Origin of the sequence: Psychrobacillus sp. NPDC093200 (genome assembly GCF_050280345.1) — a bacterium.
Taxonomy (GTDB): domain Bacteria; phylum Bacillota; class Bacilli; order Bacillales_A; family Planococcaceae; genus Psychrobacillus; species Psychrobacillus faecigallinarum.
The window spans coordinates 1-56,171 of sequence record NZ_JBNNVC010000002.1 but is presented as its reverse complement, the minus strand read 5'-3'; the positions used below and the strand labels follow the sequence as shown (position 1 = coordinate 56,171).

Here is a 56,171-nt window from a genome sequence, read left to right as displayed (position 1 = left end):
ATGATAAATTCATCCATTTGCAATGTTTCCTCTTTAGTCATTGCTTTCTCCACTATCGGTAATCCAATTTCTTCACAGCAATCTAATATAACTTTTCTTGTTATACCATTTAAAATCAGGTTGCTAACTGGATGTGTATACAAGACACCATCTTTTATTCCATACATATTAGACGATGATCCTTCTGTCACCGTCTCTCCGCGATGTAAAATTGCTTCAAAACAATCTTTTGTAACAGCCTCTTGTTTAGCAAGTACATTCCCAAGTAGATTCAATGACTTAATATCACATCTCAACCAACGGATATCCTCTACAAAACAAGCCTTTACGCCACTTTCTAGTTGAGCAAGAGGACGAGTCGTTTCTTTTGTATAAGCAGTCAGTACAGAGCTAACTGCTGGGTTAGGAAAGTTATGAATACGAGGACTATTTCCACGTGTTACTTGAAGATAAATTTGACCATTTTGAAGCTCATTCGTTTCAATTAGTTCGTGCATCAATTGATGTAATTTATCTTTTGTATAAGGCATGACTAATTGAATTTTGTCTGCACTTGCGTAAAGACGATCGATATGCTCTGTTGCTGTAAACAAATCACCATTATAAATTTTAATCACTTCATAAATTCCATCTCCGAATTGATAACCACGATCCTCAAAGCCGATTTTTACCTCTTTTTCCTCTACGATTTGATCATTCCATAAAATTTTAGTCATGTTCTATCATCCTCTCCTTATTTTTTCCCAGCAAGCTCTACAATTGCATCTGCATAAATGGCCGTTGCTTTTATTAAATCTTCAATATCTACATATTCATCCACTTGATGTGCTACATCTGGTCTACCAGGGAATAACATTCCAAATGCTACACCTTTTTTCAGTACTCGTGCGTATGTTCCTCCACCAATAGATAATAGTTCTGCTTTTTCTCCCGTTTGACGCTCGTATACCTTTTGAAGAGATTGAATCAGTACATCCTCTTTATCGACAAAATGTGGTGTAGAGTTAGAGCCTAAATCTAATGTAACACCACTATTTTGTAGCTTTTCTCTACAAGCTCCTACTTTTTCCTCAAACGGGTAGCTAACAGAATAGCGTAGGCTTACTTGTGTGCATGAGCCTTGAGCAGGTGCATAATGAATAACCCCAGCATTTAATGTAGTTTCACCAGAAACTTCATCCGTATAGTCTAAGCCCAATGCACGACCTCTGCTTTCGTCACCAAAAGCCATTACAAGAAATTCACAGAATGCTTTGGAATGTGGTGTTAAAGATAATGTTAATAGGAATTTAGCTAGAAATACCCCTGCATTCACTCCTTGATCTGGCTCCATAGCATGAGCAGATTTTCCACGAACCAATACTTTCACGACTGGCCCTTCTGGCAATACCTCTCCAGTAATACCATGTTCACTTGCAAAAGCATTAAATTTTTCTTTAATAGAATGAGCTCCGCCAAAAATAAATGCAAACGCTTCATCCGGCACCATATTTGTGCGCTTTCCGGCTTGGAAAAATTGAATTGTTTCTGTTTCGGAAGAACCCGTTTGAGAGAAGATTAAATTAGCAATCCCCTTTTCTGCATTAATAATTGGAAAGTCTGCATCTGGAGCAAAGCCTAGGTCAGGCATCTCCTCTTTTTCGAAATAGCGATCAACACATCGGAATCCGCTTTCTTCATCAGAACCAATAATTAGTCTCACACGTTTTGAAAGCTCGATACCAGCTTCCTTAACTAGTTTCATTGCCATCCATGCTGCAATAGTTGGACCTTTATCATCTATTGCTCCTCTACCATAGATACGATCATCAGCAACAACACCTTCGAATGGTGGGTAAGTCCAGCCCTGTCCTTCCGGAACTACATCAACATGACAAAGAATTCCTACTAGTTCCTCTCCACTACCCATTTCAATGTGACCAGCCATATTGTCTATATTTTTCGTAACAAAGCCTTCTTTGTTACCCTCATTTAACATATGTTGAAGCGCCTCAAGTGGCTTTATACCAAAAGGAGCTTCTTCTGTAGCTTCCTTTTCGTCTAAAACGCTAGGGATTTGGATTAATGCCTGTAACTCTTTAATGATCTCAGGCTTTTTTTGTTCTGCTAGGTCTAACCAGTTCATTTATTATATCCTCCTATGTATATTGCATATTTCTTATTTTACACTTAATTTGTTCAAACACACAGCAAAAAGAAGGTTTTTTTAAACCTCTATCAAATAATATTATTAGAGCGGTAACTGCATATTTAAGCTATTCATATAAGTAAAAAATAATTTTTGTTTCTTTTCATATCGCAAAGATTTCAACATACTATTCAATTGTTCTATCAGATTATCAATATTATTTTAGAGATGTATTCTGGTACTAAGGTTAATATTTTTATAATTTTAAATTAAGACAAATCCATTAGAAAATCCAGTCATGAATGGGTTCTTTTAACTTCCTTAGAAGAACTTCATATGTTTTTTTTGTAAATAAACAGTTATTTTTATAGAAATTTCTTTGTAATTCTACTATAATTAAATTGTCAGATAATAAAATTCTGACTACCAAAATGTAAAGGGGCTGTCAATTGCAATACATCTGTTGCTTTTCGCCCAAGTCGTCCGCTAGTCTTGCCACGAGATATCAAGATGAAGGAGTGGTTATTTTTGAAACCTACTACTGATCGGATGCTCACTCGAATCAAAGATATGTATATGTTCATCCGAGACAACGGAACTGTTACAACACAAGATCTGGTCGATGAATTTGGAATCACTCCTCGAACAATTCAACGAGATTTGAATGTACTTGCGTTTAATGACCTAGTCATTAGTCCAACAAGAGGCAAATGGACCACGACGAACAAACGAGTTAAAATGACATCTTAGATTCACTATATTAAAAAGAATGACCACGCTTATGCATGGTCATTCTTTTGTTCTAAACTTATTAATTCCTCAGTCGTTAACTCCCGGTAAGACCCTTCTTCTAGAGAATTATCTAGCTTTAAAGCCCCCATCGAAAGTCTCTTTAAATAAATTACTTCCTTATCTACTGACTGAAACATCCTTTTCACTTGATGGAACTTTCCTTCGGTGATAGTCAGCTCAATTTCAGATATTTGATCACTCTTCAAAATATGAAGATGCCCAGGCTTCGTATGATACCCATCATCTAAAATTACTCCTTCTTTAAATGCCTCTACGTCTGATTCTGTTACTCTTCCTGCAACTTTTGCATAATATACTTTCGGAACATCCTTTTTAGGAGATAACAGCCGATGTGTAAGCGCACCGTCATTTGTTAAGAGAAGCAGCCCAACTGTATCCTTATCTAGTCTTCCGACGGGATACGGCTCAAAATGTCTTACATCATCGTCTAGCAGGTCAATTACAGTTTGGTCTCTAGAATCTTCTGTTGCAGAAACAACCCCGGGTGGCTTGTTCATCATTAAATAGATGAACTCTCTATATTCCACCACTTCCCCATAAACGGAAACTTGATCCTCTAATTCATTGACATGCGTGGACCCATTTTTAGCAACGGTATTGTTTATTTCAATTGCCTTTGACTTGATGAGTACCTTTACTTCACTTCTTGTACCGTATCCCATGTGAGACAGAAATTTATCTAATCGCATTTATTTCTCCTTAAAACCTAATTTTTTCGTAAAGCGCGTAATCTTCTCACCAAATAACTTTTGTGCTAAGCCAAGACGAAGAGTTATGTAGCCATAAAAAACTGCTCCGATACTAGCACATACCATGATGACCAATAATGCTTCCATTTTACTATCAATCACAAACAGGTTCTCTAAGCCTAGTTTGATAACGAATACTATTGTTAACATAAGTGCATTAACAATGAGTATAAGTATACTTCTTCTAATCACCATAGTGGATTTATAATGCAATGTTTTTCGAATCGCAAACATATTCAACCCTATTGCCACTAAATAGCCACAAGCTGTTGCCAATATAGCACCATCTGTTTCAAACGCTTTTATAAGCGGTGTGTTCAATAATAGCTTGGTAAGTATACCCAATAATAGATTTAAAATAATTAGTTTTTGACGATCTATCCCCTGCAAAATTGCAGTTGTTACTGGATATAAAGCAAATAATATTGCTACAGGTGCATAATGTGCAAGAACTGTAGAACCTGTTTTGCTTGTCTCATAAAACAAGTGATAAAAATCACCTGACAATACTGCAATTCCCATTGCTGCTGGAACTGTTAGAAATAATAATATTTGAAATGATTGGTCTAATGATTTTCTTACTTGAACAAAATCTTGTTTCGCATAATAACTCGTGATAAAAGGTATTAAAGCCATACTAAATCCGGTAGCTAGCATGACCGGTATCATCACTAATTTATGAGTTGAATAGTTTAACATCCCTAACAAAGTATTAGATATATCTCCGCTTATTCCGATGCTAGACATCGCTCTATTAAAAGTAATCATATCGATAAATTGAAATAGCGGATTAATCACTCCGACTAATGCAAATGGTACCGTATAAATTAATATTTCTTTGTATATATTTTTGAGAGAAACATCTGACCTAGGACTGCCAGAATCATTTAACTTTAAATCAAATTCTGGCTTTAGCTTTTTCCAATACCAATAGAGAACACCCAGACTGGCCAATGCTCCTAAAAAGGCAGCAAATACCGCAAAGGAAATCGCTGTCTTCTCCGTTCCGTTTAATATGTATACAACAAAGAATCCTCCAGCTAACACGAACAAAATACGTACTATTTGCTCCCAAAGCTGAGAAACCGCCGTTGGTGTCATATGCTGATAGCCTTGGAAGAAACCTCTTATTAAACTCATAAGCGGTACAACGATTACTGCGAAGCTGACATATTTAATCACACTAGCTACATCATTAAGAGAAAAAGCTGCTTCATCATCCTTAATGATCATATGTGCAATAGGATCCGCTAAGAAAAAAAGAATAAGGAATCCTAAGAAACCAGTGATACTCATTAATAGCATACTGGATTTCATTAGCTTCCTTCCTGTAGCATAATCTCCAAGAGCATTATATTTGGAAACAAACTTTGAAACTGCAACTGGTACTCCTGAAACAGCTATTGCCAGCATGATTGAATAAGGAGTATAAGCGTATTGATAAAGCGCAATGTATTCCTCGCCAATAATTTGATAAAAAGGAATTACATAAAGAACTCCTAAAATTCTAGATAACAAGAGACCGACCGTTAAGATCATTGTCCCTTTTAATAAATTCGATGCCATCAAACCCGCCCAATCCTTTAAAATGTCTATATTACAGTTTACAACTGTCTCATCAAAACTACAATCATGTATAATAAAGAAAAAATGAAAGTGTGAATTTACTATGTATGACGTAATTATTATCGGTGGGGGTCCCTCAGGACTTATGGCCGCTGCCGCAGCTGGCGCTGAAAACAAAAAGGTTTTATTGATTGAAAAAGGGAATAAGCTAGGGAAAAAGCTTGCTATATCTGGTGGAGGTCGATGCAACGTCACGAATAGACTTCCTCAGGAGGAAATCGTAAAAAACATACCAGGAAATGGTCGATTTCTATTCAGTCCATTCTCCGTCTTTAACAATGAAGATATTATTGCCTTTTTTGAGAACTTAGGTGTTCCGTTAAAAGAGGAAGACCATGGTAGAATGTTCCCTGTTTCCAACAAGGCAATGGATGTTGTGAACGCTCTTCTTGACGAATTAAAAAGATTAAAAGTAGATATAAAGCTAAATGCTCCCGTTTCTAAACTGTTAATGAATGAAGAAAAAGTTATTGGAATTAGATTGGCGACTGGCGAAGAAATAACTGCTGGAGCTATAGTTGTTGCTGTCGGTGGAAAGGCCGTTCCTCAAACAGGCTCAACCGGAGATGGCTACCCTTGGGCTGAAAAAGCTGGGCATACGGTAACCGATTTATATCCAACAGAGGTTCCTTTATTATCTAGTGAGGCATTCATAAAGTCTAAGGAGCTTCAAGGGCTAGCACTTAGAGATGTAGCTGTTTCAGTTCTAAATAAAAAAGGAAAAGCAATCATCACACATCAAATGGACATGCTCTTTACACATTTTGGCTTAAGCGGTCCTGCTATTTTACGTTGTAGCCAGTTCGTTGTAAAAGAAATTAAGAAAAATGGCGGACCAGTTTCTGTAAGAATTGATAGCCTACCTGAAATAAATGAAGAAGAAACTTTCCAAAAGCTCCTCTCTTCTATTAAGGAAGATCCTAAGAAAGCTGTTAAAAATGTATGGAAAGGACTAGTTCCAGAAAGATGGCTTTTGTTTTTGTTGGAACAAGCAAAAATACAAGAAAGTGAAGATGGCCAAAACCTATCCCACGAGAAAATCAGATCCCTCGCCCATCTATTAAAGCAGTTTGTTGTTAAGGTACATGGTACTCAGCCCCTTGAAAAAGCCTTTGTCACTGGTGGCGGCGTTTCTATTAAAGAGATTGAGCCAAAGACAATGGCATCGAAGAAAAAACCTGGCCTATACTTTTGTGGGGAAATATTAGACATACACGGCTATACAGGTGGCTATAACATTACCTCCGCTCTTGTTACGGGAAAACTAGCTGGCATGAGTGCAGCAAAAAGTATTTTAGATTAAATGGATAAAATTTGGAATATTTTATACGAATCCATTGAATTTTGAAACTATTTATAATACAATGGTCTTTAATGAGCGATGACGAAGAGTAGTAGTCATATGTGATGCCTTAGAGAGCTGACGGTTGGTGCAAGTCAGTGCATAGCATATGATGAATGGGCTTCTGAGTTCCAAGGCCGAAATGATAGTAGGCCTTGGCGTTTGTCTACGTTACAGGACTAGCAGCTATGAGCTGCAAACAAGTGGATTACAATAGTAATCAATGAAGGTGGCACCACGGCTCTCCGTCCTTTTTGGATGGAGGGCCTTTTTGTATTCTTTTTTAGATGAGCCGAGTCGAGAAAGAGGAGAGTGTAGAAAATGACAGTTGAGACGAGAAGCTATGAAATGAAAGAAATCCAAGGGGATATGATGACTCCTATCTCCATTTATCACTCCTTAAGTGGAATGAAAAAAATGCTATTTGAATCCTCTGCAAAGCACGAGGAAAGCGGACGCTACTCTTTTATAGTATTAAACCCTGTAGCAGAAATTAAAGGCAATCAGTTTAATTATGTATTTACAGACGAACAAGGAAACAAAGAAGTTGGTCATGAACCCATTATCGATAAACTTAAAACCATTCTTCCTGAACACAATGAACAATATCCCTTTTCTTTTTTTGGTGGAATGCTGGGTTATTTTGGATATGAAACGGCATTTTATAACGAACGAATCGGAGAGTATCTTCCCGATGATTTAAATATGCCTGATATTCATGTGTTATTTTACGATACCTTTCTTATTTATGATCATTTAAAACAAAAGGTGACAATCGCAGCTATTGATTTATTTTTAAGTGGGCGTTCTACCGAGCATATGAAAAAGGATATTGAAATAATTTATGAAGACCTCCAAGCGGGTTCTCCACAGCAAGGAGAGTTGGGAGGTAGCCTATCATTTAAGCCGGTGATAAAAGAAGATGACTTTAAAGAAATGGTGGAGAAAGCAAAGCAACATATCGTAAAAGGAGATATATTCCAAGTGGTGATCTCACAGCGCTTCTCCTCTCCTTTTAAAGGAAATCCATTCTCTCTTTATCGGCAACTGAGAACTTCTAATCCATCACCTTATATGTTTTACATGGATTTCGAAGATTATATCGTTTTAGGTACTTCTCCTGAGAGTCTAGTAAAGGTAAAGAATGGATTTGTCACTACTAATCCAATTGCAGGAACAAAGCCACGAGGGAAAACCTCAGAAGAAGATAAGCAAATTGCTGCCAGTTTATTAATAGATGAAAAAGAAGTAGCAGAGCATCGAATGCTTGTTGACTTAGGAAGAAATGACATAGGCAAAATTTCTGAAATTGGTACCGTTCAGGTAAATAAATATATGCAAATAGAATTGTACAAGTATGTCATGCATATAGTTTCAGAGGTAACAGGACGTTTAACAAAAGATACTCACGCATTAGATGTATTGGCAACATGCTTACCAGCGGGCACTGTTTCCGGAGCACCAAAAATTCGAGCTATGCAAATTATAAACGAATTGGAGCCTATGAAACGCGGGGTTTATGCTGGTGCAGTAGGTTATATTTCAGTATCAGGAGATATGGATCTCGCTCTCGCAATTAGAACAATGGTTGTAATAGATAATGAGGCATTTGTGCAGGCTGGTGCGGGTATTGTTTATGATTCCATTCCTAAAAATGAATATGAGGAAACGTTAAACAAGGCAAAAGCACTTTTGGAGGTGCACAGATGATACTCCTAATAGATAATTATGATTCCTTTACGTATAATCTCTATCAGCAATTAGGTATTCTTGGTAAGGATGTTAAGATTGTTAGAAATGATGCTATTACCATTGAAGCTATAGATAAGCTTTGCCCGGAAGCAATTGTCATCTCCCCTGGACCAGGTAATCCGCTTGAAGCAGGTATTTCTGTTGAAGTTATTCAAGCATTTTATAAGAAATACCCTATCCTTGGAATTTGTCTTGGTCACCAATCGATTGGTGCTGCTTTTGGTGCCAATGTCGTGCAGGCTAAAACAATTATGCACGGCAAGCTATCTACAATACATCATACACAAAATGAATTGTTCCACGGGTTTGAAGGACCTATATCCGTCATGCGTTATCACTCTCTTGTCATTGAAGAGGATAGTTTACAAGATTGTTTCGAGGTTCTAGCAAGAGCTGATGATGATCATGAAATTATGGCAATAAAGCACAGGGACTATCCACTTTATGGACTTCAGTTTCACCCTGAGTCTATTGGAACAGAGCATGGTACTATGCTTATGAAAGTATTTGTAGATACGTTGAATTAACCTTTGAAAGGAGAGTTTGATGGTAGCTGCTCTTGGTATTATTTTAGTTCATATTGTTGGTTTGCTTTTGTTAAAGTTCATGTTTCCAAAAGAAGATATTGCTTCATGAAAAGTGCAAATGGTTTGCAGAAAAGTTTAATTAATAGGTTGCAGATTTTCGCTTTCTGTGGGGTGAGCGATAAGCCATCACCGTCGCTTACGCGTCGTTTGTGATGGCTTATCAGTCTCACTCATCCCACAGGAGTCGCCGCCTGTCGCTGTAATCATGTGGGGTGTAGTAGTGAGAAAGTGGACGACGTTTCAATGGATGAAAGTAATGTTGTGAACATGAAATTTTGAAGATTTGCGAGAACCTTGCGGTGATGAGTAATAACCTTGCACAGATGAAGTGGAACATTGCAGTGATGGAGCAAAACCTTGCACAAAACGCTTGAAATGTTGCGCAGACGACGTTAAGAGTTGCACAAACAGATAAAAGGCTTTGTCGGAAAGTAACAAGCCATCATCCCTTTTTTGCTGCTCTTCCTGTTTTGTCTCAATCATCTCTCAGTTCTCATCATGCTTGTGTTTTTCTAAAAAATAAAGCTGCTTAACTCTCATAAGAGACTAAGCAGCTTTATTATTTATTAAATAACGATGTTTACCATTTTACCAGGGATTGCAATGATTTTTTTGACTTCATTGCCTTCAATCCATTGTTGAACTTGTTCAGAAGCTAATGCCAATGCTTCTAGCTCATCTTTTGTTGCGTCTTTAGAAACGACAAGTTTTGCACGAACTTTCCCTTTGATCTGTACTGGAATTTCAACCTCGTTGTCCACAAGCTTGGATTCATCGAATGTTGGCCAAGATTCATAAGCGACAGAATTATCATGGCCTAAAATGCTCCAAAGCTCCTCTGAGATATGAGGAACAATAGGAGAAATAAGCTTCACGAAGCCCTCTACATATTCCTTAGAAATTTTCTCAGCTTTATATCCTTCATTAATAAATACCATCATTTGAGAGATAGCCGTGTTATAGTGCATTGCCTCGTAATCCTCTGTTACCTTCTTAACCGTTTGGTGGTACGCTTTTTCCATATTGTCAGATGATGTGTCGCTAACTTTCGGGCTTAGAGTGCCCTCCTCTGTTACGAATAATCTCCAAATACGATCCAAGAATCTACGAGAGCCGTCTAGACCATTCGTTGACCATGGTTTAGAAGAATCTAGAGGTCCCATGAACATTTCATATAAACGAAGTGAATCAGCTCCGTGGCTCTTCACGATATCATCAGGATTAACTACATTCCCTTTAGATTTAGACATTTTCTCGTGATTTTCACCTAAGATCATTCCTTGGTTAAATAATTTTTGGAATGGCTCTTTCGTTGTAACAACACCGATATCATATAGGAATTTATGCCAGAAACGTGCATATAGCAAGTGAAGTACAGCATGCTCTGCCCCACCTACGTAAAGATCTACTGGCAACCAGCGTTTTACTAGCTCTGGATCAATTAGTGCTTCATCATTATGTGGATCGATGTAGCGTATATAATACCAGCAGCTTCCTGCCCACTGAGGCATTGTATTTGTTTCACGACGTCCTTTTTTACCAGTCACTGGGTCCACTACATTTACCCATTCCTCAATATTAGCTAATGGAGATTCACCTGTACCACTTGGCTTGATGTCAGTAGTAACAGGTAGCATAAGTGGAAGCTCTGATTCATCTACAGGTGTTGAAGTTCCATCTTCCCAATGGATAATCGGAATTGGTTCTCCCCAATAACGCTGACGGCTGAACAACCAGTCACGTAAACGATAAGTAATTTTCTTCTCGCCTTTTCCATTCGCTTCAAACCATTCAATTGCTTTAGCGATTGCTTCTTCTTTGTTAAGACCATTTAAGAAATCCGAATTAACAAGTATGCCATCCTCTGTGTAAGCAGCTTCTTCAATGCTTCCACCCGAAACAACTTCTACAATCGGAAGATCGAATTGCTTAGCAAACTCATAGTCACGGTCATCATGTGCAGGAACTGCCATGATAGCACCTGTTCCATATGTTGCTAAAACATAGTCTGCGATCCAGATTGGCATTTTTTCACCACTAACTGGATTGATGGCATAGGCTCCTGTAAATACTCCAGTTTTATGCTTGGCAAGATCTGTACGCTCTAAATCACTTTTCAATTTTACTTGATCTTTATAAGCTTGAACTGCTTCCTGCTGCTCTGGAGTTGTAATAGCATCCACTAATTTATGCTCTGGTGCCAATACTGCATATGTTGCGCCAAAAATAGTATCTGGACGAGTCGTAAATGCTTGGAAGGATTCCTTTGTTCCTGCAACTTCAAACGTTAGTTCTGCTCCTTCAGAACGGCCAATCCAGTTACGTTGCATTTCTTTCAAGCTCTCTGGCCAATCTAAATCATCTAAATCCTCCAACAATCGATCTGCATAAGCCGTAATGCGAAGAACCCATTGGCGCATTGGTCTACGCTCTACTGGATGCCCACCACGTTCCGATAAGCCATCAATTACCTCTTCATTCGCTAGAACTGTACCTAATGCTGGACACCAGTTTACTGGCACTTCATCCACGTAAGCTAAGCCCTTTTTATAAAGCTGGATGAAGATCCATTGTGTCCATTTGTAATAGGAAGGATCGGTTGTATTGATTTCTCTATCCCAATCATAAGAAAATCCAAGATCCATCATTTGACGTTTGAACGTCGCAATATTTTTTGCAGTAAATTCTGCAGGATCATTACCTGTATCAATTGCATACTGCTCTGCAGGAAGACCGAATGCATCCCATCCCATTGGGTGAAGTACATTGTAGCCTTGTTTACGTTTAAATGCACTTAGAATATCTGTTGCAATATATCCAAGTGGATGTCCCACGTGTAGACCTACTCCTGATGGATATGGGAACATATCTAATGCATAAAATTTTGGTTTGGAAGGATCATCAATCATTTTATATGTCTTGTTTTCTTTCCAATAACTTTGCCACTTTTGCTCAATTGCTTCATGATTAAAGCTCATCTTTCTTCCTCCTTCAGTTAATGGCGCTTTATAACTATCATTGGTTTAAAATCCCAAAAGATAACAGCGCCAAATAAAAAAACTCGCCCCTTAAAAAAATAAGGGACGAGAGATATACTCACGCGGTACCACCCAAATTAGTGAAAAAATTATCACTCAACTTGTTTCCTTAACGCGGAAAACGGTATAAGCTACTAATCGTTCACTTATACAGACTCAAAGGCGAGTTCAATAATTCGTTACACTAACTTGCACCAGATGTTAGCTCTCTTCAGAAACGAGTGTTATTTACTATTCCTTTTCTTAGTCGAATTTTATTCAATGTAATGCATTTATTCTAATGGATATTGAAGGAAAACACAAGATGTACTCTCATCAAAAATTTTATATTATGAGAAATTAAATCGCTACATTCTCTTTTACATCTTTGATGATTAAACCAGCTTCAGTAGCATCGATAATATCTTGAACAGAATACCCTTCAAATACCTCTTTTAACTCTAGGCCATCTTCAGTTACTTCAATCATTGCCCGTTCTGTTATTATTTTATTCACAACTGCCTTACCAGTTAGAGGCAAGGCACATTCTTTTTTAATCTTTGCGGAGCCGTCCTTCGCACAATGGTCCATAATAACAATTATTTTCTTGGCACCATGTACAAGATCCATCGCTCCTCCCATTCCTTTAATCATCTTACCTGGGATCATCCAGTTAGCTAAATCTCCCTTTTCGGAAACCTCCATTGCCCCTAAAATAGCAACATCTACATGTCCTCCGCGTATCATCGCAAAGGATTCAGCACTTGAGAAGAAGGATGACCCTGGTATTGTAGTAACTGTTTCCTTACCAGCATTGATAAGGTCTGGATCCACTTCTTGCTCCGTTGGATATGGCCCTATGCCTAAAAGTCCATTCTCTGATTGAAGCACCACTGTCTTATCTGGCGATATAAAGTTGGCAACCAAGGTAGGAATTCCAATCCCTAGATTTACATAGTTCCCATTTTCAATTTCTTTTTCTGCTCTTCTCGCAATTTTTTCACGTGTATTCATCCGAATCTCCCCCTTATGAACGTATCGTTAGACGTTCGATTCTTTTTTCCTGCTCTGCTTGGAACAGACCTTGGACATAAATACTTGGTGTATGTATTTGGGCTGGATCTAAATCGCCTGTCTCTACGATTTCCTCTACTTCTGCTATCGTCATCAAACCAGCAGCAGCCATCATTGGATTGAAGTTTTGAGCTGTTTTGTTGTATATTAGGTTACCAAACTTATCTGCCTTAGCCGCCCGAATCAAAGCATAATCTGCTCTAAGGGCTTCTTCAAGAACATATTCCTTACCGTCATAAATACGTACCTCTTTACCCTCTGCAACTACTGTACCTACACCTGCTGGAGTAAAAAATGCAGGAATTCCTGCCCCTCCGGCACGAATTTTTTCCGCTAAAGTACCTTGTGGAGTGAGCTCAACTTCAATCTCTCCTGAAATTACTTGTCTTTCAAACTCTTTATTTTCACCTACATAGGAGCCTATCATTTTTTTAATCTGTTTATTTTTTAGTAAAAGGCCTAGGCCCCAGTCATCTACGCCACAGTTATTGGAAATTACGGTTAAATCCTTTACCCCTTTATCAACTAACGCTAAAATTAGCTGCTCTGGAATACCTACTAATCCAAATCCGCCTACCATTAACGTCATGCCGTCTTCAATACCTGCGACAGCTTCTTTTGCTGAACTATAAATCGGTTTCATATCCCTATCCCCTTTCAAAAAATACAGCCTACCCTATTATATTCTCAAATATCGGACTACTCCGCAAACTTTTTTGATTATTTAGGGTATATATTCATCTCGAGACAGTATATCAAATTTTAAAATGCTTCTTTTCGGCAACAAAAGTCTCCTTACATTTTTTTAGAATAAAAAAAGAACAAATTCCACATGGAGAATTTGTTCTTTAATCGGATTAAATTATATTAAATAAATCTATTATTTTTCGTTGTCAGCTTTTTCTGTTACATCCATATTATAATTATATTGAGAAGGATTAACCTTAGTAAAGCCTGCCGGTGTATAAAATCTCAATAAGTCACCATTTACAACTTTATCAGATAAATGCAACCTGTTTTCTACTCTTTTCTTATACTCATTCGCTTTTTGAATTTGATTATCATCAACTAGTGGCAAACCAGTTGTTGCATCATAGAATTTTTCATCAATTGAATAGATAGTAGGGCTGACATAATCACCATTTCTGAAAGGTACAATATCATTATGTTCTTTTGATAATATGTCTGTACCAAATTGAACATAATCTTGTGAATCAATTCCAAGTAAGTGTAATAAGGTTGGAAGAAGGTCTATTTGCCCTCCATAAGTATGATTGACTCCACCTTGCATCCCAGGAACGTGAATAATTAAAGGTACCCGTTGTAAATTAGTACTTTCGTAAGGAGTAATTTCTTTTCCGATGATTTGTTCCATGGCTTTATTATGATTTTCAGAAATACCATAATGATCACCATAAAAAACAAGCATACTGTTATCATATAAGCCGGAGTTTTGTAATTCACCAATGAACTGTTCAATTGCTTCATCAGCATAACGAGCAGTTTGGAAATAATCATCTACACTTGCATCACCAGTATCTGCTTTATCAATTGTTGTTAAGTTTTGATTCATTTTATATGGATAATGGTTCCCAACCGTAATAAATTTAGCATAGAAGGGTTGAGGTAAAGTTTTTACATATTCTAATGATTGTTCAAAGAATGGCTTGTCCAATAATCCATATTCAGCCATATCTTCTTTAGAAGTAGTGTCATAATAATTGGCATCAAAGAAATGCTCATAGCCGAATGATTTATAAATCTCATTACGATTCCAGAAAGTGCCGTTATTGCCGTGGAATACAGCAGATGTATAACCATCTTTTTTTAAAATCGCGGGAGCTGATTGATAAGTATTCTGACCTTTTGTAATAAATGCAGACCCTTGTGGTAAACCAAACAATGAGTTTTCAAGCATGAATTCAGCATCCGAAGTTTTGCCTTGAGCTGTTTCATGGAAGAAATTATCAAAGTATAGTGTATTCGGATCTTTTATTAATGAATTTAAGAATGGTGTAACTTCTTCACCGTTTAATTTATAATTCATTAAAAAGTTTTGGAATGACTCCAAATGGATATAGATGACGTTCATGTCCTTCGCAGCGCCGAAATATTCTGGATTAGGCTCCGCAGAGATAGATTTTGTATAGTTAATAACTTCTGTCATATCATCGCTATCAGCTAAAGCCCTCTGTGAAGATGCCTTTATAGTTTCAGTAGTGTCATAAATAGTATAGTTATACATTCCTAAATACTTAACAATATAGTTTCTATCAAAACCACGAGTTAATAACTGTGGACGATCATAGTTAGCTAATCCTAAATTTAATGCAAATATTCCTATTACAAAAGCAAGCCCAGCAATTGCTTTCTTATATCCAACTCTACTATTGTTTTTTTGTATTTTTTTAGACACACATAGATAAGCCAACAAAAATACATCAACAAAGAACATGATATCGTAGGGATTTAATAAAGAAATAACACTGCCGCCTAAGTCTCCAAAATTCTGCGTTTGAGTAATCGTTGGTAATGTAATAAAGTCACTAAAAAATCTATAATAAACTACATTTGCATATAAAAGAAAGGACATTAAAGCATAAATAACAGCAAGTAATGTGTATCTTCCTCGACCTTTGAAAGCAAAAGAAAATCCAAGAAATAGCAAGGCAGAGCCAAGCGGATTTATAAATAAAAGGAATTGTTGAAGGAGTCCTTCTACTCCTAAGTTAAACTGAGTTACTTGCGTGATATATGTTTTAATCCATAACATGAAAACGGCTAAAATAAACAGACTACTAAACTTGTTTAAAAAGGCAGTCTTATTTTTATTTAAAATTTCCATTTGATCACCTTCCTATAAGTCTAGTATTTCAAGATTTAAATTTAATAATATATTTAGGGGAAAATAATTTTAATATAATTTCTAAAGCTAATATAACCTACCTCTTTCTTCGACTTTTGTCAAGTAAAAAAACTACTGCATTTATCTACGCAGATCCTTTAGGTAGATACTTAGTTGAAGACCCATATTTAAATTGGCATTAATTAACAAAAACCTCTTACTCCATTTTAAAGTCCATTGGAGTAAGAGGTTTTGATTTTTGGGGTAATATATTTAACAAGCCGAATAATAGAGATTTATCAACTATAGTTGAACAAGAAAAAAGAGCTGCTTATGTCAAAATTTAAACTCTTAAAGAGCCACGGAAGCCCCGTGCAGCATAATAAGAATCTGCTCCATTGTGGTACATAAATACAGTATCGTAGCGACGATCACAAAAGATGGCTCCCCCGAATTTTCTAATATTATCAGGTGTTTGCACCCAGCTAGACGTTTTCAAATCGAATTCTCCAAGCTTCTGAAGCTCCCGGTATTGTTCCTCCGTTAAAAGCTCAATACCCATATCAGCTGCCATATCAAGAACGCTATTCTCTGGTTTGTGTTTTTTCCTTGACTCCAGTGCTTCACGGTCATAACAAACGCTTCTGCGACCCTTAGGACTTTCCGCGGAACAATCATAAAAAATGAATTCGGCTGTCGTTTTATCATATCCAACAACATCAGGTTCACCGCCAGTTATTTCCATTTCGTGGAGCGACCACAGTTTATCAGTGTTAGCTTCAAGCTTAGCTTGTACTTTAACCCAGTCAAGTCCCATATGGCGGTTCATATTTTTCTCAAAACGATCTTTCAAAGTTTCAAATAGTTCCTCACGTTGCTCTGGTGAATACTCCTTACTTGTCATATAAGCTTCCTCCTATATTGTTTTTATTCAAATTTGTTTTGTGTTAATGAATATACTAACATTAGTAACTCCTGCTTCTATATAACTTCTTACTAAATTCCATTCGTTCTTGCTATTTTTTTGGAACGTTTGAAAGAACAAATTTGCTGTGTCTAATTTCTTACCTCGAATAACCAAAGTAGCAGATAAAATAGCCATAGTTTCGTCTTCTCTTAAAGGAAGAACTGTAATTATATTTATCATCCACTCTGCATTATTTTCTTTTGCAAATTTAAAACCTTGTTCCCATCCATTTAATGATTCTTCATAACCAAAGTCAACTATATTTCCCTCTATTATTTCTCTAGCTTTATACTCTTGTGATATTAATTTTTTCATGCCTATTAAAGATGAATTTCTCCAAACATCCAAATAAGAATCTAAAAACATTAAAAATGAGCTGGGCATTGAGGTGCCTCCTTAATATTGTTTGTAATTACAATTCTATATAAGAAGGAACATACCTTTATTTTAACCTGAACTGTTATTAGAAACATAATAAATTATTGAAGTGTCCAAATTTATTCATCATCAAAGTCATCCTCGATCTTTTTTTCTGAAATTAAAATAATAAATTCTTTTAAATTAGAGGCATATTCTTCAAGTTCTGCATCTTCGTGATACCATATATAAATCTCATTCTCCATTCTTCCATTTTTAATTTTAAAACATAATTTATCTCCCGAACCATCATCACCAATTGCTATTAGCTCTTTAGACATATCTTCATTGACTTCAGTGTTTTGTCTAACAATATCATCCCAAGTCTTTTTAGGATTTCTCTGGTCTTTGATAGGAAAAAGCGTCCATTCACCTACTTCTGCATTATTGATTAACTTGAAAAGTTCCTTATATTGTTCTGGGAAGACTGCACCTAGCTTATCTTCCGTTTCCTTTATGTCTGATTCATTAACGCCGGTTTTCCTTGTATGTATTAGTGCTATTACATCTTTCATTACATAACCTTCCTGTCGTTTTTAATATTTTTCCTTCTTTAACTTCACCTATTTATTTTGTTGAAGAAAAAACTACTCAGTCACTTTGAATTTCAAAGCAAAAATATCCAAATGGCAAATGCTTTTCTTTTAATTTCATTTCAGATTTTGCTATTTTCATCATCTTGAGTAGAATTTCTCTTAAAGAGTCCTTATATACTTTAAGTGCCTTTTGATATGAAACAATATCGTTATGTTTGCATAATGGATATAGTATAGCACCTAGATTCATATCATTAAGTACTCTAGGGGTATCTACTGAATCTAGACAATCTAAGATGTGCATCTTTTGCTCCTTTTCATCAAACCAATCTCTGCATTCTATATAAAACATATATTCCTCAAATTCTATTTGGTGATTCAGTTCTTCATTGATATAGAATGGTGTCACTCTAAGACAATTAGTCGTTGAATTACAACTAATAATTTCTTCAAGGATACCTTTTAAATCTGTAATGGTCGGGTAATATCTACATTTTCCCTTATAGTAAGCAGTATTATTGTATATTATTCCATTAATCTTCCCTCTTTTTTTCTTCAACACAATTCACCACTTCCCTGTTTTCCCGAGCTAACTTGTTATGTTTTGCTTCCATTAGTTTAACAAGAAAAAAAGAGCTGTCTATACAGCTCTTTGATTTTTCAAATACCTCTGAGAGAAAAGTATGATTAATTATGTTGTTCACCTATTGAATCCATTCCATTACAAACAGTTTTTGTTCTTTCACATTTGAAATTGCAAGTATATAGCTATTATCCTCTTTCAATTTATAATAGTATTTATCTTTATTATCGTAAGTCACGGGATTCTCTTGAAATACAACATATAAATTCTGCGTATCCTTATTTATATTAAATACATCCTTTTCAAACTTTTTAAGGTATTTTGAAACTGTATCGTAAGATTCATCATTAATAGAAACCCAGCCATCTTTTTCCTTTAACATCTTTTCAATAGATCTATAATCAAGAACATGGAAGGTCTCTCCCTCACTTGGGAATCCATTTCTCGTATGAAGTACTGTTTCTATATTTATTGGTTTCGGAACCTCTAGCCCCCAAATCAATTTCCATTCAGTATATTGATAAATATATTTCCAATTGACTATTACAAAACCTATCAAAAATGTAGTGACTGTAATCCAAATCATTGTTTTCTTTTTCATAGAATTTCTCCTCCTGCCCCTTTAGTTCTATAAAAATAGCGCTAATCCCTTCTTGGATCAACGCCCCTGCTGTCACTATATATTTTTTAAAAAACTGATTAACTTAAAAAAGAAGAAAGTGAATCCTCACTAAATTTTCATTTACCCAATTTTTTCACTTAGATTTTTAACTCTATCAGACATCTTTTGGTAATCTTTCTTTCCCCATTCTTATGCCCTGAAAGTAGCGATGACAATGTGAAATGAATGCCTCTGAAATCTTGGTTGGGTATGTGTATCGATGCTTTAATAATCCAATCGTACGTGTAAATTTCCCATTTTCAATTTTTAAGTGCTTTATTTTATTTTCATAAAGATTAACAGAAGTTTCAGGTGTAAAAGCTGCCCCACGTCCATTTTTCACCATTTGCAAGATTGTTGTTGCTTCTTCTACTTCTACTTGGTATTTAGGTTTATATCCTACCGATTCACAAAATTGATCTGTAAATTGCCGAAAACTGTACTGGTCTGTTAACCCAATGAAAGAAATATCCTCAAGCTTCATCAAATCAATTGAACCAGCATTGGCTACTTTGAATGATTTTGGAACAGTTAAAAAAATTTCTTCTTCAAATAATGGTACCCACTCGACATTTGAATGTTCTATTTTCTCTGTGGTAATACACACATCGTATTTGCCATTTTCAATGAACTGCTGCAAGTTTTCTTTCGATAACGGAACTTGCTGATATTTGACGTGTGGATACTCATTAAAAAATAAATCTATAATATTTGTAAATGTATAAGGAAGAGTTGTAACAATGGATAGGTTTCCATTCCCTTCTCCACGCCTTTCCTCCAATCCACGCTCTAAATCGCGTATTACTGAGAAAACACGGTCTGCTTCTTTAAATAAGAAACTGCCATTTTCATTTAAGGAAATGTTCCTTCCATTACGGAAAAATAAATCCATCTTCAGCTCCGCCTCAAGATTTGTAATCGCTTTACTTAACGCTGGTTGTGAAATCAGAAGTTCTTTAGCAGCCAATGACATATTTTCTAATTCTGCTGTTATATAAAAGTATTTTAATTTAATTAAGTCCATAATTAACTCCATTCTTTATAACCAAAAGTTATAAATAAATAATTTAAAAGTATTTTTCATTATATCTAAATGAGTATAAAATGTACATGGTCACTCATATGTGTACAAATTGTGAAACGTATATAAGTATGGATATTGTTTGAACAATATAGAGGGAGTTGTCGAATATGAGATTAAATAACAAAGTAGCAATCATTACAGGAGCAGCATCAGGTATGGGAAAAGGGGAAGCTATCCGTTTTGCAAAAGAAGGTGCAAAAATAGTAGTAGCTGATCTAAATTTAGAAGGCGCACAAGCTGTGGCGGAAGAGATTAAAGCTTTTGGTGGGGACGCTATTGCTGTATCAGTTAACGTTATGAAAACTGAAGACATTTTAAATTGCGTAAAAGTTACAGAAGAAACATTTGGTCCAGTTGATGTATTAGTTAATAATGCAGGTGTATTCGACAAATACGCTAACTCTTTAGACACTTCTTTAGACCAATGGAACTTCTTCTTAAATATAAACTTAACAAGTGTATTTGAATTCTCCAATGCTGTATTACCTAGTATGATTGAACGCGGTACTGGTTCCATCGTTAATATTGCTTCAGTAGCAGGTCTTGTTGCAGGTAAGGGCGGAGCGGCTTATACAGCTACTAAGCATGGAGTAATTGGATATACAAAACACCTATCTTCTGAATATGCGCGCTATGGTATTAAAATTAACGCTATTTGCCCAGGTACAATTGAAACTCCTTTAGTTAAAGATGTTTTAGCTGGAATTCCTAAAGATTTAGTACCAACTCGTACATTTGGACAAATAGAACAGGTAGCTGATTTAGCTGTGTTTTTAGCATCAGATGAAGCTAAATTCATGAGTGGCGCAGCTGTACCAATCGATGGCGGATTCACAATTCAATAATTTTGATAATTAAAAAGCTTAACTGATCAAAAATTACAATATGGAGGAGCAACTGTGCTTGCTTCTCCATTTTTATGAGGTGAAAATATGAAAAAGCAAAGTAAAATCCACTATGCTTGGTGGATCATGGTAGCAAGTGCTGCTATTTATGCTGCAAGTGTAGGGATTATAGTCAGCTGTGCTGGTTTACTATACCGTGCAGTAGCTGAAGACTTTAATGTTGGGGTTTCTGAAATTAGCTTATATACGTCATTAATGTATTTAACAATCACGATATTACTTCCATTTGCGGGGAAAGTATTAAATAAATTCGATATTCGTTATATATTAACTATTGCTGGTATGATTAATGCGTTAGCATTTGGATTAATGGGTACTTATAGTTCTGTTTTTCCATTTTATATTTCGGGGATTGCATTAGGAATCGGCAGCACATTCTTAATTTATGGATCGATTCCTCTAATTATGAACAACTGGTTTAAAGCAAAAGTCGGTACTTCTTTAGGTATAGCTATGGCGTTCATGGGTATTGGCGGAGCCATTTTTGCACAAATTACAGGTGTTTTAATTGAGTCGATTGGTTGGCGTTCAACCTACATTATTTTAGGTGTTATCGTTGCAATACTAATATTACCATTTTCAATTTTTATAATTCGTTCAAAGCCAGAACAATTAAATATGACTGCTTATGGTGCAGATAAAGTTGAAGATAATACTTCTAATGTCCAAAAATCTCCTGAAACAGGAGTCTTGAAAGGCACTGCACTTAAATCTCCAGCATTCTATCTAGTTATGCTTTTCACTGGACTTTTCGGGTTGGCTTCAACTGTTAGCTTTCACGTACCAAACTTTGTACAATCAATAGGATTCACCGCTACAATGGCAGCGACAGGTGTGACTTGTGTAACAATAGGTCAAACAGTTGGTAAATTCTTACTTGGTGCAATAAATGATAAATTTAGTATTAAAGTAGCTCTATTCGTTGGTATCGGTGGAGGCTTGATTGGTGTAGTCACCTTACTCATTTCGGATTCATTCGGAATTGCTATGCTTTATGCTGGTGCATTATTATTTGGTATTGGATTCTCGGGGTCTACCTTACTCCCTCCAGTAGTAATCCGTGAAGTTTTCGGGGGACGCGATTACGCATCAATTTATACAACGATTATGTCAGCTTCAACTTTAGGTGTAGCTGTCGGTACTACATTATTTAGTTATATTTACGATACTTCCGGCTCTTACTATATTGTTTTCATTATTGTAATCGTACTCTTTGTTATAATTATTTCTTCTAGTTTATTCTCTTTGAACTGGAAGAAAAAATTGAATTACTAAACTTTCAAACACCTACAAAGTTCTAAAATTTTGTAGGTGTTTTTTCAATTTATTGATCATCATTTTAACAATTTGATTAATGCTAGAATTTTTTCATCGTTACCTGGGTCTACATATACTAGCTTTGTATTTTCAATAATATCGGTGTAGAATTTTTCACCGGCAGGGTAACTGCCATCCCAACGTAATGGAACGTTATAAACATTAATCGTCCCATCCCCATTACCACTATAGGTTACTGATCCGTCTACTAAACGAGAACCTGCTAACTGGATAACATCTTCTGGATAGCTAGCACTTGTATCGTCATTAGGATTTATTAGAGTACCAGCTGGAATACGTTGAACATATAAGCCATCTATCTCTTGATTGGCACCTAGCTTCAGCCAGACTCGAGCGTATTCAATTTGCTCACTAGAATAATGAGATAGTATTTCTTTATCTTCCTTAGATGCTTCATTTGAATCACTACTGCTTTTGGTACTGTCTGAATTAATTTTTACCGTTTCTTTTGTAGATTCTAAAGCAGAATTTTTTTCTGAAGAATCATTTATGTATTCTTCATTAGTGTTGTTAGAGCATCCTACTAGCATACATAAAGAAATATTAAAATAAAGGATCTTAGTTATTTTTTTCATTCGACAACGTATTCCTTTCATTACTGTAAAATCAGTTAAAGGTTTGATAACATCTTAGAATTTAAAGCAATTGATTTATTAGTTGTTCTGTTGTAAGTATAGTAGCGAACTCTTCATTTAAAGTAGCTAGTGAAGTATTATGTATAGTCTCGGCATCATAGTAATTATCATTTTGGTCTTTCATACCAAACGCTGCTGTCGCATCAGATATAAGGTATGTATTAAAACCTAGATTCCCACTCATTCTTGTAGTCGTAGATACACAATGCGGCGTAGTTAAACCTGTTATTACTAATGTTGTTATATGATTTAATTTCAAGAACTCTTCCAAATTTGTACCAATAAAACTACTATTAACTTTCTTTGTTATAATTACTTCCTCTTCAATGGGTTCAACTAACTCTTTTATAGCAAATCCCTCATTCATTGGATGAAATACAGAACTAGGGTTATCCGACATATGTTTAATATGCACTACTTGCCACCCTTTCTCTCTCCACAACGTTAGAATTCTACTAATGTTTTCTTCTGCATTTAAATTATTTCTCTCTCCCCATTTTTTATCATTAAAAGCTTTTTGTACATCTATCACTATTAACGCTTTATTTTCTTTTTCTAACATAATTCCTCCTAAAATTTTGAATTTATCATTTATTTCATTTTATGTGCCTATTCTATTAAATTCAACTGGAATCGTTATTTTTCATTGATCGCTTCTAATTTCATAATGGCACCAAAATACTGTGAAGCCGTAGTTAACGTAATAAACGCAATAAGCTCACTAATCTCTTCTTCTGAAAGAGTTTCTTTCAAAACTTTAAATTGAGCATCTGAAATATTCTCTTTTTGTTTTATAAATACCTCCACAAATCCAACAGCAATGGATGTTTTTTCATCAAATAAATGCGGTTCAGGTTTTCCCTTTGCTTTGCAATACTCACAACCATTACTTTGTGCTAAAGTTCTCCTTACTTGTTCTTTTAATTGAGATGATAAATGCCCATCTTTTTCTAAAATTTCGCCTAATTGATTCCACCCGTTCAATACATCTTTGTTATGCCCTAAAAGTTTTTGAAAAGGGGTCTCCCCGAAATCTGACTGATTAATTCTTGCCATAATTATTACCTCCTTTTAGTATTTATCATACCGAATAATTCTATTGCTTTACATTAAATGTGATATCATTTTAAAGATATTACTTTAAAAAATTAACGTAAAAGGAGAATTTACTTTAAAAATGAAAATAGATTCAACTGATAAGAAAATTATAGATGAATTAAGGCAAAATAGTCGATTATCGATGAGTGAACTAGGAAGAAGAATCAATTTATCTTCACCATCTGTAACAGAACGGGTAAAACAAATGGAGTCATTTGGAATTATAAAGAGGTATATATTAGAAGTCGATTACGAGAAATTAGGGCTCCCAATCCAATGTATTATAGAAGCAACAGTTAAAAATGGAGATTATAATTCTTTTAAAACCTATATTGAAGGTCTTCCAAATGTGGAATTTTGTTACCGAATAGCAGGAAATGCTTGTTATATGCTTAAGATGCAATTCGAGACTTTTTCGAAAGCAGAGGAATTTATAGAAGATGTAAATCCTTACGCCCACACTGTAACACATTTCATTTTTTCTCAAGTCCAAACGAAATTACGAATGGATTCTTATTGATCTTTCCTATTACTTGGTTAACTATGCTGCGTTACGTTAAATGCAACATTACGACAGGGATTGCCGTATTTTGAATGTAAAAAGAGACCATCGAAAAATGATGGTCCTGTTTTTCCGTTATTAATATAGAAATGCTAAGTGATTGTCTACTTGGTATTGTGGACTTAAAAAATAGAACTTCAATATGGTAACTTAGTTTTTTTAAAAGCACACAACGTTTCTAATGTATCTGACATTAAATCCATTTTTCGTTCTATTTCATTTAATTCTTCTCTTACATTAATAATACAGTCCAATAAAACTTAATTTGGTATTTCCTTTTTAAATGATTTTATCAATTGGTATGCTTGCGCTTGTACTTCATAGTTTCCATTTATCAAATGATAAACTAGAGTTTCTATATGTGCTGAACAATCAAATGGTTCTAGAGCATATAATAGTGTTCCTCTATAACCAAGAGTTTTTGGATCATTAATAACATCTATTAACGGTTGAACCACGTCTTCATTCCCAGTATCACTTAAAGTTAAAGCAATGGAATTTCTTAATAATGCATTTTCTGTACTTCGTAAGTATTCAATAAGGAGAGGGATTGCTTGAATGTCCTTGCTATTGCTAATTTCTTCTAAAATGATTTCTGTTTCATCAAACCTTTCATTTTCTATAGCTAATTTTAATGAATTATTGTACATAATACTTATCCAGACTCCTTATTCTTGTCGTTTACCCTAATTAAAATTAGATTTTAAACTAAAATACATGTTAAAGCTGTTAATTGATTTAAATATTACGTCAATAACAATGTTCTTGATTTGGATCAAACGTTCGCGACATCCTCTCAGATAACGGATTACCGTTCGAAGTATGTACTCCGCCAGAGAAATCCATAATATTTATTTCATTTACTATCTTATCTTCTTTGTCTATATAAAAAGCTTTTTCTTTATGCCAACCCAAATCAATAATAAATTTTGATGGAGATGAAGTTAAAATATTTCCATGTTCAGGTACTATAAATAGCAAGGTATCGTCTTTAATTTCCAGCTCTTTCTCATTAGGTTGATTGAAATAAATGTTAATACATCCTTTGAAACCTTCAGGTAAATGATAAATGACGGTAGTATTATTGCTTGGTTTCTTAACCACCACACGAGGCCTACCATCAGAACTATACTAATTAAAATCCATAACTTCCTCGCCATATCACTACTTCAATCACTCCTTTACAGTTTATGTTGTCGCTTTGATTAACTGTTGTTCATTTTAGGCACCCATTGGTTAATAAAAAGCTTCAAGTATTTTTATTTTTTTATTCTTTAAATGTTAACCCTTCTTCTTTTAATGAAGATCTCATAATAGGTAATGAAGCTGGTCCAATGCCATGAATTTTTAAAATTTCTTTTTCAGTATAGCTTGATAGTTCTTGCAAAGTGTCAATTCCCTCGTGAACTAATGCATTTCTTGCGGGTGAACTGAGTTTAGAAAGGAACCCACTTTTAGGTTTATTCTTCTTATCACAGGTAGGGCAACTTTGACACTCACTAGTTTTGTAAAACTTATGTCCTTTTTCACAAACCCTTAAACTTTTTTCTACTGTCAATTTAATCCCTCCACACAAAGTCTGCAACTAATTTTATTTATTATTTAGATGTTATTTATCAATGCCCCTTCCGAACAATCGCAAGGATGGTAGATAATAATTCTCCTTTTTAAATTAGTTATATTAGTGTTTTAGTCATTATAAAGTCTATTTGTTCTTCGTCCCCCATATAAAAGGAGTGAGCGCCAGTTTGAAAAAAACCCATTTTCTCATAAAAAGCTATAGCATTTTCATTTTTATCCCAAACGCCTAACCAGATTTTCTGTTTATTACTTTCCACGGCAATGTCCATGGCTTTATTAAAGAGATATTTACCAATTCCATGTTTTTGAAATTTGTTCTTTATATAAATCCTCTCTATTTCAAGTGATTCATCACCCATTTTTTCAGACTGAGCATCATTGGTATTGATCTTTAAGTATCCTGCAATTTCATTGTTAGAATAAGCAAAAAAGAACTGCGAAGAAATATTTAAAATTTCTTTTTCTAATTGTTTTAAGTTAAATGCTCTTTCTAAATAGGAATTCATATTCTCAGGTGAATTTTGATGCTTAAATGTCTCATTAAATGTTTCATAACTAATTTTTTGAAGCACAGGTAAATCCTCAATAGTACACTTTTTTAAATTTATAGTCATTTCAATACGACGCTCCTTTAATAATAAGTAAGAAGTTATGCCCTACACATGTGTATTAGGAAAAAATATAAACAAAAATTGACCCATCGAACTTCGATAAGCCAATTCCATACATAATGTATTATTTTGATAATGCGATTTTTATATGGGCTAAGTGGTGCTCTTCATGCCAAGCTAATTTTGCTACTTTTGTTGCGGCTGTAATTTTACCATTTTCCTGGTGAGTAAAAGCTCGATCTAATTGCTCTTCAGTTAAACTATATCCTAAAGATACGATGCGCTCATTTATACCTTCTAGCATTTTAATAGAACTTTCTATAGGAAGCTTGGTATCCGGTTGAATAGCCCACTTTTCTTGATCAAAAGCTGGTACTGTTGGATTCTCGTCTGTTAAAGCTAGCTTCAAACGTTGATACATATTCAACTGAGAATCTGCAATATGATGGACAAGTTGACGAACTGTCCAACTACCATCACGATATGTTTTACTTAATTCGTCATCGCTTAAAGAGTCAACAGTTTCTCTTAAACGAATCGTATAAGTTTCGATTTTCTTTAGCCATTCTTGAATATTTTCTAATGTGACTTTTTCAGGAACCTGTAATTCTCCAATTGAGTATCTTGTATCCATTTTCAATCCCCTTCCCTCTTCGTTATTTTACTATTCATTATTACTTAAGTTATTTTACCATATTGTTAAATTTCCGTATCAATAGGCTATATATGTTCATTTTTATTCTCTGCTTGTTTTAAGGTTGGGAACTATCCTACCTTTTTAGTTCAGTAAGACCTGATTAAGAGCCAGCAAGTATTGGATTAAAAAAATTTCTAATTCTGCGAAACGAATCACAGTTAAAATCATTTTTAAAAAAGTTTATATAAAACAAATCCAACTATTAAAACAATAATCAATATTACTGTACCTTTCCAACCCATACCACCTGTTATATCAGTATAATTTCCATTTTCACCTCGATTAAATCCATCTCTTAATGCCCCGCCAGGATTTTTATTAAGTTCTTGTTGCCTTAACCCTTCTCTTTTTTCCATTGGAGTTTCTTGTCTATTCTTCAAGCCAAACACCTCCTAGATTGCTGTATTATCTATTTTTTATGGTTCACCTTCCTTTACTAAACAATTTCAATGTTTTAAGGGTAATAATTTATACTGGTGGGTTAAAAATAGAACATCGCAATGCTTTTCTCAAAAACACATTCAATCTTGATTCATGTTAATGCCTTGGAAGAGTTACCTATTTTGCAGATATCCATTCATATTGAATATCTGGTAAATTTTCTTCGTTTTCATGACCTCTACTTATGATTTCAAACCCATTAGTTTCATAAAATCTTTGTGCCTTTTCATTTACCTCAAATGTGTACAAGATTAATTTCCCACTAGATTGTGCTTTTGCTTTATCTAGTAATGTCCGCCCTATACCGAATCCTTGATATTTTAGATGAATATATAATTGGTTTATTTCCCTATCATTATATGCAATCATTCCAACCACTTCTTCATCAATTAACGCTAATTCTATTTGAAACCGTTCAGGTAATATATTATTTAAAAAATATACATGATTTTCAAAGTCGTGAATTTCTTTTTGGCCAATAGCCTGTTCCTTACTATCTCGCCACATTTTCACTGTTTGTTCTGCGTAATTGGAGTTATACGGAATAATTCTGATTTTATGTTGCTTCATGCTATGCCTCCTCTTTTTATTTCAGACGAACATCCAAAAGCTATAAATGATATTAAAATTAATAATAGAGATCTGACAAGCACCTCCTTAATAATAATTGAATAAAACTTTTGTTATTATCTATTGCTATGTTTGACCCGCTTCCTTCACTTTTTAAACGTATTCTAGATTCTTCTTTAAATGACTTATTCGACTTGAGAGCTAAATAACCTTTTACATTCATACAGATGAGTTAATTTATTCAATTACGACCATTTTTCACACTGTCGATTGGAACAAAAATATCTCCTTCTTTTTTAAATAAAAAACCTAAGTCAACAAAATATTGAACTTAGGTTTAGGAATTATCTATTTATTTTTACTCATTTAAAGCGGCTTCTTTTTTTAAAGGTATATCGTAAAGTAAGCTAGTAATTATAGATATGATTATAAGACTAGCTAAGATTAGTATCATCGCCGGAGTTCCGTATGCCTCTACTAAAACCCCTCCTATAAATGGTCCAATCATCCGTCCAATTGTAGCCATACTATTAACGATACCTTGATAGAATCCTTCTTTGCCTTTCGGAGCCAACTGGCTAGCTAACGTTGGAACGGCTGGCCAAACGAACATTTCACCAAAAGTGAGTATGACCATGGCAACTACAAACATCGTATAGTTTTCAGCAAATGCTACCACTACAAAAGAAATCATAAATATGACAAGCCCTAAGACCATTTGCGTTTTAATCTTATGCTCTAATTTATTTATAATCGGTTTAATAAGTGGCTGAGCAAGTAATATTAGTGCTCCATTAACTGTCCATAACAGACTATATTGTCTTAAGGTGATACCTAAATCTAACACATAGGTTGAAATAGTCGATGTCCATTGTACATATATGATCCATGTAAGCATATAACCAAAAGTGACAATCATCATTGCATAAATAGGAGCCATTTTTTTTATTTTCTTCTTTTCTCCTAAAACAGAAGCTTGATGATTAGAAACGATTGACATATTTTTATAAAATACGCCGGCAATCACTAAAAAGAAAACATACGCAAATAAATTTGCTACAAAAATATTGTTGATATTATTATCCGCTACCCAACCCGCTAAGGCAGGTCCAATTGCCACTCCTAAATTTTGGGCTAAATAGATAGAATTGAATGCTCTTCTACCTCCTTCTGGCCAAACATTTCCTACCATTGCATACATACTAGGAAAGATAATACCCCCACTAAATCCTAGTATAGCAACGAGCCAAATATATTCGGGCCAGTCATGCCATACAGTCAACGCTGCTAATGACAACATAGACAGGAGAATACCAAAAATAATAGACTTATAGCCTCCTATGCGGTCAAACAAATACCCACCCAATAAATTACCTATTACTCCTGTCCCTGCGTTAAGCATCAATACTAAGCCTGCAGTGGTCAACGATTGACCTAAATAATCATGCATATAAATTGTATGTAAAGGCCATAAAAATGAATTTCCGGTCGTATTTATGAACATTCCTATTATTAACAGCCATACTGCTTTTGGCATTTTAAATACCTCATTTCTTTAGACACTCAAAATATTGTAGCTGTTTTTAGTCACCACTTCAAGATAATTACATCTTTAAATCAAATATTCATGATAAAATAATCCTGTTAAGGAGTGAAGAATATGACTAATAACTTCCCTTTCCCTACAGATGGGAAAAGATACTATACGTGGAACCGATATTTGAGAGACATTTTTGATATGAAGATTTTTAAGGTTGCGCTTGATGCAGGCTTTGATTGTCCAAATCGTGATGGCACAGTAGCATACGGAGGATGCACATTTTGCAGTGTTGCAGGCAGTGGGGATTTTGCTGGTGATAAGGTAGACCTAATTCCGGTGCAATTTGAGAAAATTCGAGATAAGATGCATGAGAAATGGAAGCAAGGAAAATATATCGCTTATTTTCAGGCTTATACAAATACGCATGCACCTCTTCTTGTTTTAAAGGAGAAATTTGAAGCCGCATTAGCATTAGAAGGAGTAGTAGGCATTTCTATCGCCACTAGACCAGACTGTTTACCTGATGATGTAGTGGAATATTTGGCTGAGTTAAATGAACGTACATATCTGTGGGTTGAGCTCGGCTTACAAACTGTCCATGAAAGTACAGCAAAAATAGTTAATAGAGCTCATGATTATCCTACTTATATAGAAGGAGTTTCCAAATTAAGAAAACACGGGATCCGTATATGCACCCACATTATAAACGGCTTACCATTAGAAAATCGCGATATGATGATGGAAACAGCTAGAGAGGTAGCAAAGCTGGATGTCCAAGGTATTAAGATTCACCTTCTTCATCTATTAAAAGGAACTCCTATGGTGAAGCAATATGAAAAAGGGATGCTAGAGTTTATGGGTCGTGATGAATATATCCAGCTAGTAGCCGATCAATTAGAAATCCTCCCGCCAGAAATGATAATTCATCGTATTACTGGAGACGGGCCTATCGATTTAATGATTGGTCCTATGTGGAGTTCCAACAAATGGGAAGTGTTAAATGGAATTGATGCTGAGCTAGCTAGAAGAGAAAGTTATCAAGGAAAATTTTATACGAAAACTGGTGAATTATTATGAAGTTAAAAAGAATTCTTCCATATGCAAAAGAGCTTCTTCAAGGGATTGTAAAAGAAGGTGACACAGTTGTAGACGCAACTGCAGGGAATGGTTATGACACACTATTCCTTGCAAGCTTAGTTGGCACACAGGGTCATGTCTTCGCTTTTGATGTCCAAAAGGAAGCGATTGAATCGACCTCTGAGAAACTCTGCAATGCAGAACTAAGAGATCGGGTTTCTCTTATTTTAGATAGTCATGAGCACGTAGGAGAATATGTAAAGAATAAAATTTCTGCAGCAGTCTTCAATCTAGGCTACCTGCCCGGAAGCAACCATGAAGTAGTAACTACAGGGAATTCTACTACTAAGGCTATTTCCTCCTTGTTAGACCTTTTGGAGGTCGGGGGTCTTATAGTATTAGTAGTTTATCATGGGCATGAGGGTGGTAAACAAGAAAAAGATGAACTCATTTCTTTTGTTCAACGACTTCCTCAATCTTTCATTCATGTATTATGCTACCAATTTCTAAACCAAGAAAATGACCCTCCATTTATAATTGCCATTGAAAAAATGAAAGAAAGGTGAATATATGGATGAAGGATGGAGAGACTAACTTAAAAAGGAGATTACCATGCCAAAAATTGCTTCTGTTAGTACATACAAACCTCCATACACCCTAGAACAATCCAACATAGAACAATTAACTAAAGAACTTTTTCACGATAAAATCCCACAGCTCGAACGATTACTAAAAGTATTTGAAAATGGTGACATTAATACCCGAAATTTCTGTGTTCCTTTAGAGTGGCACAAAACCACCCATTCATTTGAAGAAAGAAATTCCACATATATCGATCTTACTACCAAATATAGTGTGGAAGTCATCCAAGCCTGTCTCCAAAGCAGTTCTTTTTTAGAGAATAAAGTATCACCTGAGGAAATCGATGCCATTATTTTTGTAAGCAGTACTGGTATATCTACTCCGAGTATTGATGCTCGTGTGATGAACCATCTTCCCTTCTCAGATCGTCTTAAACGGATTCCATTATGGGGACTAGGGTGTGCAGGCGGCGCAGCTGGAATTAGCAGGGCTTTTGATTATTGTAAGGCACATCCTTCTCACAAGGCTTTAGTAGTTTGTGTAGAGCTATGTAGCCTCACCTTCCAACCAAATGATTATTCAAAGAGTAATTTAGTCGGTGCTTCCTTGTTTGCAGACGGAGCAGCTTGTGTGTTAGTTTGCGGAGACGATGTTGATATAGCTACTAAAAGACCAGTACCTCATATTATCAAAACAGCATCCAAATGGATGCCCGACTCTGAGGATGTAATGGGCTGGGAAGTAAAAAACAGCGGTTTACACGTTGTATTCTCAAAGAGCATTCCAACAATTATCTCCAAATGGCTTGGTCCATTTATGCACGAATTCTTGAGTGAGGAAAATCTCACTAGTGAGGATATCATTAATTTCGTTGCTCATCCAGGTGGAAAAAAAGTTTTAAAAGCTTATGAGGATTCTCTTAGTCTGTCTGAAAACCAAACAGCTATTTCAAGAGAAGTATTAAAAAATCATGGGAATATGTCTTCACCAACCGTTCTCTATGTATTAGAGCAATTTATGCTTAAAGAAAATACTCCTAATAACTATGGCATGCTAGTCGCTTTAGGCCCAGGATTTTGTGGCGAAGCAGTGCTATTAAATTGGAGGAATTAGTATGTTGTTTTTCATAATCATTGCACTAGTTATTATTCAAAGGTTGGTGGAAGTAGTAATTGCTAAGAGGAACGAGAAACGTATGCTGGCTCAAGGTGCATATGAAGTAGGAGCCTCTCACTATCCTTATATGCTAGCCTTACATATAAGCTTTTTTCTCTTTTTGATTGCGGAGGTCGTCTTTTTAAACCGAACAACTTCTCCCTTATTTCCTGTATTTTTTTTCATATTCTTGTTAGTTCAAATTCTTCGCGTTTGGTGTTTAACCTCTCTCGGGAAGTTCTGGAATACAAAAATAATTGTTCTTCCTGGGGCAAATGTGGTTACGAAAGGACCATATCTTTACTTCAGACATCCGAATTATATCGTAGTTTGCACTGAGATATTATTATTGCCTCTAATGTTCCAGGCATATTTTACTGCATTGGCTTTCACATTGTTGAATTTGGCTATGCTGTCAGTCCGAATTCCATTGGAAGAAAAGGCTTTAATAGAAGCAACTGATTATAATGAAGCATTAAAAAAGAAGATATCAGCCTCCTAGGCGGTATCTTCTTTTCTTGTATATATCATATTAAATAATGCTGACTCTTGCTAGATGATTAAGCTTCTTTAGTAACTGCCTCTTCAACTGCTCGAGCAACTATATAATGTACCGCAGGGTCTAATGGATTTGGTATTAACTCTCCTGGTCTTGTATAATCGACTATTGCCTGAGCTGCTGCAATAAGCATTGGATACGTAATTTCTTTTGCCCCAGCATTTAAAGCACCCTTAAAAATACCTGGGAATCCTATTACATTATTAACAGAGCGACCATCTGCTGCAAAGGCTGCTCCCGCTGCGATAGCAATAGATGGAAGGATTTCTGGATTAGGGTTGGAAAGTGCTAAAATAATTTGACCTTCTCGCACCATCTCAGGTTTAATCAATCCCTCGACACCAGTCGTAGCAACGATAATATCACAATTCTTCATCATCTCTTCTAATGAATCAATCGTTTTTCCTCCATAGTGAAGAAGACGCTCTTTAGCCGCTTCCTGACGGTCTAAGCCATACACTTCCTCCACACCGTAAGCCATTAACATACGACAAATAGCTAATCCCGCAGCTCCTAAGCCAATCTGACCAATTTTCGCATTTTTTATGTTTACCTCAGTAGCTCGGCAAGCAGAAAGTATAGCCGCTAAAGCCACTACAGCTGTGCCGTGCTGGTCGTCATGCATAACAGGTATTGGAAGCTCTGCTTTCAGTCTTTCTTCTATTTCAAAGCAATGCGGTGAACCGATATCTTCTAATAGAATTGCACCAAATCCTTGGTGAATATGCTTTATAGTTTCTACAATCTCATCGGGATCACTAGTATCTAATAGAATTGGTATTCCGCTCAATCCAACGAACTGATCTAATAGTACAGATTTCCCTTCCATTACTGGCATACCTGCCACGGAACCAATGTTGCCTAAACCCAAAATAGCGGTACCATCCGTTACAATAGCAACGGAGTTTCCGATGGAAGTAAAATATTGGGCCTTATCTGGTTCGTTAACAATTTCCATACATACACTTGCCACTCCAGGTGTATAGATTCTTTGCAAATCTCCTAATGAGCGGACATCATATCTGCTCTTCATTGCAATTTTCCCGCCTTCATGGGCTTTTAACACATCATCACTGATAGCTTGGATTTTCACACCATTTCCAATTGCTTCAATGTTTTTTATAATTAGCTCGAAGTCTTTTTTAGACTTGCTCGTAACGGATATATCTCGAATAGTTGTCAATGCACCACTCTTTAAAGTAGTGATATCTCCTATATCTCCTTCTCCCATGCCTATGGCAGTCGCTACCTTAGCAAAGTTACCAGGTTTTGAAGGTGTTTCGACGATAATATTACGAATAATATGTTGGTTTTCCATATCTCTCTCCTAATCTCTTACTCTATTTTCAATTATATGATTATAACACAAAAAATCCCCATTTATAAAAATGAAGATTAATTGTTGCTCAATATGTTTGTTTGAAAAAAGATACATTTTAAACGATATAACCGATAGATCTCAGTACATTATTAATGAAGGAGTGAGAATATGTAAAAATTTCTTCTCTTTCTGGCTCTAAATACAGATCATGAAAACAATTCTTCCATTCCTTGAATTGATAATCCGACAGCTCCTGTTTTTTCAACCATGCTTTGGCTGCTGCTGTGTCCGTAATCTTATCTCTTTCTCCCGTCATTAATAAAACAGGGACATTAGGAATAGATTCGGGATATTGGCTTACAGTTTTCATCTCATTTTCAAGCTCTTTATACCAATCATGTGAAATAATCGTTCGATAATACGGATCGTTTACTAGATTTTGATAGGCGCTGTAGTTTCTAGTAAGTTCCTTTAGTTCAATGTCATGATTGATCTTCTGCTGCACAGAGATTTTAGCTAATGCCTTTGTCCACTTGGAAGGAAGTTTTTTTAACAAAAGCCACGGAGATGTTAAGATAACACCAGCATATTCCACCTCTATCTTATGTAACATCTTCATAACTAAGGTTGCTCCAAGTCCATGTCCTACTATAAAAATAGGAAGGTCATATGAAACAGCAACCTGTACTGCTTGCTTTATGTAGTCTTTATAAAGATCAAAGGATTCATCGTGAATGGTCTTGGTTCTCACTAACTCCCCGTGACCTGGCAAATCTCCCATCACTATATGGCAATTTGAGCTTCGCAATTTTTCGATTAGCCAAGCATAACGTCTGTGATGCTCATAGGCACTATGAACAATAATTACAACCGCTTTAGCCTTTTCATCTGACTCCCACTTCCACATGTTCAACATACCTCATTTCTGTAACACTCTCTACGTTCTATTTATTTCTTTCTTTCGATTTGTTTGATAGGATTAATTATACTCTAGAAAAACAAAGGAGCGTGTCTATTTTGATTTATCCATACAAAGATAAGAAACCTTCGATTGATGCATCTGCCTATATTGCTGATTATGTCACAATCACAGGTGATGTTACAATCGGTCCAGAGACTACAATTTGGTTTAATACGGTAATAAGAGGGGACGTTGCCCCTACTATAATAGGAAGCAAAGTTAGTATTCAAGATTTAAGTTGCCTTCATCAAAGCCCAAATAATCCACTCATAATTGAAGATGAGGTAACTGTTGGCCACCAGGTTACATTACATAGCTGTACTATACGTAAAGGCGCATTAATAGGCATGGGGTCCATTATTTTAGATGGTGCAGAAATTGGCGAAGGAGCATTTATTGGAGCTGGTAGTCTTGTCCCTCAAGGGAAAAAAATCCCGCCTAATACTTTAGCATTCGGTAGTCCAGCTAAGATTATACGTGAATTGAATGACGAAGATAAAAAAGATGTCCAACGAATTATTCATGAATATGCTGAAAAAGGACAGTACTATAAATCCATCAAACCCTTATAGAAAGGTCGATTTTAAAATAGAATAAATTAGAATTAAGAAACACCTAATTTTAAAATTTTTATAAATTTGACTCCGGTTATTTTTATACAATAATCCATTAAGAGTAAATAGATCCATTTATTTGGTCAGCCTATTTACCGTTAAGCTGTATAATTGTTTGAAAAAAACAAAAGGTATTAAGAGGTTAGCCTCTTAATACCTTTTTTCTTTAGGCGAGGCATTCCAATAGAAGGAAGTCTCTGATTTCTTAAATACCCGCTTTTTGCTTTAATTGCTCTGCCTTGTCGGTTTTTTCCCATGGAGCATCGATGTCAGTACGTCCGAAATGTCCGTAAGCTGCCGTTTGCTTGTAAATTGGGCGACGAAGGTCTAGCATTTTAATAATTCCAGCTGGACGAAGGTCAAATAGATCACGGATATATGATACTAAATCCGCCTCTGCTACTTTTCCTGTACCAAATGTATCGATTGCGATAGAAACTGGTTGTGCTACACCGATTGCATACGCTAGTTGTACCTCACAGCGATCTGCAAGACCAGCAGCAACAATATTTTTTGCTACATAACGAGCGGCATAAGCTGCAGAACGGTCTACTTTTGTTGGATCTTTACCAGAGAAAGCTCCTCCTCCATGGCGAGCATAACCTCCGTATGTATCAACAATAATTTTACGTCCAGTTAGTCCAGCATCACCTTGAGGACCACCAATAACAAATCGTCCCGTCGGGTTAATAAAGTATTTCGTTTCCTCTGTTATTAAATCAGTAGGTACTACCGGTTTTATAACATGCTCTTTTAAATCTCTTTGGATTTGTTCTAAAGTTATTTCTGGGTGATGTTGTGTAGAAATAACAATCGTATCAATATGAACAGGGTTGTTATTTTCATCATATTCAACTGTTACCTGTGTTTTACCGTCTGGTCGTAAGTAGTCTAAAGTTTCATCCTTGCGAACCTGTGCTAAGCGACGGGCAAGTTTGTGAGCTAGACTGATTGGTAGTGGCATTAGCTCTGGAGTTTCATTACATGCGTAACCAAACATTAACCCTTGGTCTCCTGCTCCAATAGCCTCGATATCTGAATCAGTCATCGCACCTTCTCTAGCCTCTAGCGCTTGGTCTACACCCATTGCAATATCAGCGGATTGCTCATCAATCGCAGTTAAAACTGCTGAAGTTTCAGAGTCAAAGCCGTATTTAGCACGTGTATAACCAATTTCTTGGATAGTCGAACGTACAACTTTAGGTATGTCTACATATGTAGAAGTTGTTATTTCTCCTGCAACTAACACTAAACCTGTAGTAACGGTTGTTTCACAAGCAACTCGTGCATTAGGGTCTTCCGTTAAAATTGCATCTAATATAGCATCAGAAATTTGGTCACAAATTTTATCTGGATGCCCTTCTGTTACTGACTCCGATGTAAATAATCGACGTTGTGTCAAAAGATTCCCTCCTATATCCTGCGAGATTTCTCTCAGGAATTGATACGGTACTCATTCCCATGTCAAGCCAATAGTAAACTTGAAGCTGCTTCGGACTTGGCACACAAGGATTTAGGGCGATGTAAAATAAAAAAACCTTTCACTCACGTAATTACATGAGGAAAGGGATTAATATCATAAACACCTTTCACTCTTATCAATCAAGGGATTTCACCTTGTCTCAGGTTGGGCACCTTTGTAATGATTTTTCAATTACAGGTTGCCGGGTTTCACAGGGCCTGACCCCTCCACCAGCTCGGAATAAGAGTATCCGTTCAATTCACCATCATACGTAAAAATATGTTATAAGTCAACCGATTAAATGTAATTTTTTCTCAAAAACAAAAATTATTCCAATAATGGGCTTCTATTAGTGTAGACTATTTAGTGTAATGTGTTATACTATTTCACATATCAATGAAAAATCCTCTTTATGTTGACTATTTACGTGAAGAGATAAAAATTAAAAAAGGATGGTAATACTAAATGAATTCAATCGATACTGTGAGCGAACTGAACGAATTGTTAGCTGGTAACAACATTAGCCTTCAATTATCAGTACCACAATTGGTGGAAAAAGCTACTTCTAGAGGAGAAGCAGTACTAACTTCAACTGGAGCTGTTAAAGCAGAGACAGGCAAATATACAGGACGTTCTCCACAAGACAAGTATATTGTTGATGAACCTATCTCAAAAGACAAAATCGATTGGGGCTCTGTAAACCAACCTATCTCATCTTCTCATTTTGAAGCATTATATACAAAAGTTATGAACTATTTAAAAGAACAAAATGAACTATTTGTATTCAAAGGATTTGCTGGTGCTGATAAGGATTCACGTCTAAGCATTCAAGTAATAAACGAATATGCTTGGCATAATCTTTTTGCTCACCAACTATTTATTCGTCCTTCTGAAGAAGAATTAGTAGCTCATAAAGCAGACTTTACTGTAATCAGCGCACCAAACTTCAAAGCAGATCCTGCTATTGATGGAACAAATTCAGAGACTTTTATCATTGTATCTATGGAAAAACGTATTGTTTTAATTGGTGGAACAGAATACGCTGGAGAAATGAAAAAATCTATCTTCTCTATTATGAACTATTTATTGCCAGAACAAAATATTTTGCCTATGCACTGCTCTGCTAACGTTGGAGAAAAAGGCGATGTAACATTATTCTTCGGCCTTTCAGGTACAGGTAAAACTACATTATCTGCTGATGCTGGAAGAAAGCTAATCGGTGATGATGAACATGGTTGGTCAGATAACGGTGTATTTAATATTGAAGGTGGCTGCTACGCAAAATGTATCGACCTAACAAGAGAAAATGAACCACAAATCTTTGATGCTATTAAATTTGGTACTGTTTTAGAAAACGTTGTTGTTGACCATACAACACGAGTTGCAGATTATGCAGATAACTCTTTAACAGAAAATACACGTGCAGCTTACCCAATTCAATATATCGATAATATTGTAGATCCATCTGTAGCGGGTCATCCAAATACAATCATCTTCTTAACTGCAGATGCATTTGGCGTGCTACCTCCTATCAGCAAACTTACTAAAGAGCAAGCAATGTATCACTTCTTAAGTGGATTTACGTCTAAATTAGCTGGTACAGAACGTGGAGTTACTTCTCCTCAGCCTGCATTCTCAACATGCTTCGGGTCTCCATTCCTTCCATTGCATGCAACAGTTTATGCAGAAATGCTTGGTAAGAAAATTGACGAGCATGGAGCACAAGTATTCCTAGTGAACACTGGCTGGACTGGTGGAGAATATGGCGTTGGAAGTCGTATGAAGCTTTCTTACACTCGTACAATGGTCCGTGCAGCGATTGAAGGAAAATTAAACGAAGTGGAAACAACAAAAGATGCAGTATTCGGTTTAGATATTCCTACAAGCATCGATGGAGTTCCTTCTGAGGTATTAGTTCCTCGTAACGCATGGGCAGACAAAACTGCTTATGATAAAAAAGCTGCTGAGCTTGCTCAATCTTTCCATGAGAACTTCAAAAAGTTTGGTACCGTATCAGAAGAGATATCTCTTAAAGGCGGTCCAACTGCTTAATCTATATACTTTAAATGGCCGTGAAACTTTTCACGGCCATTTTTTGTTTATTTGCTTAGTGATAATAATAGCTAAGTCGTCTTATTTGTACAGACAAGCAATTATTGAAGCTAGGATATATTTCCTTAGTCACCATAGTAATTGTAAAGTTCACTTCTCCTCCACAAATGACGCTTATGTGGAAAACAAATAATAATCATCCAGCTATCGTCGCATAAAAGAAGGAGGCCATAGACACTAGTCTATCACCTCCTCTCCTATAAATTTAAAAGAATATTACTCCTCAAAGTCGTCGTGATATTCCATGTCAGTAGAAATGGGGAAGATTCCTTTTACCTCTTCTGCTTTTTCTTCATCTACATTAGAAAAAATAATCTCAGAGCCATAATGTCCAATTTCTAACTCTTCTTCGCCCTCTGCATTGAAAAACATTGTGAACCATTTAAGTCCTCCGACTGGGTCAATGGAGTAATTCCGGAAAAACAATCTATTTTCATCGTTTAAATTAACAGTAATTACCTTCATCAATCCCTCATTCATCACTTCAAAGCTTTTTTCAGAAAGCTCATTGACTGCATCCTCTTCTTCAGCCCAGCAATGTATAACTACTTCAGAATACTGTGTTGTATACTGATCCCATAAGTCTTCCCAAAAGCTTAAATCTATTGGGAATAACGTTTTTTCCTCTAAACTCATTGACTCTACTTGAATAACTAACTGACCCAAATTATTTTCCTCCTCCATGTTTTTTCATCCAAATACACACGTCTTTCACTACTTGTCTATTTACCTTAGAAGGAAAGTAATGTGTGTAATCCGGATAATACCATGTCTCTACAATTTTGTTATACCCTATTAATGCCTGCTCTAATACTTTTGCATGCTCAATAGAAACATTGACGTCTTTTCTACCATGAATTATTAAAATAGGAGCACTGATTTCTTCTACTCGCTCTAATACATTTCTATCCTCATATTCTTCCTCACGGCTTGAAGGAGTGCCACCAATTACACGCTTCATCATTCTCCGCATATCCAGTCTTTCCTCATATGTAAGAAAAATATCAGTTACTCCTGCCCAGGAAACAAGAGAACTTATGTCTTCTCTTATGACTGCTGTCCATAATGCCATCATACCTCCCCTAGAAAAGGCAAATAGATGAATTTTGTCAGGATTGCAAAATTGCTTTAAGACATCCACTGCATAGACGGCATCCCATCGATCCTCTCCACCAAACTCATCTCGCCCCTCTCCACCACGATTTCCTCGATAATAGGGAGCAAAGACCACAAGGCCCTGCGAAGCAAATTGGGCTATTCGTGCAGGACGAACCATGCCTATCCCTTGGATACCACCCCTACAATAAAGCATCCCATCGTAATTCCCCTTTTTAACAGGGAATGCTAGCATGCCTTTTATGCGCAATCCACAAGACCAGTAAGTGATTTCCTTTAAATGAACATTAGGATTTGGAGATGGATAGACTCGAATCCTATCGATCGTTCCATTTTTCTTCATGACCCTTCACCTCTTTAAGAATAGCTATCATACCTATATCCTTCATATGAAAACTTAGATTTGAACAAGCTTCCAGCTCCTCCTGAGTAAGCCAGACTGCTCCATCTGTTTCATATAAGGTTGACCCTGTATGTATATCCTCGACCTCTGCGATATATACCGCCTTACAAAAGGGGCTGTCATCATGAACTACATATTCTGCAAGCCATTTTAAGTTAGAAACTACTACATTCGTCTCTTCTCGTGTTTCTCGTACGGCAGCCTCCTCTATAGTTTCATATACCTCTTTTTTCCCTCCAGGAAACTCTATTCCTCTTTTAGGATGGTTTGTTAATAACCATTTATGTTCTTTTTTTGCTAAAACGAGTACATGCTGTGGTTTTATTGTAAATCTATCTTTTTCAAAGGAAAGATCCACCTTATAGCCATTTAAATCATAGAAAGAAATCATATTAGTCTTCTCCCTTTTTAATCCCTATTGCCTTAGATTCTTTTGAGATATTTACTTAAAAGTTTAGCATACGCAACAAAAAAAGGCTTAGTAGTTATACTAAACCTGGTTAAGCTTAAAGAATAATGAATAAATAAACAAGCATAATTCCTAAGTCAGCTAAGCTATGGCTAACAATAGATGGTATGATTGTATGAAATTTCGAACGAAAGATTCCCCACATAATGCCCGCCAGAAAAACTATCATAGCTGCTAGAATATGAAAGGGAGAATTAAAAATAGGCATTACTACTACCAAATGATAAAGACTATAGAAAAAAGAAGTAATCAGAATCGTAAAAGTAGAACCCAATCTGTGAAATAATCGATCATACATAAACCTTCTCCAATAAACTTCCTCTAGAATGGGGTTAACAAGAATCAAGAAAAATACTAGAAGAATTACTTTTGATCCTGTAAAATCCCATTGAACCAGTAGAGTAGACAAGTTTTCTCGGTCAATAACCAGTGATTGAAACAAATAGAAAAAGCCATAAATAGCTATTAAACATATGATTCCACTTATAATTCCTACTGTCAGTGAGGATTTTGGCTGTGGTACAAAAAAACGGTTACGATTTTTTCTTCTAAAGCTGACTACAATAGGTATTAGAAGCAACCAACCATAGAAAAGCAGAAAAGTAATCGGGACATTCTGTAAGATAGGAAGACCCAGAATAATCATAATTGTAGGTCCGAATAATAAAACAAGCTGTTTAACCATATAACCTCCTAATTATTTCTAATTTATCACACGGTAAAAGACTTGGCAATGTGCCAAGTCTTAATTTTCCCACTTTTCTTGCTCTTGTTGTTTAAAGTTTTTACCGCCCTCTTGACTATTTTGACCAGCGTTAATCTTAGCTTTGTCTTGAGGAGAAAGATTTAGAAGGGAGCTTGCATTACGATAGGTAGTAGTGTCATTACCTTTACCATTATTATTAATATTTTTTGTCATTATAGATGCCTACTTTCTTTAAAAAATGGAAGCTGTTCAATAAACATTTGAGAATCCTTGTCACTAAACTCGTGAATGAGGGCATACAATTTTTTAATCCGATTATCATATTCCTCATTTGAAAAATCATTACTATAAAGCTTTATCGGTACGTGCGCTCTCCAAAATGTATTCATGTCTTTGTGATAGAGCTGATAAAAAAGTGTTTCAAAAACTGGTATAATATCCTGTCTTGCAGTTATTTCATATTCCCACGGCGATTCATCTGGATATAAATAAACTCTCCTTTGACTCAATGAAATGTAAGCTTTTATTTCTGTCATATCACACATCCTTTTCGTGTAGTATGTACTCAAAACAAAAAAACATGCACCAATTACGGTACATGTTTTTTCTTATGCTTGTACGTCTACTACCGTTCCTTTAAAAGGATGCGAAGCAGGTTGAGGCATATCTTCTAGCATTGTTACTGCAGCTACCGTTTCCATATTGAGTGCATTTTTCAATACACTCATTTGAACTGTTTGTTGTAACTGCGCTAGCTGAGAAGACATTATGGAGTTAATATCCAAAATAATTCCCCCTTACAAGCTTATTATCGGTATAAAATTTGTTTATTTCATTACTTATTGGAATCTCCTAGGAATGCATTTAACATCCATTGGTGTTTCTCTGTTTTTTGATAGATGGCATTCAGAATGTCTTCTGTCATATCATCTTCATCCTTCGCTGCCTCGTCCATACCTTTTTTTAGGGATTTCATAATTTTGTCAAAATCCTTCACTACTGTTTCTACCATTTCCTCAGCTGTTTCTTTATTTGTAGCTTCCTTCACAGCTGAAAGCTCTAAATGCTCTTTTAAGGTAGCTGTTGGTTTTCCGCCTAAAGTTAATAAGCGTTCTGCGATTTCATCCATGTTTAATGTTGTTTCATTGTATAATTCTTCAAATTTAGCGTGTAATGTAAAAAACTGTGGTCCCTTTACATACCAATGAAAATTATGTAATTTTGTATACATTACCGAAAAGGTTGCTACTAGATTATTTAGTTCCTTGTTTAATGCTGCTGACATAATATTGACACTCTCCTCTAGAATTATAGTTGCTTTCTCTTTTCATATACCTCTTATTTTCTTACAATAAACATAACGACAATTAACTGGAGTGAACTCACATGGTATTTTGGATCTTAGGTATAGCAATTATATTTAGTATTGTTGGATTTACCTTCCTATATAAATTAGCAACAAAAGAAAATATTTCAGCTATAGACCCTAAACCTAAGGATACGGAACTGTAAGATGAAACGAATCATATTAAGTATATTCCGCTTTTATCAAAAATTTATATCGCCATTGTCTCCTCCTAGCTGTCGCTTCTATCCCACATGCTCTCACTACGGAGTGGAAGCTGTGGAGAAACATGGTGCTATAAAAGGTAGCTACCTAACTGTCAAACGCATATCTAAATGTCATCCCTTTCATGAAGGAGGATTTGACCCAGTGCCAGAAGAATGGCCTTTGAAGAAAAAATAATTCAAAGGCTATTTTTTCTTGCCTTTTTGAACAAAATACTGTAAGCTAGTATAGTTCTTATGATTTAAAGCGTAATCATTACTATTTAGAAGGGTTGATAAATTTGAAACGTCTTTTCCTATTATGCATAGTATCATTTGTTTTATTCATCGCTGCTTGTGGAAATGAAAAAGAATCCACTACTACAGATAGCGACCAATTAGAAGTATATACAACCGTTTATCCATTGCAGTATTTTGCACAGAGAATTGGAGAAGACCATGTTAACGTTCAATCAATTTATCCTCCAGGAGCAAACGAGCATACATTTGAGCCTACTCAAAAGGATATGATTGCACTTGCTGATGCTGATTTATTTTTTTACATAGGTTTAGGTCTAGAGGGTTTTGTTGAAAATGCTAAAAAGACTTTAGCAGAAGAAAATGTCTCGATGGTAGCCGTTATTGATGGGGTGCCAGATACTGTCTTAGAAGCTAACGATGAACATGACCACGATCATGACGGACATGACGAAGATAATGAAGCTGCAAATGAACATGATCATGGTTCAGAAGCTGAGGAATTAGGACATGAGGGACATGATCATGGAGACACTGATCCACATGTTTGGATTTCTCCAAAAATTAGTCAGAGCTTAGCCTTAAAGATTAAAGATTCACTAGTAGAAGCTTCACCAGAAAACAAAGAATTATTTGAAGAAAACTATCAAACACTTGTCAGTGAGCTTCAACAACTAGACACAGACTTTGAAGAAATGGCGAATAGTGCATCAACTAAAACATTTTTTGTATCACATGCTGCATTTGGTTATCTTGCAAACACATATAATCTAGAACAAATTGCTATTGCAGGTTTAAATTCTCAGGAAGAGCCCTCTCAAAAAGAGCTAACTAAAATCATTGATTTGGCAAAAGAGAAAAATGTTGAGTATATTCTATTTGAACAAAATGTTAGCTCTAAGCTGACAGAAGTCATTCAAAAAGAAATTGGTGCTGAAAGTCTTGTACTCCATAATCTAGGCGTCCTTTCCAAAGAGGATATAAAAAATAAAGAAACCTACTTTACTTTAATGAAGAAAAATCTTGAAACTTTAAAAACAGCATTAAATTAGAAATGATGGAGCTCCTTTCCTATACGGCCACGAAGGACATTTTGAAATAAGCACAAAAACTCAGCAGCCTATAATAAAAGCTCTGAGTTTTTTCTTTGCTTTATAATCATTACTGTTTCCCTTCATCTTCTAAAATTTTTTCAATTTCTTCATTACTAATTTTAACTGTCTCTATTTTTTCATTAACTTTAATATGCTTAGAAATCAATTTAAGCTGATATTTTATAGTTGATAGACTATATATCACATATACCATAAATAAAAGTAATAATATAACCCATAGCATTTTAAATCATCCTTTGGTTTGTAATAATCTACTAAAGAAAATCATTTGTACGCCCCTTAGACTCCACCTATGACAAAATTTGAAGTGTTAATTCTTTTGGCTATCATCTATTTTTCCGTATTTAGCAAGTATCTCATTTATATCAGCGCTTCTATTTTCACCTTCTAGTAATTTACCAACGATTGAATTGTTAATTCCTTTAGTCACTGCTGAATGAATAACAATATAAAGTATATAAAAACCAATAAATAAAATGATTAAGATAAAAATGCCTTCCACGATGATATTCCCCTTTTGCTCTATCTCTTCCTCTTTCTAATATTCGTTAGGTACGTTTAAAAAACCTTCCGATAATTGTAAGTCACTTGCCATGTCTAGATTAAATGTGTTTTTACTAAGTATTGTTTGATTTCATTGTACAGCTCTTCTACACTTTTTGAGCTATCTAACCTAAGTATAGGACTCTCAGATAACTCCATTTCATAGCTCTGAGCCACGAATGTTCCTCCTTGGCTTTTATCCGACTCGGTTAAATACGTTTTGCACCATTCGATGAATTCATTCGTAAAGTCTCCATGCTCATCAAGCCATGACTCTTTTAAAGATTTACGTAATACTTCTCTTTTTCTTACGCGTTCCATCCTTTCTTCCTCATCTAAAGTTAAAAAGACTAACAGGTCTCGATTTGAAAAACCTTCTGGTAGCCAAGAAAAAATAGAGCCTGAAACTACATAAGATGTATTTGAAATTATATCTTTCTCGTACATTTCTATTCTTTTTTCAATTGGATTATTCTCTAGAAATGAATTGTCCTTCCAAAGATAAGAATCCGTATCAATCCATTTAATATTCTCTTGCTTACCAAAATATTTACCTAGTGTGCTCTTCCCTGTTCCAGAACCACCAATAATTTGTACTCTCATAAGATTTCCCCTCCTATAATTAGAAAAGCGCAAGCGCCTATGTCTGGCCTGACAAGCAAATGGAGAAAAGCGAGGAGGCAGTTCCTCAGCCACCGCAGCTTTTTTCCATTTGACCTCGAGGGCCAAGCTGCTTGCGCTAGACAATATAAAAACGCATGCGCCTTTAAAAAAAGCCGAGAGAAGTGTTTCTCTCGACCCTACAAATATTCATGTAGCTTTCTTCTTAAAATTTTGTTTGAAGCATTTCTAGGTAGCTCGTCGATAAAATAGTAACCCACAGGCTGTTTATATGTAGCAAGCTGAGTTTTCATAAAGGATTTCAATTCTTCCTCGGTTACTTGCCCCTTTAATACGACAAAGGCAATTGGTACTTGTCCCCATGTATCATCCTTTATACCAGTTACTCCAGCTTCTTTTACAGCCTTATGCTTAACAATGGCCTGCTCCACCTCTGCAGGATAAATATTTTCACCACCGGATATGATTAAATCTGATCTACGATCTACTACGTATAAATAACCTTCATCATCGATATAGCCGATATCTCCAGTATGGAGCCATCCATCAACTTGAGGATTTTTGGAAGATGCTGCTCCAACATAACCTTTAGTAACATGGGGCCCCTTAATACAGATTTCCCCTTTTTCCTTTTCCCCTGAAATACGGATATCTGCGAAGAAAAGCGGTTTACCTGCTGACCCAAGCTTTCGAATGGCATCCTCACTAGACAAAGTCGTTGTTTGAGAGGAAGTTTCCGTCATACCATATGTCTGTAAAACAGGTATATTACGTGCTATCGCCCTTTCAAGATAATTAAGAGGAACTGGCCCTCCTCCCACTAACATAGATTGAAAAGTGTCGGGGAATGCAAGATTTCGTTCTTCTAACACGCTTATTATTCTCTCTAATGTTACAGCGACTACTGACATTCTAGTAACCGTTCCATTTAAAATTTCCTCTGTTGCCTTTTCAGCATTAAATTTCGTATGGAGACTTACTGTCATACCATATAAAACGGAGCGCATCAAAATAGAAAAACCACTAATATGAAATAATGGCATTGCACATAGCCAGCAATCGTTAGGATGAACACCCAAATTTAAAGCAGACCCTGTAGCGCTCATCACATGATTCTCAAGTGTTTGTCTCACTCCCTTTGGATTACCAGTTGTACCTGACGTGTACATTATCGTAATGGTTCTATCCTTTGACCACTCAAAATCTATTTTAATCGGTTTATTGGGAGCTGCTAAAATCTCATCGAAGGAAAGTCTATTTACATACATAAGACTTCTATTTAAACTATCTACCAATAATACGTCAGGCTGACTATCGTTCAATTGATATAATAATTCTTCCTCTGTTAAGCGCTCATTGAGCATGACAAGTTCGCAACCTAACTGCATACATCCGTGTAAAACTGTCACCAGCTGAGGATTGGAAGAAGCTAAAATAGCAATTCTCATACCTTTGTTAATACCTAACATATGCAGTTTTTCGGCAAAATCTATTGCCTCTTGCTTTAATTGTGAAAATGTCCATCGACGGCCTTCAAATATTATAGCCGATCTATTTGGCGTAAGACTTGCTCGTTTAACTAATAGATTAGGGTACATATAAAACAACTCCTTTTTTAAGAAAAGTGTAAGCGATCTATATTTCCTCATTGGGCAAGTCGCTGGAGCTGGAGCTTAACAATTACTTTTCTAATCTTTAAAAAAAGCTGCCCTTATTAGGACAGCCTGAGAATATCATAAAGTATCTTACTAAATCACGGGAAACGTGGGAATTGACCAAAGTCTGGTTTACGTTTTTCCTTAAACGCATCGCGACCTTCTTTTGCTTCATCAGTAGTGTAATAAAGAAGTGTTGCATCTCCAGCCATTTGTTGAAGACCAGCTAATCCATCTGTATCAGCATTCATAGCAGCTTTTAAGAAACGAAGAGCTGTTGGACTCATTTCTAGCATTTCCTCACACCATTGAACAGTCTCGTCCTCTAATTGCTCATAAGGAACTACTGTGTTAACTAAGCCCATATCCAATGCTTGTTGTGCATCATATTGGCGGCATAAGAACCAAATTTCACGTGCTTTCTTATGACCGACGATACGAGCTAAATAGCCGGAACCGTAGCCAGCGTCAAATGAACCTACCTTAGGTCCAGTTTGTCCAAAGATTGCATTATCAGCAGCAATTGTTAAGTCACAAACTACATGTAATACATGACCACCACCAATAGCATATCCAGCTACCATAGCTACAACCGGTTTAGGAATTACACGGATTAAACGTTGTAGGTCTAAAACATTTAGACGAGGAATTTCATCCTCTCCCACATATCCGCCATGTCCGCGAACTTTTTGGTCTCCACCTGAACAGAAAGCTTTTTCGCCTTCTCCAGTTAAAATGATTGCCCCAACGTTTTTGTCATCGCGTGCACGAGAAAATGCATCGATCATTTCCATAACTGTTTTTGGGCGGAAAGCATTTCGCACTTCAGGGCGATTGATAGTTACTTTCGCAATTCCATTATAAAATTCATACTTAATGTCTTCGTATGTATGTAATGTTGTCCATTCACGAGTCATCTTATATCCTCCTTTAAAATTATATCCTCTACTATTGTAGCAAACAATTTAGGATTTTCCACATGAATTGCATGCCCAACATTGTTTATTATTTTCCAGTTAGCATTCGGTAATAATGCCAACATTTTTTTGGCTATTTCACAGAACTTTAAATCTAATTCCCCTGTTAATAAGGTCACGGGAATGTGGAGCGAATTTAGGTTCCCCCATAAAGAGGGCTGTTCTCCAGTACTAAAGCCCTTCAAACTATTCGATAGCCCTACTGCTGTTTGGGATAATCGTTCTTCTCGAATCATTTTTTTCTTTTTGTGAGATAATCTCTTTTGCGAATCAAATAAAGGAATCTGTTCCCAGTAGTCAATGAATGCTGGAACTCCTTCTTCTATAATTCTTTGAGCAAGCTGCTCATCCGCAAATTTCCTTTCAATACGAGCATCCTGGTCATTCAAGCCTGGAGAGCTGCTTTCTAGTATTAAACGGTCCACTCCATGCTTACTTGAATAAGCGAGTGCTAATCTACCGCCCATAGAATACCCTACAAGCGTAAAATGTTCCCACCCAATCTGCTGGAACAGTTCGTGTAAATCTGCCACCTGCTCCTCTACATGGTACCGTCTTGCCTCTTTAGGTTTATCAGTCTCCCCATGCCCGATCAAATCTATAGTAAGTATTTCAATAGATGGATCTATAGAAGAAACAACTTCCTCCCATGTGTTTGTGGAGCCAGTGAAGCCATGAAGCAAAACGACCTTTTTATCGCTTTCACTATTGTACCTTTTTACATTCATCTGAATGTCTCTAACAGATATATTTAAGCGTTCCAAGTAGCATCCAGCTCCTCTGTTATAGCGGCCCAAAGTTTTCGATGAGTTTCAGTGTTGATTTTTCGATCAGTACGAACTTCAATTATACGAATATTTTTAGTTTTATTCTTACTCAACACGGTTTGAAAATCCTCTTTTGTATGTACTACATCGTACTGAGCATCGTACATAGTTGCAATAGCTGAAAATTCAAGACCTGTAGGTGTACCAAACAAATGCTCAAAGTAGTTAGTCTCCGTTGATTGAGGCAAGTAAGAGAATATGCCTCCCCCATCATTATTCATAATAACAATCGTCAAATCTGTCTCATTAAAACGTGTAACTACTAATCCGTTTATATCATGTAAAAATGCTAAATCCCCGATTAATAGAAAACCTGGTCTTTTAGTAGCTGCTTGTATACCTAACGCAGTAGATACTACACCATCAATCCCGTTAGTTCCTCTATTTGCATATACTTGAATATCCTTAGAGGTTTTATTGAAAAATGTGTCTACATCACGTATAGGCATACTACTGCTAGCAACTAAATCTGTATTTTCGGATAAACTCTCAAACAAAATTCCGGCTAATGCTCCTTCATCCAATTCCTCGGAAATATAGGATTTAATATGCGCTGTTGCTATATCATTAGCCTTCGACCAATGCTTTAGATACTCCGATGGTTGCTTTTCTTCTATCGGCATCCATAGAGAAGAGGCATCTACTTGAATATGATGAGTCACAATATGAATAGAGTCTCTAAATAATGGGCTTTCGTCAACTGCTATAAAAGTCTCAGGCTGGTGAGCTTCTAGAAACTTTACTAGCGGTTTAGAAACAGGCTGAGCACCAAAACGAATAACTACTTCTGGGACAGCTACCTCTTTAAAAATTTCACTTTTTAAAATAGCATCGTATTGGTCTACACACAAATGCATACAATCTGCTGGGACATTGCTACGAAGATTAGATAATGGATCAGCTAACACTGGCCATTGAATGGTTTTAGCAAATTCCCAAAATCCATCAGTTGTTGCTAAGGAATCCCCAACAATGATAAGTCCCTTTTCTGTGTTACTAATTAAATGCGTATACCATTTTAAAAATTCTTCACTTGGTCCAAGCTTTCCTAAATCAGCAAGATGCATTTGCGGTGTAGTAGAAGGCTTATCCATTTCTAATAAAAGTGGTTCCCGGAAAGGCACGTTAATATGAACCGGACCCATCGGAGCTGCTTTAGAAGAAGATACTGCACGGTGGATATGTCTCTCTACAAAAGCTAGACTTTCTTCTCTAGCTTCCGGTAAAGGAAAATCAACAGACCACTTCACATGCTTACCGTACATATGAATTTGGTCAATCGCTTGGGGAGCCCCAACCTCTCTTAGTTCATGAGGTCTATCTGCTGTAATAACAAGCAACGGGATTCTTGCATAATATGCTTCTACAATTGCTGGGAAAAAGTTAGCTGCAGCAGTGCCAGAAGTACATAAAAGAACTACAGGATTTTTCTTTGCTTTAGCAATTCCTAAAGCAAAGTACCCTGCAGAACGCTCATCAATTTGACGATAGAAGTTAAATCCTTTTGTTTTGGCAAACCCATAAGCTAAAGGAGTAGATCTAGATCCTGGACATAAAACAACATCTTCTATGCCCGCCTTTTTAATTGTTTCCACAAATTGATTTACATAAGATGTCAAAAAGCTTGTATTAGTCATTCATATTTCCTCCAAGTGTGCGAAGCATTGGTCGGAATTTTACTCGTGTTTCTTCAAACTCTTCTAACGAAGTAGATTCTGAAACTAGTCCGCCTCCGGCATATAGATAAGCGTATTGGTTCTCTATAAGTGCTGAGCGGATTCCTACGGCAAACTCTCCCTCTCCCTCGGCATTGACCCAGCCGATTGGTGCTGCGTAATAGCCACGGTTCATTTGCTCAGATTCTCTAATAATTTCAATTGCCTCTTGTCTAGGTTCTCCCCCAAGTGCTGGAGTTGGGTGCATTGCCTCTACAAATTCGAAAAGAGAAGAGCTTCCTTTAATTTTTCCTTCAATAGGGGTAAACAAATGCTGAATATCTCTTATTTTCATTAGCTTTGGTCTAGATGGAATTTTAACCTGTTCACAATATTGATCAAATACTTTTCTGATCATATTAACTACGTACTGGTGCTCCATTAAGTTTTTATTGTCAGCTAATAGCGCATCCCCTAGCTTCTTGTCTTCCTCTAGATTTGTACCTCTACGAACCGATCCAGCTAACCCTGCAGATTCAACCTTGCCTTTTTCTAGCTTAACTAATCTCTCGGGTGTTGCTCCAAAGAAAATTTTGTCTTCTTTTTCTAAACCAAACAAATAACTCTCTGGTTGTTCCATAGACGCATTATAAATAGCTGTAGAAGATGAAAAACTATTCTCAAAGGTCAATTTCAAGGAGCGTCCAATGACCACCTTATTAACTTCCTTATTGCGAATACGGTTTGTAACGGCTTCAACCGCAGATAAGTATTCATCCTTTAGTCTATCTTCTCTTTGAAGAAGCTGTGGCTTTTCATGGACTTTTAACTCTTTTACTTGAGCTGTATGAATTAATGTATCTCTTTCTATTCTCAAGTTTTCAAAAGCCGCCGCGCTGTCTTGCTCTTCCGTAATAAGATGGATGCTTACAAATGCCTGGTCATCCCGAATGACTAATTGGAATGTAGCCACAGCAAAAAAACTGGAAGGAAAGCTATTCCACTCCGAGGATATCTTGTTGGCAGGATCGAATGAGAATCCACCAAATAGGATTGGAGATACGTCCGCTTTTTCTATTAAAGAGCATGCACACAACTCTTCCCATTTTTGTGCTATATCCTGATATCTATTTTTTTCTAAATCATTAGCCAGTACATAAGCATGTCCAAGTCCAACCAGTGTGAAGGTTTTCTCTTTGTTTTGCCAAAAGAAACGTTTTCCTTTATAGCAATCCTCTCCGGCTTCAAAAAAGGCGTGAGCGGACATTCTAGATACTTCTATTGTTTCCGTATAAAAACGTAATGTTGTTTTATTTTGCCCGGTGGTGTTCGGCATATATATGACCTCCGTATAAATTACCTGCTGTTAAATTTCTTGTTTTATTACTCTACCCTTTATCATACAACTTTCTCCGCGTTTCGGCACACATTTCGCTACAAATGTATGCTAAAATTGATGTTGAGTCTTTTAAAGGAGAGAAATTTATATGTCACAGGAACTACAAGCTGATAAAGGCTGGCGTATATGGTGGAAGTTGACAAGACCACATACATTAACTGCCTCCTTTGCCCCAGTATTTTTAGGTACAATGATTGCACTTTACTACGTAAATATTGATTGGCTATTATTCTTAGCAATGCTAATTGCATGTTTATTTATCCAGGCAGCTACAAATATGTTTAACGAGTACTATGACTTTGTTAGGGGGCTCGATAGCGAAGAATCAATTGGTATCGGTGGTGCTATTGTTCGTAATGGGGTTAAACCAAAAATAGTACTTCAATTAGCCTTAGCATTATATATCCTTGCAGCGATATTAGGTATATATATTTGCTCCCAATCGTCTTGGTTATTATTGATTGTTGGAGCTGTTTGTATGCTTATTGGTTACCTTTATACTGGTGGACCTTACCCAATAGCGTATACACCATTCGGTGAACTATTTAGCGGTGTTGTCATGGGAATGTTTATCGTATTAATTGCTACATACATTCAGGTTGGTTCAATACCAAACTTTGCCTTATTCCTATCCATCCCTAGTACTCTACTTGTTGCTGCTATTATGCTTTCCAATAATATTCGCGATATAGTTGAGGATACAAAAGGTGGTAGAAAGACGATGGCCATTCTCATTGGTAGAGATAGTGCTATTAATGTGTTAGCCTTATTTTTCATCGTTTCTTATGTATGGATCATTCTATTGGTAATTCTACAGATTATCACCCCTTGGGCACTACTAGTCCTATTAAGTGCTAAGAAACCTTTAGATGCTATAAAACTATTTAAAGCAAAAGAAAATCATCTTGAAGTTGGATTAGCAATGAAGAATACTGCACTCACCAACACGATTTTTGTATTTCTTTTAGGTATAGGGTTATTGCTCGGCTTTATAATTTAACAGTCAGTCAGGAAGTTTAATAGCTTCCTGGCTTTTTTATTTTTTGCTATGTGAATGGAAAAAATGATTTATTATAATTTGGAACACATGGCCAGCCACTAAAATTGGTTAGTATGAATTTGCTATTTATGTGATGATTAAGGCTTGAAAAGAGTTACCTAGCGAAGCAGGATAATGTAAGCAGAATTCAGTGTGTAGAAACCTGTTAAGAAATGTTCTTGTGAGTATTAATGAACAAAGTGTGATGAGGTTATAGTAGAGTGGGAATTATAGATGGACAAAAGAACAAAGAAGAAAGTGTATAAATACATAACTCATGATTTGATACCAATAAGTAAAACTTAGAAATGGAATTGTTTTATGAAATCGGTCCTTTCACTCCGTATTAATAAGTAGCATTTACAGAACAAAGGACAAAACATTAATACTCTAAAAACACCTGCGCAACTCTATCTTTTCAAAACAAAAAAGACAACCACCTAAGTGATTGTCTTTTTTTAAGTTATGACCCCTACGGGATTCGAACCCGTGTTACCGCCGTGAAAGGGCGGTGTCTTAACCGCTTGACCAAGGGGCCTTATATATGGCGGAGAAGGAGGGATTTGAACCCTCGCGCCGGTTGCCCGACCTACACCCTTAGCAGGGGCGCCTCTTCAGCCACTTGAGTACTTCCCCATATATATGGCTCCGAAGGTAGGACTCGAACCTACGACCGATCGGTTAACAGCCGATTGCTCTACCACTGAGCTACTTCGGAATAATGGTGGGCCTAAATGGACTCGAACCATCGACCTCACGCTTATCAGGCGTGCGCTCTAACCAGCTGAGCTATAGGCCCATTAATTGGAGCGGGTGAAGAGAATCGAACTCTCATCATCAGCTTGGAAGGCTGAGGTTTTACCACTAAACTACACCCGCTTGATAAAATGGTGGCTCAGGACGGAATCGAACCGCCGACACAAGGATTTTCAGTCCTTTGCTCTACCGACTGAGCTACTGAGCCTCTTCGATTTACACTAAGCTGCGCTTCTCTTTGTCAGCTTCACTCACTCATTAAGTCACATACTTTAGTATGCTCCTTCGTTCGTTCGATTGCTTCCTAGATTTGCTTGCTTATCCTAAATCTCTAAGTTGTTGAAAAATAAATGGCGGTCCCGACCGGGATCGAACCGGCGATCTCCTGCGTGACAGGCAGGCATGTTAACCGCTACACCACGGGACCATTTGGTTGCGGGGACAGGATTTGAACCTGTGACCTTCGGGTTATGAGCCCGACGAGCTACCGAACTGCTCCACCCCGCGACAATAAGAAAGTGTTGAAATTTAAATCAACTGTGCATTTAGTGAGTTTTACGTCCTCCACGCTTCGCTTGCGTCGACGTTATGTATAATATTTTTCCACTAACAATAAGATGGAGGAGGAAGAGGGATTCGAACCCCCGCGCGGTATGACCCGCCTGTCGGTTTTCAAGACCGATCCCTTCAGCCAGACTTGGGTATTCCTCCTAAATATTATGTTGGTGGACCTTGCAGGACTCGAACCTGCGACCGGACGGTTATGAGCCGTCTGCTCTAACCAACTGAGCTAAAGGTCCTTAAGATGGCGGCAGAGGGAGTCGAACCCACGACCTTTCGGGTATGAACCGAATGCTCTAGCCAGCTGAGCTACGCCGCCAGGAAATTTAAATTTAAATTGGTGGAGCCTAGCGGGATCGAACCGCTGACCTCCTGCGTGCAAGGCAGGCGCTCTCCCAGCTGAGCTAAGGCCCCAAATTTATTAATTAACTGGTCGGGAAGACAGGATTCGAACCTGCGACCCCTTGGTCCCAAACCAAGTGCTCTACCAAGCTGAGCTACTTCCCGTATATATGGCGCGC

Annotated in this window: 62 protein-coding genes, 13 tRNA genes, 1 riboswitch and 2 other annotated features (1 of these 78 running past the window's edge); of the genes, 17 read left to right on the top strand and 58 right to left on the bottom strand. The window is 36.3% G+C overall.

The features are described 5' to 3' along the window. Both dat and pepV read right to left on the bottom strand, forming a co-directional pair. Positions 1–716, bottom strand: the 5' portion of a protein-coding gene (gene dat, locus ACQKNZ_RS07925) for a D-amino-acid transaminase (RefSeq protein WP_144535223.1). The gene continues 136 nt to the left of window position 1, outside the view; only the first 716 of its 852 coding nucleotides appear in the window; it begins with the start codon at positions 714–716; its stop codon lies off the left edge, out of view. 17 nt (positions 717–733) lie between these two features. After that, positions 734–2,125 carry a dipeptidase PepV gene (gene pepV / locus ACQKNZ_RS07920; protein WP_427659025.1) on the bottom strand — a complete coding sequence of 464 codons (1,392 nt, stop codon included), beginning with the start codon at positions 2,123–2,125 and terminating at the stop codon, positions 734–736. A gap of 531 nt (positions 2,126–2,656) precedes the next feature. Between pepV and ACQKNZ_RS07915 the strand changes: the two genes are divergently transcribed. Continuing rightward, the gene (locus ACQKNZ_RS07915; RefSeq protein ID WP_144537096.1) at positions 2,657–2,878 is read left to right on the top strand and encodes a DeoR family transcriptional regulator; all 222 of its coding nucleotides are present in this window, start codon (positions 2,657–2,659) and stop codon (positions 2,876–2,878) included. A gap of 29 nt (positions 2,879–2,907) precedes the next feature. On the opposite strand, the gene ACQKNZ_RS07910 is transcribed toward ACQKNZ_RS07915, so the two are convergent. Next, entirely contained in the window at positions 2,908–3,630 is a 723-nt protein-coding gene (locus tag ACQKNZ_RS07910; protein ID WP_144535220.1) for a pseudouridine synthase, read from the bottom strand. After that, on the bottom strand, positions 3,631–5,256 hold the full coding sequence (locus ACQKNZ_RS07905) for a putative polysaccharide biosynthesis protein (RefSeq protein ID WP_144535218.1): 1,626 nt from the start codon (positions 5,254–5,256) through the stop codon (positions 3,631–3,633). Positions 5,257–5,359: 103 nt separating this feature from the next. Here ACQKNZ_RS07905 and ACQKNZ_RS07900 point away from each other — a divergent pair, with 103 nt between their 5' ends. The 3 genes from ACQKNZ_RS07900 to ACQKNZ_RS07890 all read left to right on the top strand — a co-directional run bounded on the left by ACQKNZ_RS07900 (position 5,360) and on the right by ACQKNZ_RS07890 (position 8,937). Beyond that, complete coding sequence (locus tag ACQKNZ_RS07900) at positions 5,360–6,619, top strand: NAD(P)/FAD-dependent oxidoreductase (RefSeq protein ID WP_427659022.1); 1,260 nt, start codon at positions 5,360–5,362, stop codon at positions 6,617–6,619. 69 nt (positions 6,620–6,688) lie between these two features. Beyond that, positions 6,689–6,914: a binding site (T-box leader), on the top strand. A 65-nt stretch (positions 6,915–6,979) separates the two neighbouring features. After that, complete coding sequence (gene trpE / locus ACQKNZ_RS07895; protein WP_427659020.1) at positions 6,980–8,368, top strand: anthranilate synthase component I; 1,389 nt, start codon at positions 6,980–6,982, stop codon at positions 8,366–8,368. Then, positions 8,365–8,937 carry an aminodeoxychorismate/anthranilate synthase component II gene (locus ACQKNZ_RS07890; protein ID WP_144535212.1) on the top strand — a complete coding sequence of 191 codons (573 nt, stop codon included), beginning with the start codon at positions 8,365–8,367 and terminating at the stop codon, positions 8,935–8,937. The genes trpE and ACQKNZ_RS07890 overlap by 4 nt, the downstream gene beginning before the upstream one ends. A 300-nt stretch (positions 8,938–9,237) precedes the next feature. Here ACQKNZ_RS07890 and ACQKNZ_RS07885 read toward each other — a convergent pair whose 3' ends face one another. From ACQKNZ_RS07885 to ACQKNZ_RS07835, 11 genes are all read right to left on the bottom strand, one after another. Then, the gene (locus ACQKNZ_RS07885) at positions 9,238–9,480 is read right to left on the bottom strand and encodes a hypothetical protein (protein ID WP_427659018.1); all 243 of its coding nucleotides are present in this window, start codon (positions 9,478–9,480) and stop codon (positions 9,238–9,240) included. Positions 9,481–9,563: 83 nt separating this feature from the next. Next, positions 9,564–11,975 (bottom strand): leucine--tRNA ligase, encoded by a 2,412-nt coding sequence (gene leuS / locus ACQKNZ_RS07880; RefSeq protein WP_427659016.1) that lies wholly within the window; start codon positions 11,973–11,975, stop codon positions 9,564–9,566. A 98-nt stretch (positions 11,976–12,073) separates the two neighbouring features. Then, positions 12,074–12,289 (bottom strand) — a binding site (T-box leader). Positions 12,290–12,374: 85 nt separating this feature from the next. After that, positions 12,375–13,028, bottom strand: coding sequence for a 3-oxoacid CoA-transferase subunit B (locus tag ACQKNZ_RS07875; RefSeq protein ID WP_144535206.1), 654 nt, complete (start codon positions 13,026–13,028; stop codon positions 12,375–12,377). Positions 13,029–13,041: 13 nt separating this feature from the next. Then, entirely contained in the window at positions 13,042–13,731 is a 690-nt protein-coding gene (locus ACQKNZ_RS07870) for a CoA transferase subunit A (RefSeq protein WP_427659014.1), read from the bottom strand. Between the two features lie 237 nt (positions 13,732–13,968). Further along, positions 13,969–15,933 carry an LTA synthase family protein gene (locus ACQKNZ_RS07865; RefSeq protein WP_427659012.1) on the bottom strand — a complete coding sequence of 655 codons (1,965 nt, stop codon included), beginning with the start codon at positions 15,931–15,933 and terminating at the stop codon, positions 13,969–13,971. A gap of 343 nt (positions 15,934–16,276) precedes the next feature. Beyond that, positions 16,277–16,837 carry a DUF4256 domain-containing protein gene (locus ACQKNZ_RS07860; protein WP_427659010.1) on the bottom strand — a complete coding sequence of 187 codons (561 nt, stop codon included), beginning with the start codon at positions 16,835–16,837 and terminating at the stop codon, positions 16,277–16,279. Positions 16,838–16,864: 27 nt separating this feature from the next. Further along, positions 16,865–17,284: a flavoprotein gene (locus ACQKNZ_RS07855; RefSeq protein WP_427659008.1), complete on the bottom strand. Its 420-nt coding sequence runs from the start codon at positions 17,282–17,284 to the stop codon at positions 16,865–16,867. A 113-nt stretch (positions 17,285–17,397) separates the two neighbouring features. Beyond that, positions 17,398–17,832, bottom strand: coding sequence for an SMI1/KNR4 family protein (locus ACQKNZ_RS07850; RefSeq protein ID WP_427659006.1), 435 nt, complete (start codon positions 17,830–17,832; stop codon positions 17,398–17,400). Positions 17,833–17,908: 76 nt separating this feature from the next. Next, a complete protein-coding gene (locus ACQKNZ_RS07845; RefSeq protein ID WP_427659004.1) occupies positions 17,909–18,415 on the bottom strand; it encodes a hypothetical protein in 507 nt (168 codons plus the stop codon). 142 nt (positions 18,416–18,557) lie between these two features. Further along, positions 18,558–19,037 (bottom strand): hypothetical protein, encoded by a 480-nt coding sequence (locus tag ACQKNZ_RS07840; RefSeq protein WP_427659002.1) that lies wholly within the window; start codon positions 19,035–19,037, stop codon positions 18,558–18,560. A 175-nt stretch (positions 19,038–19,212) separates the two neighbouring features. Further along, on the bottom strand, positions 19,213–20,121 hold the full coding sequence (locus ACQKNZ_RS07835) for a LysR family transcriptional regulator (protein ID WP_427659000.1): 909 nt from the start codon (positions 20,119–20,121) through the stop codon (positions 19,213–19,215). 167 nt (positions 20,122–20,288) lie between these two features. Between ACQKNZ_RS07835 and ACQKNZ_RS07830 the strand changes: the two genes are divergently transcribed. Then, positions 20,289–21,026, top strand: a complete 738-nt coding sequence (locus tag ACQKNZ_RS07830; protein WP_427658998.1) for an SDR family NAD(P)-dependent oxidoreductase — start codon at positions 20,289–20,291, stop codon at positions 21,024–21,026. A gap of 87 nt (positions 21,027–21,113) precedes the next feature. Further along, positions 21,114–22,361: a CynX/NimT family MFS transporter gene (locus ACQKNZ_RS07825; protein WP_427658996.1), complete on the top strand. Its 1,248-nt coding sequence runs from the start codon at positions 21,114–21,116 to the stop codon at positions 22,359–22,361. Positions 22,362–22,420: 59 nt separating this feature from the next. Here ACQKNZ_RS07825 and ACQKNZ_RS07820 read toward each other — a convergent pair whose 3' ends face one another. The 3 genes from ACQKNZ_RS07820 to ACQKNZ_RS07810 all read right to left on the bottom strand — a co-directional run bounded on the left by ACQKNZ_RS07820 (position 22,421) and on the right by ACQKNZ_RS07810 (position 24,115). After that, entirely contained in the window at positions 22,421–22,999 is a 579-nt protein-coding gene (locus ACQKNZ_RS07820; RefSeq protein WP_427658994.1) for a hypothetical protein, read from the bottom strand. 61 nt (positions 23,000–23,060) lie between these two features. After that, positions 23,061–23,621 carry a cysteine hydrolase family protein gene (locus ACQKNZ_RS07815; RefSeq protein ID WP_427658992.1) on the bottom strand — a complete coding sequence of 187 codons (561 nt, stop codon included), beginning with the start codon at positions 23,619–23,621 and terminating at the stop codon, positions 23,061–23,063. Between the two features lie 74 nt (positions 23,622–23,695). Then, positions 23,696–24,115: a carboxymuconolactone decarboxylase family protein gene (locus ACQKNZ_RS07810; RefSeq protein ID WP_427658990.1), complete on the bottom strand. Its 420-nt coding sequence runs from the start codon at positions 24,113–24,115 to the stop codon at positions 23,696–23,698. A 121-nt stretch (positions 24,116–24,236) separates the two neighbouring features. On the opposite strand from ACQKNZ_RS07810, the gene ACQKNZ_RS07805 reads away from it, so the two are divergent. Beyond that, entirely contained in the window at positions 24,237–24,677 is a 441-nt protein-coding gene (locus tag ACQKNZ_RS07805) for an Lrp/AsnC family transcriptional regulator (protein ID WP_427658988.1), read from the top strand. A 302-nt stretch (positions 24,678–24,979) separates the two neighbouring features. Here the strand turns inward: ACQKNZ_RS07805 and ACQKNZ_RS07800 are convergent, their stop codons facing one another. From ACQKNZ_RS07800 to ACQKNZ_RS07765, 8 genes are all read right to left on the bottom strand, one after another. Then, positions 24,980–25,369: a HEAT repeat domain-containing protein gene (locus ACQKNZ_RS07800; protein ID WP_427658986.1), complete on the bottom strand. Its 390-nt coding sequence runs from the start codon at positions 25,367–25,369 to the stop codon at positions 24,980–24,982. A 100-nt stretch (positions 25,370–25,469) separates the two neighbouring features. Further along, positions 25,470–25,826, bottom strand: a complete 357-nt coding sequence (locus ACQKNZ_RS07795) for a DUF6843 domain-containing protein (RefSeq protein WP_427658984.1) — start codon at positions 25,824–25,826, stop codon at positions 25,470–25,472. Positions 25,827–25,986: 160 nt separating this feature from the next. Continuing rightward, on the bottom strand, positions 25,987–26,277 hold the full coding sequence (locus ACQKNZ_RS07790; RefSeq protein WP_427658982.1) for an RNA polymerase alpha subunit C-terminal domain-containing protein: 291 nt from the start codon (positions 26,275–26,277) through the stop codon (positions 25,987–25,989). Positions 26,278–26,395: 118 nt separating this feature from the next. Continuing rightward, on the bottom strand, positions 26,396–26,914 hold the full coding sequence (locus tag ACQKNZ_RS07785) for a GNAT family N-acetyltransferase (protein ID WP_427658980.1): 519 nt from the start codon (positions 26,912–26,914) through the stop codon (positions 26,396–26,398). A gap of 121 nt (positions 26,915–27,035) precedes the next feature. Beyond that, the gene (locus ACQKNZ_RS07780; protein WP_427658978.1) at positions 27,036–27,545 is read right to left on the bottom strand and encodes a YfiT family bacillithiol transferase; all 510 of its coding nucleotides are present in this window, start codon (positions 27,543–27,545) and stop codon (positions 27,036–27,038) included. Between the two features lie 233 nt (positions 27,546–27,778). After that, on the bottom strand, positions 27,779–27,988 hold the full coding sequence (locus ACQKNZ_RS07775; RefSeq protein ID WP_427658976.1) for a DUF6366 family protein: 210 nt from the start codon (positions 27,986–27,988) through the stop codon (positions 27,779–27,781). A 178-nt stretch (positions 27,989–28,166) separates the two neighbouring features. Continuing rightward, positions 28,167–28,619 (bottom strand): GNAT family N-acetyltransferase, encoded by a 453-nt coding sequence (locus tag ACQKNZ_RS07770; protein WP_427658974.1) that lies wholly within the window; start codon positions 28,617–28,619, stop codon positions 28,167–28,169. Positions 28,620–28,977: 358 nt separating this feature from the next. Then, on the bottom strand, positions 28,978–30,156 hold the full coding sequence (locus ACQKNZ_RS07765) for an MDR family MFS transporter (RefSeq protein ID WP_427658972.1): 1,179 nt from the start codon (positions 30,154–30,156) through the stop codon (positions 28,978–28,980). Between the two features lie 123 nt (positions 30,157–30,279). Here ACQKNZ_RS07765 and ACQKNZ_RS07760 point away from each other — a divergent pair, with 123 nt between their 5' ends. The 4 genes from ACQKNZ_RS07760 to ACQKNZ_RS07745 are packed head-to-tail and all read left to right on the top strand — an operon-like array spanning position 30,280 to position 33,475. Next, entirely contained in the window at positions 30,280–31,236 is a 957-nt protein-coding gene (locus tag ACQKNZ_RS07760; protein ID WP_427658970.1) for a TIGR01212 family radical SAM protein, read from the top strand. Beyond that, positions 31,233–31,802 (top strand): class I SAM-dependent methyltransferase, encoded by a 570-nt coding sequence (locus ACQKNZ_RS07755; RefSeq protein ID WP_427658968.1) that lies wholly within the window; start codon positions 31,233–31,235, stop codon positions 31,800–31,802. The genes ACQKNZ_RS07760 and ACQKNZ_RS07755 overlap by 4 nt, the downstream gene beginning before the upstream one ends. A gap of 46 nt (positions 31,803–31,848) precedes the next feature. Next, complete coding sequence (locus tag ACQKNZ_RS07750) at positions 31,849–32,931, top strand: type III polyketide synthase (RefSeq protein WP_427658966.1); 1,083 nt, start codon at positions 31,849–31,851, stop codon at positions 32,929–32,931. 1 nt (position 32,932) lies between these two features. Beyond that, positions 32,933–33,475 carry an isoprenylcysteine carboxyl methyltransferase family protein gene (locus ACQKNZ_RS07745; RefSeq protein WP_154310263.1) on the top strand — a complete coding sequence of 181 codons (543 nt, stop codon included), beginning with the start codon at positions 32,933–32,935 and terminating at the stop codon, positions 33,473–33,475. A 58-nt stretch (positions 33,476–33,533) separates the two neighbouring features. On the opposite strand, the gene ACQKNZ_RS07740 is transcribed toward ACQKNZ_RS07745, so the two are convergent. Beyond that, entirely contained in the window at positions 33,534–34,850 is a 1,317-nt protein-coding gene (locus ACQKNZ_RS07740; RefSeq protein ID WP_154310261.1) for an NAD-dependent malic enzyme, read from the bottom strand. 118 nt (positions 34,851–34,968) lie between these two features. Then, positions 34,969–35,760, bottom strand: a complete 792-nt coding sequence (locus tag ACQKNZ_RS07735; RefSeq protein WP_144535165.1) for an alpha/beta hydrolase — start codon at positions 35,758–35,760, stop codon at positions 34,969–34,971. Positions 35,761–35,870: 110 nt separating this feature from the next. On the opposite strand from ACQKNZ_RS07735, the gene ACQKNZ_RS07730 reads away from it, so the two are divergent. After that, complete coding sequence (locus tag ACQKNZ_RS07730) at positions 35,871–36,386, top strand: gamma carbonic anhydrase family protein (protein ID WP_144535163.1); 516 nt, start codon at positions 35,871–35,873, stop codon at positions 36,384–36,386. Between the two features lie 247 nt (positions 36,387–36,633). Here ACQKNZ_RS07730 and metK read toward each other — a convergent pair whose 3' ends face one another. Beyond that, positions 36,634–37,830 carry a methionine adenosyltransferase gene (metK, locus tag ACQKNZ_RS07725; protein ID WP_144535161.1) on the bottom strand — a complete coding sequence of 399 codons (1,197 nt, stop codon included), beginning with the start codon at positions 37,828–37,830 and terminating at the stop codon, positions 36,634–36,636. A gap of 190 nt (positions 37,831–38,020) precedes the next feature. Continuing rightward, positions 38,021–38,137, bottom strand: a riboswitch (SAM riboswitch). 218 nt (positions 38,138–38,355) lie between these two features. Here metK and pckA point away from each other — a divergent pair. Beyond that, positions 38,356–39,942 carry a phosphoenolpyruvate carboxykinase (ATP) gene (gene pckA / locus ACQKNZ_RS07720; RefSeq protein WP_151113395.1) on the top strand — a complete coding sequence of 529 codons (1,587 nt, stop codon included), beginning with the start codon at positions 38,356–38,358 and terminating at the stop codon, positions 39,940–39,942. 276 nt (positions 39,943–40,218) lie between these two features. Here pckA and ACQKNZ_RS07715 read toward each other — a convergent pair whose 3' ends face one another. The 8 genes from ACQKNZ_RS07715 to ACQKNZ_RS07680 form a co-directional block, all read right to left on the bottom strand. Next, positions 40,219–40,668 carry a hypothetical protein gene (locus ACQKNZ_RS07715; RefSeq protein WP_427658960.1) on the bottom strand — a complete coding sequence of 150 codons (450 nt, stop codon included), beginning with the start codon at positions 40,666–40,668 and terminating at the stop codon, positions 40,219–40,221. A 1-nt stretch (position 40,669) separates the two neighbouring features. Next, positions 40,670–41,461 carry an alpha/beta hydrolase family protein gene (locus ACQKNZ_RS07710; protein WP_427658958.1) on the bottom strand — a complete coding sequence of 264 codons (792 nt, stop codon included), beginning with the start codon at positions 41,459–41,461 and terminating at the stop codon, positions 40,670–40,672. Beyond that, complete coding sequence (locus ACQKNZ_RS07705) at positions 41,436–41,912, bottom strand: NUDIX domain-containing protein (RefSeq protein WP_427658956.1); 477 nt, start codon at positions 41,910–41,912, stop codon at positions 41,436–41,438. The genes ACQKNZ_RS07710 and ACQKNZ_RS07705 overlap by 26 nt, the downstream gene beginning before the upstream one ends. A gap of 115 nt (positions 41,913–42,027) precedes the next feature. Beyond that, the gene (locus tag ACQKNZ_RS07700; protein ID WP_427658954.1) at positions 42,028–42,675 is read right to left on the bottom strand and encodes a CPBP family intramembrane glutamic endopeptidase; all 648 of its coding nucleotides are present in this window, start codon (positions 42,673–42,675) and stop codon (positions 42,028–42,030) included. Positions 42,676–42,735: 60 nt separating this feature from the next. After that, on the bottom strand, positions 42,736–42,909 hold the full coding sequence (locus ACQKNZ_RS07695) for a hypothetical protein (RefSeq protein WP_154310252.1): 174 nt from the start codon (positions 42,907–42,909) through the stop codon (positions 42,736–42,738). After that, positions 42,909–43,232 (bottom strand): transposase, encoded by a 324-nt coding sequence (locus ACQKNZ_RS07690; RefSeq protein WP_144535149.1) that lies wholly within the window; start codon positions 43,230–43,232, stop codon positions 42,909–42,911. Before ACQKNZ_RS07690 ends, ACQKNZ_RS07695 begins: the two co-directional genes overlap by 1 nt. 72 nt (positions 43,233–43,304) lie before the next feature. Continuing rightward, entirely contained in the window at positions 43,305–43,481 is a 177-nt protein-coding gene (locus ACQKNZ_RS07685; RefSeq protein WP_151113387.1) for a putative motility protein, read from the bottom strand. Between the two features lie 50 nt (positions 43,482–43,531). Continuing rightward, positions 43,532–43,981: a Dps family protein gene (locus ACQKNZ_RS07680; protein ID WP_144535145.1), complete on the bottom strand. Its 450-nt coding sequence runs from the start codon at positions 43,979–43,981 to the stop codon at positions 43,532–43,534. A gap of 101 nt (positions 43,982–44,082) precedes the next feature. Here ACQKNZ_RS07680 and ACQKNZ_RS07675 point away from each other — a divergent pair, with 101 nt between their 5' ends. The 3 genes from ACQKNZ_RS07675 (at position 44,083) to ACQKNZ_RS07665 (ending at position 45,554) form a co-directional block, all read left to right on the top strand. Next, positions 44,083–44,208, top strand: a complete 126-nt coding sequence (locus ACQKNZ_RS07675; RefSeq protein ID WP_255475367.1) for a hypothetical protein — start codon at positions 44,083–44,085, stop codon at positions 44,206–44,208. Between the two features lies 1 nt (position 44,209). Then, entirely contained in the window at positions 44,210–44,443 is a 234-nt protein-coding gene (gene yidD, locus ACQKNZ_RS07670) for a membrane protein insertion efficiency factor YidD (protein WP_144535143.1), read from the top strand. 103 nt (positions 44,444–44,546) lie between these two features. After that, a complete protein-coding gene (locus ACQKNZ_RS07665) occupies positions 44,547–45,554 on the top strand; it encodes a metal ABC transporter solute-binding protein, Zn/Mn family (protein WP_191696715.1) in 1,008 nt (335 codons plus the stop codon). Positions 45,555–45,663: 109 nt separating this feature from the next. Here ACQKNZ_RS07665 and ACQKNZ_RS07660 read toward each other — a convergent pair whose 3' ends face one another. From ACQKNZ_RS07660 to ACQKNZ_RS07625, 8 genes are all read right to left on the bottom strand, one after another. Further along, complete coding sequence (locus ACQKNZ_RS07660; protein WP_427658949.1) at positions 45,664–45,840, bottom strand: hypothetical protein; 177 nt, start codon at positions 45,838–45,840, stop codon at positions 45,664–45,666. A gap of 87 nt (positions 45,841–45,927) precedes the next feature. Further along, positions 45,928–46,119, bottom strand: coding sequence for a hypothetical protein (locus ACQKNZ_RS07655; protein ID WP_427658947.1), 192 nt, complete (start codon positions 46,117–46,119; stop codon positions 45,928–45,930). A 95-nt stretch (positions 46,120–46,214) separates the two neighbouring features. Beyond that, positions 46,215–46,763: an AAA family ATPase gene (locus tag ACQKNZ_RS07650; RefSeq protein ID WP_154310244.1), complete on the bottom strand. Its 549-nt coding sequence runs from the start codon at positions 46,761–46,763 to the stop codon at positions 46,215–46,217. Positions 46,764–46,960: 197 nt separating this feature from the next. Next, on the bottom strand, positions 46,961–48,379 hold the full coding sequence (locus tag ACQKNZ_RS07645) for an o-succinylbenzoate--CoA ligase (protein ID WP_154310242.1): 1,419 nt from the start codon (positions 48,377–48,379) through the stop codon (positions 46,961–46,963). 155 nt (positions 48,380–48,534) lie between these two features. Continuing rightward, positions 48,535–49,353 carry a 1,4-dihydroxy-2-naphthoyl-CoA synthase gene (gene menB / locus ACQKNZ_RS07640; protein WP_144535134.1) on the bottom strand — a complete coding sequence of 273 codons (819 nt, stop codon included), beginning with the start codon at positions 49,351–49,353 and terminating at the stop codon, positions 48,535–48,537. Beyond that, entirely contained in the window at positions 49,350–50,177 is an 828-nt protein-coding gene (menH, locus tag ACQKNZ_RS07635) for a 2-succinyl-6-hydroxy-2,4-cyclohexadiene-1-carboxylate synthase (protein ID WP_427658945.1), read from the bottom strand. Before menH ends, menB begins: the two co-directional genes overlap by 4 nt. After that, positions 50,165–51,877, bottom strand: a complete 1,713-nt coding sequence (gene menD / locus ACQKNZ_RS07630; protein WP_427658943.1) for a 2-succinyl-5-enolpyruvyl-6-hydroxy-3-cyclohexene-1-carboxylic-acid synthase — start codon at positions 51,875–51,877, stop codon at positions 50,165–50,167. Before menD ends, menH begins: the two co-directional genes overlap by 13 nt. Then, positions 51,870–53,231, bottom strand: coding sequence for an isochorismate synthase (locus ACQKNZ_RS07625; protein WP_154310238.1), 1,362 nt, complete (start codon positions 53,229–53,231; stop codon positions 51,870–51,872). The genes menD and ACQKNZ_RS07625 overlap by 8 nt, the downstream gene beginning before the upstream one ends. A 151-nt stretch (positions 53,232–53,382) precedes the next feature. Between ACQKNZ_RS07625 and ACQKNZ_RS07620 the strand changes: the two genes are divergently transcribed. After that, the gene (locus tag ACQKNZ_RS07620) at positions 53,383–54,294 is read left to right on the top strand and encodes a 1,4-dihydroxy-2-naphthoate polyprenyltransferase (protein ID WP_191696710.1); all 912 of its coding nucleotides are present in this window, start codon (positions 53,383–53,385) and stop codon (positions 54,292–54,294) included. A 505-nt stretch (positions 54,295–54,799) separates the two neighbouring features. On the opposite strand, the gene ACQKNZ_RS07615 is transcribed toward ACQKNZ_RS07620, so the two are convergent. From ACQKNZ_RS07615 to ACQKNZ_RS07555, 13 genes are all read right to left on the bottom strand, one after another. Next, positions 54,800–54,871: transfer RNA gene (locus ACQKNZ_RS07615), tRNA-Glu, on the bottom strand. A 7-nt stretch (positions 54,872–54,878) separates the two neighbouring features. Next, positions 54,879–54,969: transfer RNA gene (locus ACQKNZ_RS07610), tRNA-Ser, on the bottom strand. A gap of 7 nt (positions 54,970–54,976) precedes the next feature. Next, positions 54,977–55,051: transfer RNA gene (locus ACQKNZ_RS07605), tRNA-Asn, on the bottom strand. 4 nt (positions 55,052–55,055) lie between these two features. Next, a tRNA-Ile gene (locus ACQKNZ_RS07600) sits at positions 55,056–55,132 on the bottom strand. Between the two features lie 6 nt (positions 55,133–55,138). After that, positions 55,139–55,212: transfer RNA gene (locus ACQKNZ_RS07595), tRNA-Gly, on the bottom strand. Positions 55,213–55,221: 9 nt separating this feature from the next. Then, positions 55,222–55,297: transfer RNA gene (locus ACQKNZ_RS07590), tRNA-Phe, on the bottom strand. 143 nt (positions 55,298–55,440) lie between these two features. Further along, positions 55,441–55,516 (bottom strand) — tRNA-Asp (locus ACQKNZ_RS07585). Between the two features lie 3 nt (positions 55,517–55,519). Beyond that, positions 55,520–55,596: transfer RNA gene (locus ACQKNZ_RS07580), tRNA-Met, on the bottom strand. Positions 55,597–55,707: 111 nt separating this feature from the next. Next, a tRNA-Ser gene (locus tag ACQKNZ_RS07575) sits at positions 55,708–55,800 on the bottom strand. Positions 55,801–55,812: 12 nt separating this feature from the next. After that, positions 55,813–55,889: transfer RNA gene (locus ACQKNZ_RS07570), tRNA-Ile, on the bottom strand. A 6-nt stretch (positions 55,890–55,895) separates the two neighbouring features. Then, positions 55,896–55,969 (bottom strand) — tRNA-Met (locus tag ACQKNZ_RS07565). Between the two features lie 19 nt (positions 55,970–55,988). Beyond that, positions 55,989–56,064, bottom strand: a tRNA-Ala gene (locus tag ACQKNZ_RS07560). A 16-nt stretch (positions 56,065–56,080) separates the two neighbouring features. Further along, positions 56,081–56,157, bottom strand: a tRNA-Pro gene (locus tag ACQKNZ_RS07555). Positions 56,158–56,171 lie beyond the last annotated feature (14 nt).

Coding starts and splice junctions, on each gene's coding strand:
- ACQKNZ_RS07765 (WP_427658972.1), bottom strand. CDS start 30,156: ATGCCAAAAGCAGTATGGCTGTTAATAATAGGAATGTTCATAAATACG.
- ACQKNZ_RS07750 (WP_427658966.1), top strand. CDS start 31,849: ATGCCAAAAATTGCTTCTGTTAGTACATACAAACCTCCATACACCCTA.
- ACQKNZ_RS07625 (WP_154310238.1), bottom strand. CDS start 53,231: ATGCCGAACACCACCGGGCAAAATAAAACAACATTACGTTTTTATACG.
- ACQKNZ_RS07785 (WP_427658980.1), bottom strand. CDS start 26,914: ATGACTATAAATTTAAAAAAGTGTACTATTGAGGATTTACCTGTGCTT.
- menD (WP_427658943.1), bottom strand. CDS start 51,877: ATGACTAATACAAGCTTTTTGACATCTTATGTAAATCAATTTGTGGAA.
- ACQKNZ_RS07815 (WP_427658992.1), bottom strand. CDS start 23,621: ATGTTAGAAAAAGAAAATAAAGCGTTAATAGTGATAGATGTACAAAAA.
- ACQKNZ_RS07700 (WP_427658954.1), bottom strand. CDS start 42,675: ATGGTTAAACAGCTTGTTTTATTATTCGGACCTACAATTATGATTATT.
- ACQKNZ_RS07620 (WP_191696710.1), top strand. CDS start 53,383: ATGTCACAGGAACTACAAGCTGATAAAGGCTGGCGTATATGGTGGAAG.
- ACQKNZ_RS07885 (WP_427659018.1), bottom strand. CDS start 9,480: ATGATTGAGACAAAACAGGAAGAGCAGCAAAAAAGGGATGATGGCTTG.
- ACQKNZ_RS07835 (WP_427659000.1), bottom strand. CDS start 20,121: ATGGACTTAATTAAATTAAAATACTTTTATATAACAGCAGAATTAGAA.
- yidD (WP_144535143.1), top strand. CDS start 44,210: ATGAAACGAATCATATTAAGTATATTCCGCTTTTATCAAAAATTTATA.
- ACQKNZ_RS07710 (WP_427658958.1), bottom strand. CDS start 41,461: ATGAAGAAAAATGGAACGATCGATAGGATTCGAGTCTATCCATCTCCA.
- ACQKNZ_RS07830 (WP_427658998.1), top strand. CDS start 20,289: ATGAGATTAAATAACAAAGTAGCAATCATTACAGGAGCAGCATCAGGT.
- leuS (WP_427659016.1), bottom strand. CDS start 11,975: ATGAGCTTTAATCATGAAGCAATTGAGCAAAAGTGGCAAAGTTATTGG.
- ACQKNZ_RS07890 (WP_144535212.1), top strand. CDS start 8,365: ATGATACTCCTAATAGATAATTATGATTCCTTTACGTATAATCTCTAT.
- ACQKNZ_RS07850 (WP_427659006.1), bottom strand. CDS start 17,832: ATGAAAGATGTAATAGCACTAATACATACAAGGAAAACCGGCGTTAAT.
- ACQKNZ_RS07705 (WP_427658956.1), bottom strand. CDS start 41,912: ATGATTTCTTTCTATGATTTAAATGGCTATAAGGTGGATCTTTCCTTT.
- ACQKNZ_RS07875 (WP_144535206.1), bottom strand. CDS start 13,028: ATGAATACACGTGAAAAAATTGCGAGAAGAGCAGAAAAAGAAATTGAA.
- ACQKNZ_RS07810 (WP_427658990.1), bottom strand. CDS start 24,115: ATGGCAAGAATTAATCAGTCAGATTTCGGGGAGACCCCTTTTCAAAAA.
- ACQKNZ_RS07780 (WP_427658978.1), bottom strand. CDS start 27,545: ATGGATACAAGATACTCAATTGGAGAATTACAGGTTCCTGAAAAAGTC.
- pckA (WP_151113395.1), top strand. CDS start 38,356: ATGAATTCAATCGATACTGTGAGCGAACTGAACGAATTGTTAGCTGGT.
- ACQKNZ_RS07695 (WP_154310252.1), bottom strand. CDS start 42,909: ATGACAAAAAATATTAATAATAATGGTAAAGGTAATGACACTACTACC.
- ACQKNZ_RS07800 (WP_427658986.1), bottom strand. CDS start 25,369: ATGTACAATAATTCATTAAAATTAGCTATAGAAAATGAAAGGTTTGAT.
- ACQKNZ_RS07740 (WP_154310261.1), bottom strand. CDS start 34,850: ATGGAAAACCAACATATTATTCGTAATATTATCGTCGAAACACCTTCA.
- ACQKNZ_RS07905 (WP_144535218.1), bottom strand. CDS start 5,256: ATGGCATCGAATTTATTAAAAGGGACAATGATCTTAACGGTCGGTCTC.
- ACQKNZ_RS07805 (WP_427658988.1), top strand. CDS start 24,237: ATGAAAATAGATTCAACTGATAAGAAAATTATAGATGAATTAAGGCAA.
- ACQKNZ_RS07870 (WP_427659014.1), bottom strand. CDS start 13,731: ATGAAACCGATTTATAGTTCAGCAAAAGAAGCTGTCGCAGGTATTGAA.
- pepV (WP_427659025.1), bottom strand. CDS start 2,125: ATGAACTGGTTAGACCTAGCAGAACAAAAAAAGCCTGAGATCATTAAA.
- trpE (WP_427659020.1), top strand. CDS start 6,980: ATGACAGTTGAGACGAGAAGCTATGAAATGAAAGAAATCCAAGGGGAT.
- ACQKNZ_RS07690 (WP_144535149.1), bottom strand. CDS start 43,232: ATGACAGAAATAAAAGCTTACATTTCATTGAGTCAAAGGAGAGTTTAT.
- ACQKNZ_RS07860 (WP_427659010.1), bottom strand. CDS start 16,837: ATGACAAGTAAGGAGTATTCACCAGAGCAACGTGAGGAACTATTTGAA.
- ACQKNZ_RS07645 (WP_154310242.1), bottom strand. CDS start 48,379: ATGTACCCTAATCTATTAGTTAAACGAGCAAGTCTTACGCCAAATAGA.
- ACQKNZ_RS07770 (WP_427658974.1), bottom strand. CDS start 28,619: ATGAAGCAACATAAAATCAGAATTATTCCGTATAACTCCAATTACGCA.
- ACQKNZ_RS07825 (WP_427658996.1), top strand. CDS start 21,114: ATGAAAAAGCAAAGTAAAATCCACTATGCTTGGTGGATCATGGTAGCA.
- ACQKNZ_RS07820 (WP_427658994.1), bottom strand. CDS start 22,999: ATGAAAAAAATAACTAAGATCCTTTATTTTAATATTTCTTTATGTATG.
- menB (WP_144535134.1), bottom strand. CDS start 49,353: ATGACTCGTGAATGGACAACATTACATACATACGAAGACATTAAGTAT.
- ACQKNZ_RS07680 (WP_144535145.1), bottom strand. CDS start 43,981: ATGTCAGCAGCATTAAACAAGGAACTAAATAATCTAGTAGCAACCTTT.
- ACQKNZ_RS07855 (WP_427659008.1), bottom strand. CDS start 17,284: ATGCCCAGCTCATTTTTAATGTTTTTAGATTCTTATTTGGATGTTTGG.
- ACQKNZ_RS07840 (WP_427659002.1), bottom strand. CDS start 19,037: ATGAAAAAGAAAACAATGATTTGGATTACAGTCACTACATTTTTGATA.
- ACQKNZ_RS07865 (WP_427659012.1), bottom strand. CDS start 15,933: ATGGAAATTTTAAATAAAAATAAGACTGCCTTTTTAAACAAGTTTAGT.
- ACQKNZ_RS07760 (WP_427658970.1), top strand. CDS start 30,280: ATGACTAATAACTTCCCTTTCCCTACAGATGGGAAAAGATACTATACG.
- ACQKNZ_RS07660 (WP_427658949.1), bottom strand. CDS start 45,840: ATGCTATGGGTTATATTATTACTTTTATTTATGGTATATGTGATATAT.
- ACQKNZ_RS07650 (WP_154310244.1), bottom strand. CDS start 46,763: ATGAGAGTACAAATTATTGGTGGTTCTGGAACAGGGAAGAGCACACTA.
- ACQKNZ_RS07735 (WP_144535165.1), bottom strand. CDS start 35,760: ATGTGGAAGTGGGAGTCAGATGAAAAGGCTAAAGCGGTTGTAATTATT.
- ACQKNZ_RS07755 (WP_427658968.1), top strand. CDS start 31,233: ATGAAGTTAAAAAGAATTCTTCCATATGCAAAAGAGCTTCTTCAAGGG.
- ACQKNZ_RS07910 (WP_144535220.1), bottom strand. CDS start 3,630: ATGCGATTAGATAAATTTCTGTCTCACATGGGATACGGTACAAGAAGT.
- ACQKNZ_RS07900 (WP_427659022.1), top strand. CDS start 5,360: ATGTATGACGTAATTATTATCGGTGGGGGTCCCTCAGGACTTATGGCC.
- ACQKNZ_RS07675 (WP_255475367.1), top strand. CDS start 44,083: ATGGTATTTTGGATCTTAGGTATAGCAATTATATTTAGTATTGTTGGA.
- ACQKNZ_RS07745 (WP_154310263.1), top strand. CDS start 32,933: ATGTTGTTTTTCATAATCATTGCACTAGTTATTATTCAAAGGTTGGTG.